This window comes from Rhizobium sp. IBUN, assembly GCF_000510625.1.
GTDB lineage: Bacteria > Pseudomonadota > Alphaproteobacteria > Rhizobiales > Rhizobiaceae > Rhizobium > Rhizobium altiplani.
Genome location: NZ_AZNV01000012.1, coordinates 110,965 through 153,797, shown reverse-complemented (window position 1 = coordinate 153,797; position 42,833 = coordinate 110,965). Strand labels below are relative to the sequence as shown.

General features: G+C 59.9%; 43 protein-coding genes and 3 pseudogenes. 19 read left to right on the top strand and 27 right to left on the bottom strand.

The annotated features are described in order from the left end of the window. From RHIBUN_RS37320 to RHIBUN_RS0113870, 12 genes and pseudogenes are all read right to left on the bottom strand, one after another. Nucleotides 1-155, bottom strand: a pseudogene (locus tag RHIBUN_RS37320) (IS110 family transposase); the annotation flags it as partial. A 198-nt stretch (nucleotides 156-353) separates the two neighbouring features. Next, nucleotides 354-839, bottom strand: a pseudogene (locus tag RHIBUN_RS33440) (amino acid permease); the annotation flags it as partial. Between the two features lie 234 nt (nucleotides 840-1,073). Beyond that, complete coding sequence (locus RHIBUN_RS0113915) at nucleotides 1,074-1,280, bottom strand: CsbD family protein (protein ID WP_018856970.1); 207 nt, start codon at nucleotides 1,278-1,280, stop codon at nucleotides 1,074-1,076. Between the two features lie 322 nt (nucleotides 1,281-1,602). Next, the gene (locus RHIBUN_RS0113910) at nucleotides 1,603-3,582 is read right to left on the bottom strand and encodes an ABC transporter ATP-binding protein/permease (RefSeq protein ID WP_025660004.1); all 1,980 of its coding nucleotides are present in this window, start codon (nucleotides 3,580-3,582) and stop codon (nucleotides 1,603-1,605) included. 449 nt (nucleotides 3,583-4,031) lie between these two features. Further along, nucleotides 4,032-4,973, bottom strand: coding sequence for a LysR family transcriptional regulator (locus RHIBUN_RS0113905; RefSeq protein ID WP_025660003.1), 942 nt, complete (start codon nucleotides 4,971-4,973; stop codon nucleotides 4,032-4,034). A gap of 189 nt (nucleotides 4,974-5,162) precedes the next feature. Beyond that, nucleotides 5,163-5,870, bottom strand: coding sequence for a class II aldolase/adducin family protein (locus RHIBUN_RS0113900; RefSeq protein WP_025660002.1), 708 nt, complete (start codon nucleotides 5,868-5,870; stop codon nucleotides 5,163-5,165). Between the two features lie 7 nt (nucleotides 5,871-5,877). After that, nucleotides 5,878-6,867: an ABC transporter substrate-binding protein gene (locus RHIBUN_RS0113895; RefSeq protein ID WP_025660001.1), complete on the bottom strand. Its 990-nt coding sequence runs from the start codon at nucleotides 6,865-6,867 to the stop codon at nucleotides 5,878-5,880. 42 nt (nucleotides 6,868-6,909) lie between these two features. Then, nucleotides 6,910-8,016 carry an ABC transporter ATP-binding protein gene (locus RHIBUN_RS0113890; RefSeq protein ID WP_025660000.1) on the bottom strand — a complete coding sequence of 369 codons (1,107 nt, stop codon included), beginning with the start codon at nucleotides 8,014-8,016 and terminating at the stop codon, nucleotides 6,910-6,912. Nucleotides 8,017-8,095: 79 nt separating this feature from the next. Beyond that, nucleotides 8,096-9,151 carry an extracellular solute-binding protein gene (locus RHIBUN_RS0113885; protein WP_245271663.1) on the bottom strand — a complete coding sequence of 352 codons (1,056 nt, stop codon included), beginning with the start codon at nucleotides 9,149-9,151 and terminating at the stop codon, nucleotides 8,096-8,098. Nucleotides 9,152-9,189: 38 nt separating this feature from the next. Next, nucleotides 9,190-10,251, bottom strand: coding sequence for an ABC transporter substrate-binding protein (locus RHIBUN_RS0113880; protein ID WP_025659998.1), 1,062 nt, complete (start codon nucleotides 10,249-10,251; stop codon nucleotides 9,190-9,192). 34 nt (nucleotides 10,252-10,285) lie between these two features. Further along, nucleotides 10,286-12,031: an iron ABC transporter permease gene (locus RHIBUN_RS0113875; RefSeq protein WP_025659997.1), complete on the bottom strand. Its 1,746-nt coding sequence runs from the start codon at nucleotides 12,029-12,031 to the stop codon at nucleotides 10,286-10,288. A 36-nt stretch (nucleotides 12,032-12,067) separates the two neighbouring features. Then, nucleotides 12,068-13,318, bottom strand: a complete 1,251-nt coding sequence (locus RHIBUN_RS0113870; RefSeq protein WP_037215894.1) for a flavin-dependent oxidoreductase — start codon at nucleotides 13,316-13,318, stop codon at nucleotides 12,068-12,070. Nucleotides 13,319-13,864: 546 nt separating this feature from the next. Here RHIBUN_RS0113870 and RHIBUN_RS36835 point away from each other — a divergent pair. After that, nucleotides 13,865-14,002: a hypothetical protein gene (locus RHIBUN_RS36835; protein WP_198021148.1), complete on the top strand. Its 138-nt coding sequence runs from the start codon at nucleotides 13,865-13,867 to the stop codon at nucleotides 14,000-14,002. A 68-nt stretch (nucleotides 14,003-14,070) separates the two neighbouring features. Here the strand turns inward: RHIBUN_RS36835 and wrbA are convergent, their stop codons facing one another. Beyond that, nucleotides 14,071-14,667 (bottom strand): NAD(P)H:quinone oxidoreductase type IV, encoded by a 597-nt coding sequence (gene wrbA, locus RHIBUN_RS0113855; protein WP_025659995.1) that lies wholly within the window; start codon nucleotides 14,665-14,667, stop codon nucleotides 14,071-14,073. Nucleotides 14,668-14,883: 216 nt separating this feature from the next. Between wrbA and RHIBUN_RS0113850 the strand changes: the two genes are divergently transcribed. The 7 genes from RHIBUN_RS0113850 to RHIBUN_RS0113815 all read left to right on the top strand — a co-directional run bounded on the left by RHIBUN_RS0113850 (nucleotide 14,884) and on the right by RHIBUN_RS0113815 (nucleotide 25,136). Then, the gene (locus RHIBUN_RS0113850; protein ID WP_025659994.1) at nucleotides 14,884-15,660 is read left to right on the top strand and encodes a competence/damage-inducible protein A; all 777 of its coding nucleotides are present in this window, start codon (nucleotides 14,884-14,886) and stop codon (nucleotides 15,658-15,660) included. A gap of 109 nt (nucleotides 15,661-15,769) precedes the next feature. Next, entirely contained in the window at nucleotides 15,770-16,612 is an 843-nt protein-coding gene (locus RHIBUN_RS0113845; RefSeq protein WP_025659993.1) for a universal stress protein, read from the top strand. Between the two features lie 183 nt (nucleotides 16,613-16,795). After that, nucleotides 16,796-17,293 (top strand): xanthine phosphoribosyltransferase, encoded by a 498-nt coding sequence (gene gpt / locus RHIBUN_RS0113840; RefSeq protein WP_025659992.1) that lies wholly within the window; start codon nucleotides 16,796-16,798, stop codon nucleotides 17,291-17,293. Nucleotides 17,294-17,490: 197 nt separating this feature from the next. Further along, the gene (locus tag RHIBUN_RS0113835; RefSeq protein WP_025659991.1) at nucleotides 17,491-18,078 is read left to right on the top strand and encodes a hypothetical protein; all 588 of its coding nucleotides are present in this window, start codon (nucleotides 17,491-17,493) and stop codon (nucleotides 18,076-18,078) included. Between the two features lie 591 nt (nucleotides 18,079-18,669). Continuing rightward, nucleotides 18,670-22,491 (top strand): vitamin B12-dependent ribonucleotide reductase, encoded by a 3,822-nt coding sequence (locus tag RHIBUN_RS0113830; RefSeq protein ID WP_025659990.1) that lies wholly within the window; start codon nucleotides 18,670-18,672, stop codon nucleotides 22,489-22,491. 761 nt (nucleotides 22,492-23,252) lie between these two features. After that, complete coding sequence (locus RHIBUN_RS0113820; protein ID WP_025659988.1) at nucleotides 23,253-24,083, top strand: alpha/beta hydrolase; 831 nt, start codon at nucleotides 23,253-23,255, stop codon at nucleotides 24,081-24,083. 189 nt (nucleotides 24,084-24,272) lie between these two features. Further along, a complete protein-coding gene (locus RHIBUN_RS0113815) occupies nucleotides 24,273-25,136 on the top strand; it encodes an MBL fold metallo-hydrolase (protein ID WP_245271666.1) in 864 nt (287 codons plus the stop codon). 10 nt (nucleotides 25,137-25,146) lie between these two features. Here the strand turns inward: RHIBUN_RS0113815 and RHIBUN_RS36830 are convergent, their stop codons facing one another. Beyond that, nucleotides 25,147-25,320 (bottom strand): hypothetical protein, encoded by a 174-nt coding sequence (locus tag RHIBUN_RS36830; RefSeq protein ID WP_167354893.1) that lies wholly within the window; start codon nucleotides 25,318-25,320, stop codon nucleotides 25,147-25,149. A gap of 212 nt (nucleotides 25,321-25,532) precedes the next feature. Between RHIBUN_RS36830 and RHIBUN_RS0113805 the strand changes: the two genes are divergently transcribed. Together RHIBUN_RS0113805 and RHIBUN_RS0113800 are read left to right on the top strand one after the other, a co-directional pair. Continuing rightward, nucleotides 25,533-25,787, top strand: a complete 255-nt coding sequence (locus RHIBUN_RS0113805; RefSeq protein WP_025659986.1) for a DUF2188 domain-containing protein — start codon at nucleotides 25,533-25,535, stop codon at nucleotides 25,785-25,787. 2 nt (nucleotides 25,788-25,789) lie between these two features. Continuing rightward, nucleotides 25,790-26,116, top strand: a complete 327-nt coding sequence (locus RHIBUN_RS0113800; protein ID WP_025659985.1) for a hypothetical protein — start codon at nucleotides 25,790-25,792, stop codon at nucleotides 26,114-26,116. 217 nt (nucleotides 26,117-26,333) lie between these two features. Here the strand turns inward: RHIBUN_RS0113800 and RHIBUN_RS0113795 are convergent, their stop codons facing one another. From RHIBUN_RS0113795 to ftsZ, 3 genes and pseudogenes are all read right to left on the bottom strand, one after another. Continuing rightward, on the bottom strand, nucleotides 26,334-26,537 hold the full coding sequence (locus RHIBUN_RS0113795) for a hypothetical protein (RefSeq protein WP_018856994.1): 204 nt from the start codon (nucleotides 26,535-26,537) through the stop codon (nucleotides 26,334-26,336). Nucleotides 26,538-26,629: 92 nt separating this feature from the next. Then, nucleotides 26,630-27,479: pseudogene (locus RHIBUN_RS33435) on the bottom strand (oxidoreductase). Between the two features lie 149 nt (nucleotides 27,480-27,628). Then, nucleotides 27,629-28,657 carry a cell division protein FtsZ gene (gene ftsZ, locus RHIBUN_RS0113785; protein ID WP_025659984.1) on the bottom strand — a complete coding sequence of 343 codons (1,029 nt, stop codon included), beginning with the start codon at nucleotides 28,655-28,657 and terminating at the stop codon, nucleotides 27,629-27,631. A gap of 195 nt (nucleotides 28,658-28,852) precedes the next feature. Between ftsZ and RHIBUN_RS35340 the strand changes: the two genes are divergently transcribed. Next, nucleotides 28,853-29,068, top strand: a complete 216-nt coding sequence (locus RHIBUN_RS35340; RefSeq protein ID WP_084659696.1) for a hypothetical protein — start codon at nucleotides 28,853-28,855, stop codon at nucleotides 29,066-29,068. Between the two features lie 88 nt (nucleotides 29,069-29,156). Next, complete coding sequence (locus tag RHIBUN_RS0113775; protein ID WP_025659983.1) at nucleotides 29,157-30,161, top strand: 2-dehydropantoate 2-reductase; 1,005 nt, start codon at nucleotides 29,157-29,159, stop codon at nucleotides 30,159-30,161. 78 nt (nucleotides 30,162-30,239) lie between these two features. Here RHIBUN_RS0113775 and RHIBUN_RS0113770 read toward each other — a convergent pair whose 3' ends face one another. Further along, nucleotides 30,240-31,397, bottom strand: coding sequence for an aminotransferase class I/II-fold pyridoxal phosphate-dependent enzyme (locus RHIBUN_RS0113770; protein WP_025659982.1), 1,158 nt, complete (start codon nucleotides 31,395-31,397; stop codon nucleotides 30,240-30,242). Nucleotides 31,398-31,608: 211 nt separating this feature from the next. On the opposite strand from RHIBUN_RS0113770, the gene RHIBUN_RS0113765 reads away from it, so the two are divergent. From RHIBUN_RS0113765 to aat, 5 genes are all read left to right on the top strand, one after another. Beyond that, nucleotides 31,609-32,367 carry a DsbA family protein gene (locus RHIBUN_RS0113765; protein WP_018857000.1) on the top strand — a complete coding sequence of 253 codons (759 nt, stop codon included), beginning with the start codon at nucleotides 31,609-31,611 and terminating at the stop codon, nucleotides 32,365-32,367. Nucleotides 32,368-32,511: 144 nt separating this feature from the next. Further along, nucleotides 32,512-32,949, top strand: a complete 438-nt coding sequence (aroQ, locus tag RHIBUN_RS0113760) for a type II 3-dehydroquinate dehydratase (RefSeq protein ID WP_018857001.1) — start codon at nucleotides 32,512-32,514, stop codon at nucleotides 32,947-32,949. Between the two features lie 22 nt (nucleotides 32,950-32,971). After that, nucleotides 32,972-33,448 carry an acetyl-CoA carboxylase biotin carboxyl carrier protein gene (gene accB, locus RHIBUN_RS0113755; RefSeq protein WP_025659981.1) on the top strand — a complete coding sequence of 159 codons (477 nt, stop codon included), beginning with the start codon at nucleotides 32,972-32,974 and terminating at the stop codon, nucleotides 33,446-33,448. Between the two features lie 10 nt (nucleotides 33,449-33,458). Then, the gene (gene accC / locus RHIBUN_RS0113750) at nucleotides 33,459-34,805 is read left to right on the top strand and encodes an acetyl-CoA carboxylase biotin carboxylase subunit (RefSeq protein WP_018857003.1); all 1,347 of its coding nucleotides are present in this window, start codon (nucleotides 33,459-33,461) and stop codon (nucleotides 34,803-34,805) included. Nucleotides 34,806-34,811: 6 nt separating this feature from the next. Further along, nucleotides 34,812-35,426: a leucyl/phenylalanyl-tRNA--protein transferase gene (gene aat, locus RHIBUN_RS0113745; RefSeq protein WP_018857004.1), complete on the top strand. Its 615-nt coding sequence runs from the start codon at nucleotides 34,812-34,814 to the stop codon at nucleotides 35,424-35,426. Nucleotides 35,427-35,429: 3 nt separating this feature from the next. On the opposite strand, the gene RHIBUN_RS0113740 is transcribed toward aat, so the two are convergent. From RHIBUN_RS0113740 to gatB, 5 genes are all read right to left on the bottom strand, one after another. Then, on the bottom strand, nucleotides 35,430-35,861 hold the full coding sequence (locus RHIBUN_RS0113740; RefSeq protein WP_018857005.1) for a DUF2155 domain-containing protein: 432 nt from the start codon (nucleotides 35,859-35,861) through the stop codon (nucleotides 35,430-35,432). Nucleotides 35,862-35,966: 105 nt separating this feature from the next. Next, nucleotides 35,967-36,365, bottom strand: coding sequence for an NADH:ubiquinone oxidoreductase subunit NDUFA12 (locus RHIBUN_RS0113735; protein WP_007792741.1), 399 nt, complete (start codon nucleotides 36,363-36,365; stop codon nucleotides 35,967-35,969). Between the two features lie 104 nt (nucleotides 36,366-36,469). Continuing rightward, nucleotides 36,470-36,931: a GNAT family N-acetyltransferase gene (locus tag RHIBUN_RS0113730; RefSeq protein ID WP_025659980.1), complete on the bottom strand. Its 462-nt coding sequence runs from the start codon at nucleotides 36,929-36,931 to the stop codon at nucleotides 36,470-36,472. Nucleotides 36,932-36,945: 14 nt separating this feature from the next. Further along, the gene (locus RHIBUN_RS0113725; RefSeq protein ID WP_018857007.1) at nucleotides 36,946-37,449 is read right to left on the bottom strand and encodes a GNAT family N-acetyltransferase; all 504 of its coding nucleotides are present in this window, start codon (nucleotides 37,447-37,449) and stop codon (nucleotides 36,946-36,948) included. Nucleotides 37,450-37,453: 4 nt separating this feature from the next. Then, on the bottom strand, nucleotides 37,454-38,956 hold the full coding sequence (gene gatB / locus RHIBUN_RS0113720) for an Asp-tRNA(Asn)/Glu-tRNA(Gln) amidotransferase subunit GatB (protein ID WP_018857008.1): 1,503 nt from the start codon (nucleotides 38,954-38,956) through the stop codon (nucleotides 37,454-37,456). 139 nt (nucleotides 38,957-39,095) lie between these two features. Here gatB and RHIBUN_RS0113715 point away from each other — a divergent pair, with 139 nt between their 5' ends. Then, nucleotides 39,096-39,410 (top strand): DUF1294 domain-containing protein, encoded by a 315-nt coding sequence (locus RHIBUN_RS0113715; RefSeq protein WP_025659979.1) that lies wholly within the window; start codon nucleotides 39,096-39,098, stop codon nucleotides 39,408-39,410. Here RHIBUN_RS0113715 and RHIBUN_RS0113710 read toward each other — a convergent pair. Continuing rightward, complete coding sequence (locus RHIBUN_RS0113710) at nucleotides 39,402-39,908, bottom strand: GNAT family N-acetyltransferase (RefSeq protein WP_025659978.1); 507 nt, start codon at nucleotides 39,906-39,908, stop codon at nucleotides 39,402-39,404. The genes RHIBUN_RS0113715 and RHIBUN_RS0113710 overlap by 9 nt on opposite strands. Before the next feature lie 293 nt (nucleotides 39,909-40,201). Between RHIBUN_RS0113710 and RHIBUN_RS0113705 the strand changes: the two genes are divergently transcribed. Further along, the gene (locus RHIBUN_RS0113705) at nucleotides 40,202-40,459 is read left to right on the top strand and encodes a YjhX family toxin (RefSeq protein WP_007792755.1); all 258 of its coding nucleotides are present in this window, start codon (nucleotides 40,202-40,204) and stop codon (nucleotides 40,457-40,459) included. A 37-nt stretch (nucleotides 40,460-40,496) separates the two neighbouring features. On the opposite strand, the gene RHIBUN_RS0113700 is transcribed toward RHIBUN_RS0113705, so the two are convergent. The 3 genes from RHIBUN_RS0113700 to gatC form a co-directional block, all read right to left on the bottom strand. Then, a complete protein-coding gene (locus RHIBUN_RS0113700) occupies nucleotides 40,497-40,772 on the bottom strand; it encodes a hypothetical protein (protein WP_018857011.1) in 276 nt (91 codons plus the stop codon). Between the two features lie 122 nt (nucleotides 40,773-40,894). Continuing rightward, a complete protein-coding gene (gatA, locus tag RHIBUN_RS0113695) occupies nucleotides 40,895-42,376 on the bottom strand; it encodes an Asp-tRNA(Asn)/Glu-tRNA(Gln) amidotransferase subunit GatA (protein WP_018857012.1) in 1,482 nt (493 codons plus the stop codon). 54 nt (nucleotides 42,377-42,430) lie between these two features. After that, complete coding sequence (gene gatC, locus RHIBUN_RS0113690; protein WP_018857013.1) at nucleotides 42,431-42,718, bottom strand: Asp-tRNA(Asn)/Glu-tRNA(Gln) amidotransferase subunit GatC; 288 nt, start codon at nucleotides 42,716-42,718, stop codon at nucleotides 42,431-42,433. Between the last annotated feature and the right edge of the window lie 115 nt (nucleotides 42,719-42,833).

Here is a 42,833-nt window from a genome sequence, read left to right as displayed (position 1 = left end):
ATCCGCTCCATGGCCACGCCGTGCTCGGCAAACCAGGCGATCAGCGCATCGGGCTCGCTCAGTACCTTTGCTTCACGCACGATGCGGCCATCTGCATCCACCACGCACACACTTGAATATTCCAACGAGACATCGATTCCGGCATACTGCTTCATGGTCGTCTCTCCGTGATGCTATGGAGCAGGCCACTCCTGACTCCGCGAAACCATCATTGTGAGGGACGACCACCAGCCTTTCAAACCTCGCTGGCCGAGCTCCGCCCGTTACACCATCTAGATCAGCGCCCTGGCAGTCGTCAGCACGGCGATGGAAGCCCGCAGAAGATCGCCCGTGTGACCCTCAGGGTCGCGATCGTAAGTTTCACCGGTCAGGGCCAGGCGGAGCCCGTAGGCCGCGACCAGGATATAGGGGACCAGGATCATCGAGCTCGTCAACTCAAGCGCCAGATGGAAAGCGTATTCTGCAAAACAGCGTCAACACGAGAAAGATCTGGACGACGGCGTTGGTAAGCTACAGGGCCATCGAAGGAACGCCGCTCTTGTTTTCGTGAGAAAGAAAGCGCGGCATGGTGTCGTTTCCGCCGCGAGGAGCACCCACGAGAGATATGCCCCAGCGACCGAAATCAGCAGGCCGATGCTGACGAAGACGGCGCCCCACGGGCCAACCACGGCCTGCAGCACGCCCGCCATCGAAGGATTGCAAAGGGCGGCGAGATCAGGGCGCAACAGCACGCCGTAGGACAGGATCGTGACCAGCACGAGCAGGCAGAGGACGCCGAGGAAGCCGAACATCGTGGCGACGCCGACATCCGACCGATTGCGGGCGTAGCGCGAGTAGACGCGCCGACGCTGTATGCGGAATTCGGATAACGGAGATCGTTGAAGTCCGGTACAGCCTAGCCCCTCTCGGACGGTCATCGCATCAGGCTGGGCCCTTGGTCGGCATGGCCGAGCTTCACCGTCGATTGCCGTCGGCAACTCGCGCTCGCCAAACGAGGCGAAAACGGTCGAGGCGTTGGCAAAGACTGGAGAGTTCAGAAAGAAAAGGCCCGGAAGCCCCGGGCCTGCTAAGATCTAGTGCCAGGTCTGGTTTCCGTACCACTCATCGATGTCGCGGCGAACTCGGTCGCGTTCGATGCCGTAGCGCTCCTGGATCTTGCCCTCCAGTTGTTCGCGCTTACCGGCGATCTGATCAAGGTCGTCATTCGTAAGCTTGCCCCACTGCTCCTTGACCTTGCCTTTCATCTGCTTCCAGTTTCCTTCAACGCGATTCCAATCCATTGTATTTCCTCCTGTTGTGGATGAGGAAGTAACGGGCTTCACCGCCAAGTGTTCCCGAAGCGTCGATGAGGCAACCGGTAAGGATCAGTGCAGGCATGGGCGGGCCGTTGGTCTGCGCGTTGAGCGATCTACGGCTTCGGCCAACTTGTTGCAACGAAGATAACCTGGCCGCTCCACCACGCCGCACTCAACGGCCATGCCGGCAAAATGAGGTTTCGGGATGCCGTCAAGTTGAACTGGTGCCACAAGGCATTCTTGTCATATCGGGTCACAGACGCGAGTTCCCGCTCAGCGAGCTTATCTTGGATGATCCCTGCCCTTGCTATCCGGGCGACGTACTGCCTTTCGGCCGGGAGTGCCGGTTTTCGACAAGGCGCGAAAGCAAATTCCGCTTTCTCTTGCGCTGGAGAAGATCAATATCACTGACAAGCTTTGCGCCGCCCTCCCGCCGTTCCAATGTAATTTTGCGGCTGTGGAAGGCTTCCAGCTCAGCTCGATGCGCTACGCTTATGATCGTGATCTGCGGCAATTCATGGATGATCATCTCCATCATCTTGTCCTGGCTTTTCTCATCGAGTGCCGACGTTGCCTCATCCAGCACGATCGTATCCGGACTGTGTAGCAGGAGGCGCGCAAATGCGAGCCTCTGTTTTTCACCACCCGACAGCGTCTGGTCCCATGGCGCCTCTTCCTCGATCCTGTCGTTCAGATAGTCGAGTCCCACCTTGTCGAGAGCCGCTTTGATCTTATCGAGCGGCCAGCTATCGGCGGCGCCGGGATAGGCAACCGCCCGGCGAAGCGTCCCGGAGGGGATGTAAGGCCGCTGCGGCAACATGAACAGTCGTCTGTCGCTACGAAAATTGACGCTGCCGTCACCCCACGGCCAAAGGCCTGCGATGGCCCGCACCAGCGTGCTCTTGCCCGAACCGGACTCTCCGGCCACGAGGACCCGCTCGCCTGGTTCGACCGTGACCTGGGTCTCCTTGACGACGGCGGTACCGTCGTCAAGCGACACCGAGAGGTCATTGAGGCTGAGCATCGCATCGCCTTCAGTTTCACCGTGCTGGATGCGTCCCAAGGCGTCGCTCTGTTCGGCGCGCTCCAACCCGTCGAGCGACATCATCAGCGAAGCGACGCGCCGTGCACAGGCGTGCCAATCGGCAAGACGCGGATAATTGTCGACCAGCCATCCAAACGCGCTCTGAACGATGGCGAAGGCAGAGGCAGCCTGCATCACCTGTCCAAGCGTCATGCTGCCTTCGAGATACTTTGGAGCGCAAAGGAGAAGGGGAACGACTGGCGCAAGCAGGCTCGACCCCTGGGACACGAGCGTTGTGCGCATGTGTTGGCGTGCAAGGAGCGCCCACTGGCGGAGGACATTGGTAAACGTCTTGTCGAGATCGTTACGCTCCTCCTCCTCGCCGCCCAGCAAGGCAATACTTTCGCCATTTTCCCGCACGTGCGTCAGCGTGTAGCGAAATTCGGCTTCCGCCTGATTCTTGACCTCGGAAACGTGGACGAAATGGCGACCGATGACGGCCATCGAGCTGGACGTGATAGCCGCATAGAGAACCGCGGTAATGACAAGGAAACCAGGAACAGTGACGGTCGACCCTGCAATTGTCAGGGTCAAGGCCCCGCCGATCGTCCAGAGCACCACGATGAAAGTCGAGGCCGACAGAAATGCGGAAACGACACCAGCGATGAAGTCGACGGGTGACTCGGTCGCAATTCGCAAATCCTCGGAAATGCGGGCTTCCGGGTTCTTGTGGTCACCGCCGATGAGATTCAACTGATAGTAACGGCCGTTGGCGAGCCAGCGCCCGATGAGCGCGGTCGTTAGCCAGGAACGCCAGCGGCGCTGGATCAGCATACGGAGGGATACTTGTGTTACGACAAGAGCGACGCTTCCGAGCGCGAGGGGCAGGAACACGGCGCTGAGGAAATATACGGTATGGGCATTGCGTTGCTCAATTGCGTCAAAGATTGCGCGATTCCAGATATTGATTCCATACTGGAAGCCGACATTCGTGACGATTAAGGCGTGCAGCCCAATTGAGCACGGCCACGCGAGCCATTCCCCGCCGCGGCCCCAGTAACCGCGCGCGCTGATCCAGAAGCGCGTCAGCAAATATCTCTTGCGCGCCCGCTCGGCCTCCTCGGGCGTCAGCTCTGGGTCGGGTTCAACGACTTCTGGGGGCAGCGCGCCCTCGTCAGTCGATGCCTTCTCTTGGCGCGATCTCTCGGCACTGTACTGCTCGGAGCCGTCGACCGATTTCTGATCGAATTCAGCGTCTGACATACGCGCGACAACGGCTTAAAAATCAAAAGGTTTCATGATGCCAATCTCGAGCAGGGAAGAAGCTGAAGGTGCTGCCCGCCGCGAGCGCTTGTGTGTCGGGATGAAGGCCGGCGACGGTGGTGGATCTCGGTGAGGGAACCAATAGAGAGGTCGCTCGCTTGACCTGGAGGAACAGCGATTTTCTTCCTGCCTCTCGTTTCGCAACTTTCAATTTCCAAGTGCCCCGCGTGTGCTGGCGGGCTTTTGGGGGACAGGACAATGGGAACAAAGTCCGCGACCGAGAGTTCCCTATATGCACGCGCGCCTGCCCTGCGACCGCGACAGCAGGGCTCTTTTTCTCGCGTTGACCGCGTCGTGGCAAGCGCAGTGATCGTCTCCGCGCATTCGGTGAGCCCGAGCTCGCATAGGGCGAAATCAGCCACGATTTCGTGTTATGCACGCAAGACAGCTTACACAGCTGGCGCTACTTCCTGCTCAACGATCTCGAAGGCCTCGTTCTTGGCAAGATGGCTGATGAAGCCCTGGATGATGTGCAGCGCCGAGCCGGCATGTGCGGGCTTTGGCCGGCCAGAGGGCTGGATCAGATAGAGCGTACGCACGAGCGGCGGATTGACTATGCGCCGGGCGATCAGCGTGCCCGCCTCCACTTCGCGCGCCACGGTGCCATAGGGCAGCACGGCGCAGGCGTTGCCTTCGAGGATCAGACCCTTGATCGCATCCATGGATTCGATCTGGTAGGCAACCTTCAGCGGAAGGTGGAAGAATTCCATCGCATGTCTCAAGAGATTGATGATTTGGCCCTTCTCGGTCGGAATGACAAAGGTCGCTTTGGCAAGCTCGATCAAGTTGATCGGTCCATCCTGACCGAACTCGGATTTTCGGCCAGTGATGAAGAAGACGGATTCCCGGAGGACGGCCGTTTGCTTGATACCCTTGCGCGGCTCGACATTGAAAGCGAGTGCGAAATCGAGATCGCCGCGGGCGACGCGCTCGCCGAGCAGGTGGCTCATCTCCTCGACGATCTGGACCTTGGCGGACCAGTTCTGACGGCCGAACTCCTGTGCCAGCGGACCGGCGAGCAGCGCCGAGAGGCTGGAGGTGAGACCGATCGAGATGTGCTCTTCCTGTGCTGGGTCAAACTGCTTGATCGTACGGCGGATGGTGGCCAGTCGATCGAGGATTTCCTTGGCCTCTTCGAGGAAATACTGGCCGGCCGGCGTCGTCGTCGTGCCGCGCGGGCCGCGCTCCAGCAACTGCACGCCGAGCTCCTGCTCCAGTGCGTTGATCTGTGCGCCGAGCGCCGGCTGTACGATGTTCAGCGCGGCGGCGGCCTGCGTGATGCTGCCGATTTCGCAGACGCTGACAAAGGATTCGATTTGGCGAATTCGCAAGGGGCCATCTCCTCCACGGCCATGGGCTGACAACCGCAAGACGCTTCCGGTCTCGGGCTCTGGTCTTCCACGTTCCGTGAAGGTCGCCATCCCCTGGTATCCGGGCGCGATTCCGGCGGCAAGCTTTCAGTCTGGCAGGAAAGCCGCGGCTTGCAAATCACTAAATCGCCAGCCGCAGATCGCGTGGCTTCAGTGTCCGGCCCTCGTCGCCCAGTAATCCCAGGCGCGGGCGAGCACCGGCGGTTCGAGGTTCTTCGCGCCAGAAAGCGCGATTTCACCCGCCGTCAGCGGCGTCACGCCGCCGAAGGGCAGCGATCGCAGCAGCACATCACCGTTGCGGCAGAGCTGGATCGTGCGCATGGCGAGCTCGCGCAACGTACCGCCGACGACGACTGCGCCGTGACCGCGCAGGAAGACGGCATTGCTGTTTGCGAGCGCCCAGGCAAGCGATGCTGCCTGATCGGCGGTGGAAACCAGCATGTCGGTATCGCCGAATTCCGCCTGGCTGTCCCAGAGAGCGACGTCGGTACCGATCGTCGCGCCGAGATGTGTCACTGGTTTCCAGACGATATCGGCGACACAGAAGGGCATGATCGCCGGCGAGTGGAAATGCGCGACGGCCTTGACGTCCGGCCGCGCTTTGTAGATGCCGCCATGGATGACGCGTTCGATATAGCCACGTCGCTCGTCGTCGCCGAGAAGCTTCGAGTCGAGATCGTAGCGCTGCAGATCCTCGACCACGACCAGCTCGGGGCTGCGCGAGCGGGAGATGAAGTATTCGCCGTCGGCCTGCGGCGAGCGAAGGCTGACATGGCCGAAGGCATCGAGCACGTCCTCGCGGGCGAGGATGTGATTGGCGGTGACGAGTTCGGCGAGATCGCTGGCAAGTTCGCTCATGGCAGCCTCAGACGACAAACTTGGTCATGATGCCCGCCGGGAAGATCTCGTCCGGCGTCATCAGGCGGCTCGCGATGCCCTGCTGGTGGGTATAGAGCAGCATCTGCTCGAAAGTCTTGCGGTTCTTCTCGATACCGAACGGGAACGGATCGCTGCCGAAGATGTCGCGCATGCGCCGCGCATAGGTCGGCAGCCAGGCAAGCGGATAGCGCGAGACCGCCGGATCGAAGAGCCGTTCCAGGCTGCGGCGCTTGGATTCCTCGAAGGCGTTGTAGAGATTGCGGGCGATCCAGGGGCTCTCGTCGAGAAGATGCTTCTTCATGGCGATGATGTGCATGATCGGCCAGACGCCGCTCTCCTGGTAATAATCCTCCTCGATCTCCAGGAAATTCGGGAAGAGGCGTTCGACGCGCGGGTCCTCTTCGAGGAAGCAGGTCGGCGGGCGGGCGATGATGGCACAGTCGATCTCGCCGGAGGCCAGCATCTCCGACAGCGACTTGTCGGCGACGCGCGTCAGCGTTACGCCTTCCGGCAAGGCAAGATCGACCTTCTCCTCGCGGCCCGGCGCATTGGCGCCGGCCTGATACCAGTGGACGTCCTGCAGCTTGACGCCGCCTTCGTTATGCATCCAGCCGCGCATGTAGACGGCCGCCGAATGAGCCCATTCCGGCGAGCCGACGCGCTTGCCCTTAAGGTCGGCCACGCTTTTGATGTTGCTCGCCTTGTTGACGTAGAACGAGCTGAAGCGGAAGAGCCGCGAACAGATGACCGGCAGGCCGATGATGTCGCTGTCGGGCCGGCTCACCTGCGCCATGAACTTGGCGAAGGAAAGCTCGCTGACGTCCCACTCGCGATTGAAGGTGAAGCGGGCGAAGATCTCGTGATGGCTTAGCATTGACCAGGTGAGGTCGATGCCTTCGGGCACCACTGTCCCGAGCCGCAGATCGCGGAAATGGTCATAGTCGGTCGTGGCGATAGAAAGCTGCTTGCGGCTCATGGCATTGTCCTGGGATATGGCACTGGAAACAGGCGCTGGCATTCAGCGCAGGATAACGTTGACTTTCGCGGGCTTGATATTGACGAGGATCCGCCCGCCGATCGGCGTCCTGACGCTCGGATGGACGCGCGCCAGAAGCTTCGCCTTGCCGACATTGACGATGTAGTCGACGCATTCGCCGAGGAAGACCTTGCTGTCGACGATGCCGTCGAGGACATTGCCCGAAAGGCTCTCGCCCTTGTCCGGTTCGACGAGATGGATGTTCTCCGGGCGCACGGCGACCGTCAGATTGTCCTTGAGGTCAAGCGCCTCTTCGGCGCTGACATCGATCTTGCCGGCCGGCGTCTCGACGGCCCAGCTGCCGGTCTCCTGGCCGCGACCGAGCACCTTGCCCTCAAGGAAGTTGCTGGAGCCGATGAAGTCGGCGACGAAGCGGGCGGCGGGCGCCTCGTAGATTTCGCGCGGCGTGCCGAGCTGGACGACCTTGCCGGCATTCATCACCGCGATCTGGTGCGACAGCGCCAAAGCCTCCTGCTGATCATGCGTGACGTAGAGCGTTGTCAGGTTAAGTTCGCGCTGCAGCCGCTTCAGCTCGAAGCGCATCATCTCGCGCAGCTTGGCGTCGAGGTTCGACAGCGGCTCGTCGAGAAGCAGCAGGCGCGGCTCCATGATGAGGGCGCGGGCGAGCGCCAGGCGCTGCTGCTGACCGCCGGAAAGCCTGGTCGCTTCGCGGCCGGCGTAGTCGCCAAGAGCGACGGCGTTCAGCACGCGTTCGACTTTCTCCTCGATCTGCTTCTTGGAGAATTTCGTCTTGCCGACGTGCAATGGGAAGGCGGCGTTCTCGAAGACGCTCATATGCGGCCAGATAGCGTAGCTCTGGAAGACCATGCCGAAATTGCGATGGTTGGGCGCCATGAAGATGCCCTTGCCGGCGGCGAAGACCGGCTTGCCATCGACGGTGATCGCGCCCTTGACGGGACGTTCGAGGCCCGCGATCGAACGCAGGGTCGTGGTCTTGCCGCAGCCCGAGGGACCGAGCAGCGTAAAGAGCTTGCCCTGCGGCACCTCGAAGGACACGTCCTGGGCAGCCTTGACGACCTTGCCCTTGCCATCCGCATATTCCGTGCTCAGACCCTGCACACTCAGCATGGTATTCTCCTCACATTCCCTGCCGGTCGGATCATCGATCCGATAATTTCTATCAGGCCGGCGCTGGCGCCCTGCCCGTTCATTTTACTGTCGCATTGAAGGTATCGCGCCACTTGGCGAGCTGATCCAGCATCTTCGCCCCGTCGACGACCTGGACGTTCAGGCCTTCCGGCAGCGGCACCAGCTTAACATTCGTGGGCGTGAAGCCGCGATCGGCGAGAATCTTCTGGCCGTCGGTCAGCGTGAATTCCTGGAAGAGCAGCGCGGCGGCGGGATGCGTCGCCGTCTTGGCAACACCGAGGCCGTTGACACGGGCGACGGAGGGACCGAGCTTCAGCTTCTGGATCGGCGCGCCGTCCTTGTTCATCTGGTCGACCTTGTAGAGGTAATTCGTCAGCGACACCGGCACTTCGCCGGAGACGACAAGGTTGGTCAGCAGCGTATGACCCTTGCGGAGCGAAATGCCGTTGGTCTTGGCAAGCTTCTGGAAGAAGTCTAGACCCTGCTGCTCGCTCGGGAAGCTCTGGTCGATCGTCGCCAGCCAGTCATAGGCTTCGGCTTCGAGACCGATCTTGCCGGACCACTTGGGATCGAGCAGATCATCCCAGCCCTTCGGCACGTCGGCGTCGGAAACGAGCTGCGTGTTGTAGGAGGCAGTGATGATGTTCAGGCGGCTGCCGACCCACTCCTTGTGGGCAGGGACGGCCTGCGGGAAGATATCGGCCAGGGTGGCCGAATTGACCGGCTCGAAAACCTTCTCGCGATGCAGGGCCTCGAGTTCCGGCCCGTTCGTCTCAATGATGTCGGCATCATAGCGACCGGCCTTGATCTCGGTGACGGCACGGCGCAGCACGTCCTCCGAGCTGCCGCGCCAGGTGGTGACCTTGATACCGTATTTGGCGGTGAAGGCATCGGTGATGGCGGCGACGTCCTCGACCGGCGTTGCCGTATAGAGCGTCAGCTCGCCTTCCGCCTTGGCCGCCTCCGCTAGCTTCTCCAAGCGGTCGGGGCCGTTGTAATTGGCGAGGTCAGCAAGGCTCGACTGCGCATAAGCAGAGCCTGTGGCAACGGCTCCCAGCAGCGCCATTCCGCCAAGCAAGCGGATGGCCGAAGTCATTTTAAACGATCGCAACATTTTCTCCTCCCGAGTATTCGGTTTGATCGCCGATGGAATTACTTGAACGTCTTTTCGAATTCGCCGCGCCAATCGCCCAGGTTATCAAGGGCGGCACCCGGATTGATCACCTTGACCTGCATGCCTTCAGGCAGCGGCGCGATCTTGATATTGGTCGGCGTAAACTGTCTCTCCGCCAGGATCTTCTGTCCTTCAGTGAGGGTGAAATCCTGATACAGGATCGCGGCATTTGGATGGGGCGCTGTCCGCGCCACGCCGAGGCCATTGATGCGGGCAATAGCCGGGCCGATCATGAACCGCTTGATCGGAGCACCGTCCTTTTCCATTTGCGCGACCTTGTAGAGATAGACCGTCAGGCCGAGCGGCACCTCGCTGGAAACAACGAGATTGGTCAGCAGGGGATGGCCGTTGTAGAGTCCCGGATGATCGGTCTGCGATAGCTTGCGGAAGAATTCCATCCCCTTTTCTTTGGACGGAAAGGTTCCGGCGGCCGTCGCGAGCCAGTCATAGGCAACGGCCTCGACGCCGAGCTTGCCGGCCCATTTCGGATCAAGCAGTTCCTCCCATGTCTTCGGAAGGTCCGCTTCGCTGACTGCATTCGTGTTGTAGGCCGCGGTGATGATGTTCAGCCGGCTGCCGATCCATTCGTGATGAGGCGGCACGGCATCCGGAAAGATGTCCGCAAAGAGCGGCGACCGGATCGGTTGCAGTAGCTTTTCACGATGAAGCGCCTCGAGTTCCGGTCCGTTCGTCTCGATAACATCAACATCATGACGTCTGGCCTTCAACTCGCCGACGGCACGCCGCAGGACGTCTTCGGAACTGCCACGCCACAAGGTCACCGGTATGCCGTACTTGGCTTCGAATGCCTTGGTAATGACGGTCACGTCCTCGACGGGGGTGACGGTGTAGAGCGTTAGAGCGCCCTCCTGCTTTGCGGCGGCGACCAGCTTGTCCATCCGATCAGCGCCGGTATAGCCGGCGATCTGGTCGATGCTGGACTGGGCGTGGGCCCCAGTGGCCAAGGCGGCGGCAGCAATGGTTCCCAATAGCATCCCACAGCGCCAGAGCCGCTGCACATTCTTCATGAATTCAGGCATTTTCTCCTCCCATGCCAATCCTCGAGGCTTCTCCTCAAGCCTCCTTGACGCCGAAGCGTTTGCCGACCCACTGGGCCAGCATGACGATCGTGAACAACACCAGGATCATCATCACGCCGAAGGCCGAGAGTTCGACATACTGGCCGTTCTGCCAGAGCTCCCAGATCACCACCGAGACCACCTCAGAGCCGGGGCTGTAGAGAAGGACCGAGCTCGACAGTTCACGGATCGAGACGACTACGATGTAGATCCAGCCCGCCACCAGGCCTGGCTTCAGGAGCGGTAGGACGATGCGCCAGAAGCTCTGGCCCCAGGAGGCACCGCTCATGGCGGCGGATTCCTCAAGATCCTTGTGGATCTGCAGCATCGACGTCGTGTTGTAGCGAATGCCGTAGGGCATGAAGCGGGTGAGATAGGCGATCAGGATGATCCAGGTCGTGCCGTACACGCCGATATCCAGATAAAGATAGAAAATCATAATCGACAGGCCGAGCACGAGACCGGGGAAGACCATCGGCAGCGAGGCAAGGTTGTCGAGCAGCCAGCGGCCCGGCAGCTTGGTGCGAATGACGATCCATGAGATCACCGCTGTCAACAGCATCAGGCCGGTCGCCGCGCTGAAGGCAAGGATCGCACTGTTCCAGACCGCCTGGCCGACAGCCGGATAGTTGATGACGGTCACATAGGCATTCAAGGAAAGCCGGTGCATCGCGCTCCAGGAGGGCACGCTGTAATATTTGTTCAGGGACGACCAGAGAAGCACCAGGAACGGCAGGATAATCACCAGCACCATGTAGACGACGATCAGGACGGCGGCAGGAACGCGCCACGGGCCAAGATCGAACGGCCGCGGGCGAAAACCCTTTCCGGTGACTGTTGAATATTTGCTGCCCTTGGTCGACAGCCGCGACTGGAAATAAATGCCGAAGGAGGCAATCACCAGAAGAAGGATCGCATAGGACGAAGCGAGGCCGACATTGCTCGGATATTCGCGGATCGCGTCATAAATCGACGAGGTGAAGACCTCGATGCCGACGGGAGTGCCGAGCAGCGCAGGGACCTCGAAGGATTCGATCGAGCGCGTGAACATGATGAAGAAGGCTGCGACCAGCGCCGGCCAGACAAGCCTCAGCGTGATCCGGAAGAGGATCTGCCAGATCGAAGCACCGGACATCAGCGCCGATTCCTCGAGCGAAGGGTCCATGGCGCGGAAGGCCGCCGACATCAGCAGGAAGGCGACCGGCGAATAATGCAGGCCCTCGACCCAGATCATCCCGCCCATCGAGTAGATGTTGAAAACCGGCCCGGCGATGCCGAAGGTATTTTTCAGGATGAGATTGAAGAGGCCGATCTGCGGGCTCGCCATCATGATCCAGGAGACGGTGAAGAGGATCGACGGGATGACGAGCGGCACGATCGAAGCCGCATAGAAGAGCATCTTGAAGGGTGTGTTCGTTCGCTCGTTCAGCCACGCGAAGAGCGTGCCGATCGTCAGCGACAGACAGGCCGTGCCGGTCGCGAAAATCACCGAATTGCGGAACAGCGGCAGGATGCGGCTATCGCTGAAGGCCTTTGTGTAATTATCGAGGGTGAAGACGGCAGGCACATCGCCTGCCGCCGGGGTCATGAAGCTCTGCCAGATCAGAAAGACGAGCGGCACGAGGGCGAGCCACGCGACGGCGAGGATCACGGCCGCGATGACCAGCCATTTCGCGTTGATCCTCGCAAGGGGTCCATGGTTTTGCGCCATCTTGGTGTAAGTACTTTCCTGCAATGACATGAAGGCCTCCCAACCGACGTCTTTCCTCCGGGTCCGTCAGGACCCGGCCGGTACAGCGAGGTTATCCTTATGATAACCGGCAATGCGCTGATAGTTTGTGGAGAGCTGCTCGAGATCTTCACGGCTAATGACGTCGTCAATATGATCGAACGGCTTGTCCTCGGTGCGCAAGAAGACTTCGCGCAGGATCGCATCCGGCGGATTGGCGCGGTTTGTCAGCACGACCTTGGCGGTTGCCGGGCGGCGGATCGCCTCATAGGAATGCATGGCCTTGATCGGATCGCCTTCACGGACGAGCGCGTCGGTCAGCGCGCGGCAATCGAGGATCGCCTGGGCCGAGCCATTCGCGCCGCGCGGATACATCGGATGGGCGGCATCGCCGAGCAACGTCAGGCGACCGAAGGTCCACTGGTCCAGCGGGTCCTGGTCGACCATTGGATATTCGAGGATCGCATCGGCGGCCTTGAACATCGCCGGGCAATCGAGCCAGTCGAATTTCCAGTCCTTGACGACGTCGAAGAAGTCTTCGAGGCGACCCGGCTTGTTCCAGTCGCGCTGAGACTTGTACTTGTCGGTTTCGATGTCGACGACCCAGTTGATGAGCTGATTGCCTTCGGCGTCGATATCGTCGCGGATCGGGTAGATCAGCACCTTGGCGGTGTTGAGCCAGCCGACGCGCACCATGCTGGCGCCGGTCAGGAACGGCTTCCAGCGCGTGACGCCGCGCCACATGTTGATGCCGGAATAGCGCGGCGGACCTTCGTTCGGATAGAGCTGCTTGCGGATCCTGGAGTGGATTCCCTCGGCGCTGACGACCATTTCGGCCTTGACGGACGGCCGGGCCGAACCGTCGCGCGGATCGACGAAATGCAGGGTCACGCCGCTGTCGTCCTGGTCGAAGCCGGTGCAGGACCAGCCGGTCATCAGGCGGTCAGCGCCGATGCGCTGCTTGAAGGCCTCGACGAGGACCATGTGCAGGTCGCCGCGATGGATGGAGAATTGCGGCCATTCGTAGCCGGCATGCCGACCCGTCGATTCGGTGAAGATATGCTGGCCGTGGCGGTTGTAGAAACCGGACTCGCGGGTCGTGATGGCGACCTTCGCAAGCTCTTCCTCGAGGCCGAGCTGGCACAGTTCGCGGGAGGCATGCGGCAGAAGATTGATGCCGACGCCGAGCGCCTTCAGCTCGGGCGCGGCCTCGTAAACACGGGATGGGATCCCTTTTTCGTGCAGCATCAGAGCAAGCGCCAGCCCCCCGATCCCACCACCAACAATCGTGACTTCCATAGTCAACTCCAAATGTCCTGGCCGGGAAACCCGGCAAAGTTCGAGTAGGGCATCGTCCAACAGGATTGAAAAATGCCGATGTCGCTTCAGATGAAGGCTGCAGGCAATGGAAACCCGTTCGCCGAAGCAACGCTTCGACAGCGGCAGTTATTCCAGATTTTGCCGATCATCCTCCGATAGGCACCGGTTGCTCTTTCATCGCCCGAACCACTCGCGCGTCCTCACTCGAAAGAACCATCCGATGTTGGAAGGACCCTAGAAACAAAATTGACATTCATCAAATAGATAGATTTTTTGAGGTCATAGCGAAAACAGATGACTGAGGCCCCTCACCGTGAAGCACTCAAGTGCGGCTGGCCTGCCCCTTGCTATAGGGCACGTGGCTTCGATCCCGTCGCTCGCACTATCATGCCCGAGGGCACCGACTTCCGGCAGCAACGTCCATTGGCCTTTATCATCTCTTGCGAATGTGCTTGTATGCGCGCGCCAGAAGGACCGCGGTTGGGGCTGCGCATAGTTGTAAGCTAGTCTTGTGGGAGTATGGCAATGGTTTACGATTGGGATGGCACGAGAGCTCGACGTCTCAAATTGTTCAGGGCAGGAACGGCGTACATGATCGCGATTGCGGTCGTCGGAATACCGCTTCTTTTCTTCGCAGCAAAGCTGCACAACCTCTACGGCTGAATTGGCAAGTTCGTTGCCCGGTATAAGCAGGCGTGACCCAATGGCCGCGCCTGCTAGTGAGGACTGATTTAGCCGAGCTTTGCAGCGATCTTGGCGACGTGAGCGCCCTGATACTTGGCTGCCTCAAGCTCGATCGCGGAAGGCTGGCGGGATCCGTCGCCATCAGTAATGGTGGATGCGCCGTAGGGCGAACCGCCCTTGATTTCATCAACGCCCATCTGGCCCTGGAAGGCATAGGGAAGACCGGCAACGACCATGCCCTGGTGCAGGAAAGTGGGGATGAAGCCGAGGATGGTGGATTCCTGGCCGCCGTGCTGCGTGGCCGAGGACGTGAACACAGAGCCCACCTTTCCGACCAGCTTGCCGGTGAACCAGAGGCCGCCCGTCTGATCCCAGAAATTGCGCATCTGCGAAGCAACGGTTCCGAAGCGCGTACCCGCACCGACGATGATCGCGTCGTAATCGGCAAGTTCGTCGACCGTGGCGATCGGGGCAGACTGGTCCATCTTGTAGTGCGACGCCTTGGCAACCTCGGTAGGAACCAGTTCCGGAACGCGCTTGACGGTGACGTCCGCGCCGGCCGACTTTGCGCCTTCGGCGACGGCATATGCCATGGTTTCGATGTGGCCGTAAGCCGAGTAGTAGAGCACGAGTACCTTAGCCATTTATCTAACTCCATCAATTGCGTTTGAATTCGTGAACGTGCGGAGTTGTAGCAGCGGTGTGTGTCGAACATAGCCCCGTAGGGCAGAACGCACTGTTCAATGGTCATAGACGAAAACTTGCTTGCAGCCATTTCGCAAGTTGGCGGCAGCGACACGGTTTGCAAGACTGGAGAAGGGCACTACCTATGTGGGAACGCAAATGCTCGGAAATTTCCAATGACCAATGAGACGATTGTCACCGCCGCCATGCTTGCCATTGGCGACGAACTGTTATCCGGCCGCACCAAGGACAAGAATATCGGTCACCTGGCTGACATGCTGACGCTTTCCGGCATCGACCTCAAGGAAGTGCGCATCGTCGGCGACGAGGAGAATGCGATCGTCGAGGCACTCAACGCGCTGCGCACAAAATACGATTACATCTTCACCTCGGGAGGTATCGGACCGACCCATGACGACATCACCGCCGATGCCGTATCCGCAGCGTTCGGGGTGCCTTGCGAATACGATGCTGATGCAATGAACCTGCTCGGCGAGATGTACGCGCGCCGCGGGCTTGAGTTTACGGAAGCCCGAAAGAGAATGGCTCGCATGCCCAAACGGGCGCGCCATATCCCCAACCCGGTCTCGACCGCACCCGGGTTCGTGATCGGCAACGTTCATGTCATGGCTGGCGTGCCGCAGGTCTTCCAGGCCATGGTCGACGCGGTCATCCCGACATTGCGGACCGGCACGCGAGTGCTCTCGCTCGGTATCTCCTGCCCTTACGGGGAAGGCGACATCGGCACACCGCTTGCTGCCATCCAGAAAGCTCATCCGGAGACGAGCATCGGCTCCTATCCCCGCTATATTGGCCAGGCGTTCTCAACGGAAATCGTCGTCCGCGGACGCTCACAGGATGCGGTCGATGCAGCGGGAGATGATGTGCGCGCTATGATCGAGTCCATCCGCCAATCAAAGGAGGTGGCTGAAAACCGCTCGGCAGAGGCGTAGCATGGAGGAGATCCCGGCTCGCCGTTGATATGCATCAAAGAACCGGCGCCCTCGCCGGCGCATTCTCGTTGAAAATTAGTCGATTTCATCCGCCTAAGGAGAATTGCCGATGTCCTACAAAACCATACTTGCCATTCTCGATACCGTCGATAACGCCACCGCCGTGGCCGATTTTGCGTTTGCCATTGCCGCACAGACCAATGCCTACGTTATCGGACTTCATGCAGAGACCGTCGCGGTCGTGCCGCTCGTAGCACCGATGGAGATACCCGACCCGGTCGCCGTGCAGGCACTGCAGGACATGGCGCGTGCCCAAACGCTCGAAATCGAACGCATCTTCCGCAAGAAGGCGCAGGCTGAAGGTATTTCCCATGAATGGCGCAGCTTCGCCTCATCCACCGGCTACGGCTCGGCGCCGTTGATCGAAAGTGCCCGAAGCGCCGACTTGCTCATCGCCTCGCAGGCCGATCCGGTGAAGCCGTCCGACAGTCACGTAGACATCGACAACTATCTCTTCGAAAGCGGTCGCCCGGTTTTGATGATTCCTTTTGTGATGCGCCAGCCGAAACCGATCAAGCGTGTCCTCGTCGCATGGAACGGCTCAAGGGAGGCCGCGCGTGCGGCGTTCGATGCCTTGCCCATCCTGAGGGCCGCCGACGAAGTCGAGATTTTCTCCGTCGATCCAGTCGACAATGCACTCCAGTCTGCGGCCGTCGCAGGCGCCGACATCGCTGCGGCTCTTTCCCGTCACGGCGTCAAGGTAACTTTGGCAACAGCGCAAAGCGTTGATAAGTCCGCGTCGGCCGTCATCGAAAATCGCCTCTCCGACAGCAGCATCGACCTGCTCGTCATGGGCGCTTACACTCATTCGCGTCTCTGGCAGTTGATCTTCGGCGGCACCACGAGAACGCTGCTGCAGTCGATGACGGCCTTGACGCTGCTGTCGCGATAGGAATCGTGAAAGGCTTGCGTTTTGCCCACGGAATCCGTTAATTGCGGCGACCGATGACGAGCTCCGGCTTCGGTCCTCCTCTCGCGCAGTCTGGGCTGGGCGATTTGCGTTTGGCCGATCGCGGAATGCCTTGTCCGGCCGCCGACAAACGGCGTGTCATCATTCATGCCGCGGAGCAAACCCATGTCTCTTCCCGATAAAGCCTTTCCCGTTTCCTGGGACCAGTTCCACCGCGACGCGCGGGCGCTCGCTTGGCGTCTCGCTGGGCTCAAGCGCGATTTCAAGGCGATCGTCTGCATCACGCGCGGCGGTCTCGTACCCGCAGCAATCATCTCGCGCGAACTCAACATCCGGCTGATCGAAACTGTCTGCGTCGCCTCCTACCACGACTACGTGAACCAGGGCGAAATGATGCTCCTGAAGGGCATTGCGCCAGAGCTGACCGCTGACCAAGGCGAATCCGTCCTTGTCATCGACGATCTTACCGATACGGGCAAGACCGCCTCCGAAGTTCGTTCGATCCTTCCCAAAGCACACTTCGCCTGCGTTTATGCGAAGCCCCAGGGAGTGCCGACGATCGATACCTTCGTTACGGAAGTCAGCCAGGACACCTGGATCTACTTCCCGTGGGACATGGGGTTCACCTATCAGGAACCGATCTCCAAGGCCGGCCGCGGCTGAGCGCCATCCACGGCGCAACCCAACAGATTGGCGACAATTTCAGATTGTACAAATCTTTGTTTAACTAACCCATCGGATTCCGCTATCGCGTCGCCCGCGCTGACCTTATCCTTCAAAGCAATTCCCACGCGGCAACGGTGTCGCGTTGCGGACTTGCATTAGAGGTAAAGTCGCGGGGCGCGACCTTTGGAATGAACATGACGCGTTGGGGCTATGTCGAGATAGCGGCGGCTTTCGGTTTGTGTCTCTGTCTCTCGCCTTTGACCGCTTCGGCGGAGCCGGCCTATGTGTCGGTCGTGCGGAAATATGTCGAGACAACAGTCAAGCCGATGGTGAATGTCGCGATCGTCAGGAAGGCGATCGAAGCTCAGAATACCAAATTCAGCAAAATCAGCGACATGGACATCCAGGTGCTGGATAACACCTATCGGTCCGAAGTTCTGGCCGGCGGTTGGCAGATGGTGAGGCAACTGCTCAACAAACCGGTGTCGCGATACCTCAAATCCAAGCAGGATGATTCGCAGGGCGCCATCGTTGAATTCTTCGTGACCGATCGCCACGGACTAAATGTCGGCCAGGGCACGATAACCAGCGACTATTGGCAGGGCGACGAAGACAAGTTCCTGAAAACATTCGGAAGACAGTCCGACGACATATTCATCGATCGCGCCGAGCGCGACGAGCAGACACAATTGCTAGAAACGCAGGCAAGTTTCGTCATCAAGGATGAAAACGGACAGCCTATAGGCATCGCAACAGTGACGATTGCGATCGACGCATTGTGATTGAATTTAGCGTCAACGAATCGGCTGCCGCATTTGGCCGGCAAAAGCTGCAACCAAATCAACACGGTCGCAACTTTTCTTAGATTTTTTACGCTCCGGGACGACGAAAGCTCGCAACCCATTGAATTTCTTGGACGACTTTCTTTTCCCCATTCTCCACAGCCCGATCCACAATATGTTGTGGTGAACGCTTCATTAAAAACAACCTCTTGACGGAATCGCCCGATTCAAACTTAATAGGTTCCGATGTTGCGACGGCAGTTGGACCGGAATTAACGAGGCCGGTTCCCTCCAAAAATCGAGCGTAGAATCAGGGTGTTGTGTCCATGAAGGGCGACCGCCATGAGGGGTTTCGTGCGCGATTTTTATCTTCCGAAAAAGTGACATCCGGGGCTGGCGATAATAAGCTGTTAATACTATATTTAGTGTTTGCAGCCACGATCACTACAAGATACGGGAGAAGCATCTCCGGATGACACTCCTGTGAAAATACGGAAACGAGAACTGGCTGCGCTCCTCACGGCGCCGCCGGAGGTGGAAACTTGCGCCTTGGTCGACGGGGACGGGGCGCGCAAGCTAGAGGTTAGAGAAATGCGCATAGAACGCCGTTTCACGAAGGCAGGACAAAGCGCTTACGCGGACATCGAATTCCGCAAGGCGACGAGCGAGATCAAGAACCCAGACGGGTCGATCGTATTCCGCCTCGAGAACATCGACGTTCCGGCGCAGTTCTCCCAGGTCGCCGCCGACATCCTGGCGCAGAAGTATTTCCGCAAGGCCGGCGTTCCCGCCAAGCTGAAGAAGGTCGAGGAAAACGAGGTTCCTTCCTTCCTGTGGCGTTCGGTTGCCGATGACGCTGCCTTGAAGGATGTTGCGAAGGACCAGCAGTACGGTTCCGAAACCGACGCGCGCCAGGTCTTCGACCGTCTTGCCGGCACCTGGACCTACTGGGGCTGGAAGGGCGGCTACTTCTCGTCCGAGGAAGACGCCCTCGCCTTCAAGGACGAACTTGCCTACATGCTTGCCACCCAGCGTGTTGCCCCGAATTCCCCGCAGTGGTTCAACACCGGCATGCACTGGGCCTATGGCATCGACGGCCCCGGCCAGGGCCACTTCTATGTCGACCCCTTTACCGGCAAGCTGACGAAGTCGAAGTCGGCCTACGAACATCCGCAGCCGCACGCCTGCTTCATCCAGTCCGTTGAAGACGATCTTGTCAACGAAGGCGGCATCATGGACCTGTGGGTCCGCGAAGCCCGCCTCTTCAAGTACGGCTCCGGCACCGGCTCCAATTTCTCCTACCTGCGTGGCGAAGGCGAAAAGCTGTCCGGCGGCGGCCGTTCTTCCGGCCTGATGAGCTTCCTGAAGATCGGCGATCGGGCTGCCGGCGCAATCAAGTCGGGCGGCACGACGCGCCGTGCGGCCAAGATGGTGGTCGTCGACATCGATCACCCTGATATCGAGGAGTATATCAACTGGAAGGTGAAGGAAGAGCAGAAGGTTGCTGCTCTCGTCACCGGTTCCAAAGTTGTCGCCAAGCACCTCAAGGCAATCATGAAGGCTTGCGTCAACTGCGAAGCCGACAATGGCGACTGCTTCGACCCGAACAAGAACCCTGCCCTGAAGCGCGAAATCCGCGCTGCCAAGAAGGACCAGGTTCCTGAGAATTACATCGGTCGCGTCATCCAGTTTGCCCGCCAGGGCTACAAGGACATGGAATTCAAGACCTACGACACGGACTGGGATAGCGAAGCTTACCTGACCGTATCCGGCCAGAACTCCAACAACTCCGTCTCGATCAAGGACGACTTCCTGCACGCAGTTGAAAACGACGGCGACTGGGAACTGAAGGCCCGCAAGGACGGCAAGGTCATGAAGACCTTGAAGGCGCGCGACCTGTGGGAATCGATCTCCTACGCCGCATGGGCCTCGGCCGATCCGGGCCTGCACTTCAACACGACGATGAACGACTGGCACACCAGCCCGGCCGCCGGCCCGATCCGCGCATCCAACCCGTGCTCGGAATACATGTTCCTCGATGACACGGCCTGCAACCTTGCCTCGCTGAACCTCATGCAGTTCAAGGATGCCGCCACCAAGCGCATCAACATATCAGACTACGAGCATGCGGTTCGCCTGTGGAGCGTTGTTCTCGAAATCTCCGTGATGATGGCGCAGTTCCCGTCGAAGCGGATTGCCGAGCTCTCTTACGAATATCGCACGATCGGCCTCGGCTACGCCAACATCGGCGGCCTGCTGATGTCTTCCGGCATTCCCTATGACAGCGACGAAGCCCGTGCCATTGCCGGCTCCCTGACCGCGATCATGACCGGCATTTCCTACGCCACCTCGGCTGAGATCGCCTCCGAGCTCGGACCGTTCCCGATGTTCGCGCCGAACCGCGAAAACATGCTGCGCGTCATCCGCAACCATCGCCGCGCCGCTTACGGCGAGACGTCTGGCTATGAAGGCCTGTCGATCAACCCGGTCGCGCTCGTCCACTCCGAGAACCCCGACCAGGATCTGGCGGCTCATGCCAAGAGCGCCTGGGACAAGGCTCTCGAACTCGGCGAAAAGCACGGCTACCGCAACGCCCAGGCAACCGTCATCGCGCCGACCGGCACGATCGGCCTCGTCATGGATTGCGACACAACCGGTATCGAGCCTGACTTCGCACTGGTGAAATTCAAGAAGCTCGCCGGCGGCGGCTACTTCAAGATCATCAACCGCGCCGTTCCGGAAGCCCTGCGCACGCTCGGCTACTCCGAGAGCCAGATCGCCGAGATCGAAGCCTACGCTGTCGGCCACGGCAATCTGAACCAGGCGCCGGCCATCAACCCCTCGACGCTGAAGGCCAAGGGCTTCACCGACGATAAGGTGGAAGCCGTCAACGCCGCGCTGAAGTCGGCCTTCGACATCAAGTTCGTCTTCAACCAGTGGACGCTCGGCGCCGACTTCATGAAGACGACGCTGAAGGTTTCCGACGAACAGCTTGCCGACATGAGCTTCAACCTGCTCGAGTACCTCGGCTTTGCCAAGAAGGACATCGAAGCTGCCAACGTTCACGTCTGCGGCGCGATGACGCTGGAAGGCGCACCGTTCCTGAAGAACGAACACCTCGCCGTCTTCGATTGCGCCAACCCTTGCGGCAAGATCGGCAAGCGTTACCTCTCGGTCGACAGCCACATCCGCATGATGGCTGCTGCCCAGCCGTTCATCTCGGGTGCGATCTCCAAGACGATCAACATGCCGAACGACGCGACGGTCGACGATTGCAAGAGCGCCTACATGCTCTCATGGAAGCTCGGCCTGAAGGCAAACGCTCTCTACCGCGATGGCTCCAAGCTGTCGCAGCCGCTGAACGCCTCGCTGATCGAAGACGAAAGCGATGAGGACGCACTGGACGATCTGCTGCAGCAGCCGGTCGCCGCCCAGGCCGTCACCATCACCGAGAAGATCATCGAGCGTGTCGTCGAACGCGTCACCCGCGAGCGGGAGAAGCTCCCGAACCGCCGCCAGGGTTACACCCAGAAGGCCGCCGTCGGCGGACACAAGGTGTACCTGCGCACCGGCGAATTCGGCGACGGCCGTCTCGGCGAGATCTTCATCGACATGCACAAGGAAGGTGCGGCCTTCCGTGCGATGATGAACAACTTCGCGATCGCCATCTCGCTCGGCCTGCAATACGGCGTGCCGCTCGAAGAGTATGTGGAGGCCTTCACCTTCACCAAGTTCGAACCGGCCGGCATCGTCATCGGCAACGACGCGATCAAGAACGCCACGTCGATCCTCGACTACGTGTTCCGCGAACTCGCCGTCTCCTACCTCGGCCGCCACGATCTGGCGCATGTCGATACGTCCGACTTCTCCAACACGGCGCTCGGCAAGGGGATCCAGGAAGGCAAGACGAACCTCGTCTCAACCGGTTGGACCCGCGGCTACAAGCCGACCCTGGTAACGGGCAACGAGCGTCAGGCAGGCGGGGAGCCGAAGGGTGCCGCGACGGCAGCCCCGGCGCGCGCTTCCTCCGGCGCCACGGTGACCTCCTTTGCGGGTGCTGCCGCCCGCAAGATCGAGCCGACGCTTGCCGTCTCCTCCTCTGAAATCGTCGCCTTCAAGCGCGACTACGAGGAGCGGGCAAAGGAACTGGCCGAAGAGATCGCCGAGGAAGTGGCCGAGGAGATCGCAACCGAGACCCAGCAGCAGGCAACCGCCCTCTTCTCCGACAAGGCCGCCGCCGACGCGGCATCGGCCAAGACGGAGGCCAAGAAGGTCGAAGCCGAACGCCGCGCCCGCTCCATCATGCAGGGCTACACGGGCAACATGTGCTCCGAATGCCAGAACTTCACGATGGTCCGCAACGGCACCTGCGAGAAGTGCGACACCTGCGGCGCGACGAGCGGCTGCAGCTGATAACCGGCAATTCCGGCGGTTGGTGATGATGATAGCTTTCACCCCTCACCCGCCGGAACGTTGTCCGACCCAGGTCGGGAACTTGACGCGAAGACAAAAGTCAAAGAGCGGCCCTTGGCCGCTCTTCTGCTGTGATCAACGGCAACCTCGGCAAGTGACCGCCGGCGAAAGCGCCTTCTTCCCACGCGGCATTCCGCACCAGCTTATGAACCCGAGCGACAATCATTGCAGGCACGTCCTGATCGACACCCCTGCTCTCTTCGATCAGTTTATCAAGGAAGACGGACCTGACGAAGTCTTCGGGCCACCGACTGCGAAGGGAATTGAGCGTCTGCAGGCGGCCTGCCCCAGGTTCGGCATCACCCGCTCTCGAACTGCCCAACGCCTCAGTAAGTCAACGCCAGGCCCAACGGCATAACCAGGGCCCAGCTTAATGTTGAGGCCCAATTCGAGGGCTCCACGCCAGACCAGCCCTCGAAACCGAGTTGCTTCTATACGGGCGCGTTACCGGCGCTATCCGTCCGCAGGGGTGTTATACACGCAAGCATCACTGCCATTCTTCAACATGGCATCTTCCCTTCTTCTTGATTTTGGTCAAATTACCGTTGTCTCGCAGCGCCGCTAACGTCGCGTCATGACGAGGACGTAGAGGGGCGGCGACGCGAGTCAGGCTTTGCCCGACGCCCGACAATATGGGCACCGGCAGGATGCTTGCGTGCCTTTACCACCAAAGCAATCACATCCAGAAAGAGGACTTCATCATGCCATTCATCAAGACCACGGACGGAACCGAAATCTTCTACAAGGATTGGGGTCCAGCCACCGCCCAGCCTATTGTTTTCCATCACGGCTGGCCGCTCAGCGCTGACGATTGGGACGCGCAGATGATGTTCTTTCTGGACAAGGGCTATCGCGTGATTGCCCACGACCGGCGCGGCCATGGCCGTTCCAGCCAGACGTGGCAGGGCAACGAGATGGACACCTATGCCGCCGACGTCGCGGCCCTCACAGATGCGCTCGATCTCAAGAATGCAATCCATGTCGGCCATTCGACCGGCGGCGGTGAGGTTGCCCACTACGTCGCCCGCGCAAAGCCCGGACGCGTCGCCAAGGCGGTGCTGATCGGCGCCGTGCCGCCGATCATGGTCAAGTCGGACAAGAACCCCGGTGGCCTGCCGCTCGAGGTCTTCGATGGTTTCCGTGCCGCGCTCGTCGCCAACCGCGCGCAGTTCTTCCTCGACGTGCCCGCAGGCCCGTTCTATGGCTATAACCGCCCGGGTGCCAAGGTCAGCCAGGGTGTTATCGAGAACTGGTGGCGGCAAGGCATGATGGGTGGTGCAAAAGCGCATTACGATTGCATCAAGGCCTTCTCCGAAACTGATTTCACCGAGGATCTGAAGCAGATCACGGTGCCGACGCTCGTCATGCACGGCGACGACGATCAGATCGTTCCCTATGCCGACTCCGCACCGCTGTCCGTCAAGCTCTTGAAGCACGGCATACTGAAGACCTATGCCGGCCTCCCGCACGGCATGTGCACGACGCATCCGGATGTGATCAACGCCGATCTGCTGGAATTCTTCCTGGACTGAGATGTTGGCTCGACCGCCGGCCTTCTGATGGAACGGAGGCAAGACAACACTCGCAGGCGGGTCCTCTTCGCCCCGCCTGCGGCACGCCGGATTTTCTCTTCAAGGGAGGCGCTTGTGATAACGCGAGATACCATTTCGGACGGCTGGTCCCGCCGCGATCTGCTGAAGTTGACGGCCGCGGCAGCAGCGATGCTCGCGTCACGTAGCGCCGTCGCAGCCGACTTCCACCGCTTCAAGCATGGCACGTTCGACATCACGGTCGTCAGCGACGGTTTTCTCACGCTCCCAGTCGAGATCTTGTTGCCCGACGCCACGCCTGACGAGCGCAAGGCGATCATGCCTCGGCTGGGCGGAAGTTCGGCGGCCGCTCCGGTCCAGGCCAACATCCCGCTGATCCGCCATGGCGACGACCTGATCCTTATCGACACTGGCTCGGGTAACCGCTTCCAGGCCAGCGCGGGCAAATTGGCCGCAAACCTGCAATCGCTTGGGATCGCGCCCGAAGCGATCACCAAGGTGGTTTTCACCCATGCCCATCCGGACCACTCCGGTGCGACGACGACGGCCGATGGAAAGGTGCTTTATCCGAACGCCCAGTATTTTGTCAGCGAAGCCGAGTGGGACTTCTGGACCCACAAGGACTTTGAGATGCACATGCCGTCGGCGCTTCATGATTTTGCGCGAGGCGCGCAACGTGACCTGTTTTCGGTCAAGGACCGGCTGACGCTCTTGCGCCCGGATCAGGAGATCATTCCCGGAATGCGGATTTTGGAAACCCGCGGCCATACGCCGGGCCATGTCTCGATCGAACTGGCGGGCGACGGCGGCCTGCTGATCACAGGCGACGCCTGTACCAACGACGTGATTTTCTTCGAGCATCCCGCCTGGCATTTCGGCTTCGACACCGAACCTGAGATCGCGCTGAAAAACCGCCAGATGCTGCTCGATCGCGCCGCGAGCGAAAAGCTCAAGATGCTCGGCTATCACTGGACCTATCCGGCCGTCGGATATGCCGAGCGCAAGGATGCCTCCTACCGATTTCTGCCGGCTTAGGATCGCCGAATTATCGCGCCTCGGCGGTTTCCTCGAGCGCGGCAGATGGCTGCGGCAGTTCTTCCGCAATCTCCTCGGCAACGGCTGCAAGATCGAGGTTGCCCCAGATCGACGCTGACTGGCGACGTTCTGGGCGGCGGGAGGATTTGACTTCGACGACGAACGGCTTCGACTGAGCGCGCATGAGTTTCCTATGAAGAGGCGTTGAACGAATCCATCAACGCCCCAAGCCTATGAAGCGTTCCGCGCTTGCGCAAGGTCGCCATTCGCTTTGAATCCAGCCTCACACAGGCCAGACCGCGACGGAACAAGCATATGGCGAGCCGCGTTTCGGCCTTTCAATCTGCATGGAGCCTCTACGCAAATTCCTGCGAAAAGTCCTTGAAGGAACGATCGATGTCGATTACCTACCACGTCGCCGAACATGATGGCGCCTGGGCCTACCGCCTGGACGATGTCTGGTCGGAAACTTTCCCAACTCACGAAGAAGCATTGGCAGCGGCTAAACATGCCGCGGAGCGACAAAAGCTCGGTGGCCAGGATGCGGACATTACATATCAGCGTGCAGACGGCAGCTGGACAACGGAACGGTCGAACGGAGGCGACCGCCCCGAGGCCGATGTCGTCGATGACGCCAAGGAAAAAGACTAGGAATGACTATCAAAGAACGCTTTTTGAAGCAGCAGCATGCGTGGATGCTCGGCGCATGCTATTCCCGGAAACATCCCGACTTTCATCGCTTTGGCGGCGTCGATGTTTCGATCTCGCCTCGCTGGAAAGACAGCGTTGAAACCTTCGTCAATGATATGATCGACACCCTGCCGCGCAGCCTCTCCGAGCGCCGGATGGCACTGAGAAACCCGCGCCGCCCGTTCGAACCCGGGAATGTGGAATGGGTATTCGCAAGCAAGCATTACGGCCTTCGCGCTCCTGACGGCACACGGCCCGACATGGCGGACGCTCGCGCGCGCCGCGTATAAACCGCTATTTACTCGTTACAATCTTCGCCGGCGGAAACATGGCTAGGGCCTTCTTTCGCCGGCGAACTGTTTTATGGCGGCAGTAGTCACCCCGAAATCACCAGTTAGTGACGACATGCAAGCCGCTTGCATGACCATCCGTTCGGTGCCCCAGTCGTTGGCTGCCGCGCTTGACGACGTATGTTGCACTCCGGGCCAGTTCGCAGTGCCGCTGAATTCAGTGCGACCGGTGCCGCGCGTTCCTCGTCACCACAATCACAACAAGTCCGACGACGACAGCCAGCGCGCCCCAATAGACCCATGACGTCTGGTTGATCATAAAGCTTTCCGCCGGGTAGGGAAAATAGCCGCTACCCTGCCCCATCCAGACCAGCCCGATAAGGATCAGCACGCCGGCGATACAATAGGCGATCTTCACCATTCAATGTTCCTCCACCATACCAGTTGCGTAACGTCATGCACCCGTCGCGGACGCAGTGCTTCGAGGGAGCGCTCTGGCACGCCTTGACGACCTTACTCTTTCGGGAAATCGGCTCCCAGGCTCGTTTCGCGCCATTCCTCGATCTGCGCCAGCCGTTCGCGCAGCTTGTTGGTGACGTTGTTGTAGCCAAGTTCGCCAAGCACGACATGCCGCGGTGGGTTCTCCACTTCCGTGATCCGGATCATCGCCTCGCCAGCGCGCACGGGATCGCCGGCTTGCTTGCCGCTGTATTCAGCTGTTTGCCGCATGCGGGCTGCCGCGGTTTCGGCGTAGTCCGGAATTGTGCTCTTCGTCTGCCGGAGTGACCGGCCCGCCCAATCGGTGCGGAACGGACCGGGCGCGACGCAGGTCACCTTGATGCCGAGCGGCCTGCCCTCGGCGTGAAGTGCATCGGAAAAACCCTCCACCGCGTGCTTGCTAGCGGCATAGAAGCCGGAGCCAGGAAAGCCGATAAAGCCGGCAACCGAGGTGATGTTGATGATGTGGCCATGCCGGCGCCGCCGCATACCGGGCAGGACAGCGCGGGTTATCGCAAACAGGCCAAAGACGTTCGCCTCGAACTGATCGCGGATTTCCTGCTCTTCCGCCTCCTCTACCGTTGACTGGTAGCCATAGCCGGCATTGTTGACCAGCACGTCGATGCGGTCGAAACGCTGCTCGGCGGCCGCGACTGCCGCTTTGACCTGAGTCGGATCGGTCACATCGAGATCCAGCGCCAGCGTGTTCGCTTCATGAGCGGTTGCCAGATCGGCAACGCGCGCCTTGTCGCGCGCCCGTCACGACCGTCGGCCAGCCGCGGGCAATGGTGAGTTTCGCAAGCTCACGGCCGAAGCCGGTTGAGCAGCCGGTGATGAGCCAGACGGGAGACTTGTCCTGAGACATATGATTTTCCTGATGCTGTCGGGGACGCCTGAATGGGCGAGAGCGGATTTAGGGCCGCCGCCTGACATTTCCAGCGAATGACTACGCCGAAAACTGCGTGGATCAGGACAAGCCTGCGCGCCCGATCGGACGCGCAGGCGATAGGAGACTTACTGGAGTGTACGCGTGTGGATGTCCTGGCCGAGCGCGACGCTAGGACGGGCCTGCGTTCCAGCGGCCACGCCGTCGAGGCCCGTCGCCACTACGGAGACGCGGAACTTACCGTCCAGGTTGCGATCAAAGATCGCTCCAACAACGATATCGGCTTCATCCTGGACCTCGTCGCGGATACGGCTTGCCGCCTCGTCCACTTCGAAGAGCGTCATGTCGGAGCCGCCGGAAATCGAGATCAGCACGCCCCTGGCACCCTTCATGGAAATATCGTCGAGCAGCGGGTTGGCAATGGCAGCCTCCGCGGCCTTCATCGCGCGCCCCTCACCCGAAGCCTCGCCGGTGCCCATCATTGCCCGGCCCATGCCGCGCATGACGGACTTCACGTCAGCGAAATCGAGATTGATCAGGCCTTCCTTGACAATCAGGTCGGTGATGCAGCCAACACCGGCATAAAGCACGCGGTCGGCGGTCATGAAGGCATCGGCGAAGGTGGTCTTTGCATCGGCGATGCGGAAAAGGTTCTGGTTCGGGATGACGATCACCGTATCGGCCGCCTCGCGAAGCGCCTCGATACCGGCATCAGCGGTCTTCATGCGGCGATTGCCTTCGAACGTGAACGGCTTCGTCACGACTCCGACTGTCAGGATGCCAGCGTCGCGAGCAACCTTGGCAATAACAGGTGCAGCACCTGTGCCGGTGCCGCCGCCCATGCCTGCGGTGACGAAGCACATGTGGGAACCGGCCAGATGGTCCATGATCTCGTCGATCGATTCTTCTGCAGCTGCGCGGCCGACTTCCGGCAGTGAGCCGGCGCCCAACCCTTCGGTCACATGGGCGCCGAGCTGGATACGGCGGGGTGCCTTGGAGGTCGCCAATACCTGTGCATCGGTGTTGGCCGCAATGAAATCGACGCCTTCGAGATTTTCCGCTATCATGTTGTTGATGGCATTGCCGCCGCCGCCGCCGACACCAATTACTGTAATTCTGGGGCGCATTTCGGAAATTCCGTTCTTGGCGTTCGACATCGCAATCTCCTTCGTGCGTTTTCGTCGTGGCTCCACCTCTTATGGAGCCGAATCGAGCATTAGCGTAGTGGCGCAACAAGGCAGAGCCGGGGCGAAAGAACAAGATGAAGCGTCCTTGAAACTTTATCCGGAACCTTTTTTGCATTCGCGCTTTATTTTGAATCATCCCCTGTCAGAGAGAGGAGTACCGTGCAGATGATCACGCCAGCCACCCGCCACTCAGTTACCCCTCCCAACGAGCATATTCTTACGGCTCAAGAGGCCTTAGAACCACTGTTCCTCAAGATCGAAGAGGAGGCCGAAGTCCGGATGATCGCCGCGGCCATCCGTGCGGGCTGGTCTGCCGAAGATGCCGTGGCGGCCATCGACCAGCTTCGCCGGAACGAACTTATTCCCGGCAGCGGCCAATAAAACCTTTCGGCGGCTTCAAAATATCACTCGCCTTGAGAAATGGATGACCTAAGTTCAGCGCGACCACCAATCGCGGAAACAACGTCCCATGTCTTTCAGAAATATCTGCATCTTCGGCGCCGGTGCACTCGGCGGCGCCATCGCTGCCAAGCTTGCCTCTTCAATCGGCGCAGAGGCGACAGTTTCGGTCGTTGCCCGCGGCGCTCATCTCGACGCCATCCGACGCGATGGGTTGCGTCTCATGGAGGCGGACGTCGAAGCACCCCTCACCATAAACCTCACGGCGACCGACAATCCGAGGGAACTGCCGCCGCAGGATCTCCTCATCACCGGGCTAAAGGGCCACCAGCTCAGCGCCGCCGCAGAGGGAATCGGCCTTCTGCTGAAAGATGGCACACGCGTGATGATGATCCTCAACGGCATTCCGTGGTGGTATTTTCATCGCGATCAGGACAGTGGGCATGCGGAACTACAGTTCGATGAGCTCGATGAGGGCGGCAAACTATGGCGACTTGTCGGCCCGGAACGCGTCATCGGCTGTGTCGCCCATCAGGGCGCTGAAGTCAGCAAGCCCGGTGAGATCAGGCTCAGCAACAAAGGGCATTTCATCCTCGGCGAGCCCTCCGGCGACATCAGCAATGATTTGCGCAACGTCGAAGCGCTGCTGCAGCGCGCCGATATCGGCGTGAAGCTCTCGAGCCGAATTCGCGACGACATCTGGAGCAAGCTGATGGGCAACGCCTCCTTCAACCCGATAAGTGCGCTGACGCGATCTTTGATGTCCAACCTGATGGCCGATGCGGCAATCACCGACCAGATCGGCAAGGTCATGAAGGAGGTAAAGGCTGTCGGAGAGGCGCTCGGCGCGAATGTCGGGATGTCCGTCGAGCAGCGACTGGAACAGGCCCGACAAATCGGGCCCGTTCGCACCTCTATGCTGCAAGACCTCTTGGCGGGAAAGTCGCTCGAGATTACGCCGCTGGTGGGAATGGTCGTTTCACTGGGCCGCCTGACGGCAACGCCGACCCCGGTTTCAGAAACGATCCTGGCGCTGGTGTCGCAGCTCGACCGTGAGAATTGCCAAATCGGCTAAGTAAGTAGGGCGGCCCGCCGCGAAGCCGCTCAGAAATTGCATTAGCAAGTCTCCAGAAGACTCTCCATTAGAAGAAACTTATCTCAACCACGCTGCGATACGTTCGATTGCTTCGATGATCTCGGCTTCGGAACCGGCGTAGGACATGCGCATCGAGCGATTACCTTCCAGCGGGTCGAAATCCAGGCCCGGCGTTGCGGCGACGTTGATCTCCGCCAACATCCGCTTCGCGAAAGCCATGCTATCATTGGTAAAGCGCGTTACGTCGACATAGGCGTAGAAGGCGCCATCCATCGGCGATGCGATGGACAGGCCGATCTCCGGCAGACGCTTCAGCAGAAAATCGCGGTTGGCCGCGTAGCTCGCCTTGTAGACATCGAGTTCCGCGGCCGCGCCGAGAGCGGCCGTCGCGGCGATCTGCGAGAGTTCGGGTGGCGAGATGTAGAGGCTTTGCGCGACGCGCTCGATCGGGCGCACCAGCCGCTCGGGCAGCACCATCCAGCCGATCCGCCATCCCGTCATGCAATAATATTTGGAGAAGGAGTTGATGACGATCGCCTCGTCGGTCAATTCCAGCGCGCTGGTCTCTTCGCCGGCAAAGGTCAGTCCGTGGTAGATTTCGTCTGAAATGAACGCGATCGAATTGGCCGCGCAATAGTCGGCCAAGGACTTCAGCCCCTGGCGGCCGGTCACGGTACCTGTCGGGTTGGCGGGGCTCGCCAGCAGAACGCCCTTCAGCCTGACATTGTTTGCCGTTTGCGCGGCCTCGAGACTCTCGGGCGTCAACGTGAAGTGGGTTTCGGCCGTTACCGGCACCTCGATCACCCTCAACCCCAACGCGCCGAGGATGTTGCGGTAGGCGGGATAGCCCGGCCGGGCAATCGCGACCGCGTCGCCGGCATCGAACAGCGAGAGAAACGCCAAATTGAAGCCGGCGGAAGAACCCGTCGTTATCGCGATCCGTGCAGGATCGATTTCCAGCCCGTGACGGCCGCGATAATGGTCGGCCAGCGCTTGTTTCAGTCTCGTCGTACCAAGCGCGTCCGTGTAGCCGATCTTGCCCTCCACAAGCGCAGCCTGCGCTGCCTCCCGCGCGGCCCGCGGCGCCGGATGGGATGGCTGGCCGACGGCCATGGAAATGACCGGATGGCCGTTCGCTCGCCGCCTTGTCGCCTCCGCCAGAACATCCATGGCATGAAAGGGTTCGACTTCGCTGCGTTGGGAAATGGAAAACAAGATCGCTTCTCTTTAACTTTGCTTGCGGCCAGACAATTGCCGCAATAATCGGGTCATCACAATCCCGCGATTGAACCGCGGATGCGAAAATTCCTGTTTGAAGACGACCGGACGCACCGTAATTTGGCGGCAGCGGCGTGCCGCCGTTAACCGGGCAGTGTTATTCGACGCCTAGAACCGACGCATGTAAACTGCTGATGACGAGGATATAATGGCCATACTTCCGAAAATCTTCACCGCGCTCGCGCTCACTGCCTCGGTGGCAACTGCCTATCCGGCGGCAGCACTCGACGACGCGCAGAAGAAGGAGTTCGGCGAGTTCATCAAGCAATACCTGATTGAAAATCCAGAGATCATGCTCGATGTTCAGGATGCGCTGCAGAAGAAGCAGGAGCAGGCGCGCCTCGTTAAAGCCAACGCCGTGATTGCTGACAACAAGTCGACGATCTTCGATTCGAAGTATGACTTGGCGATCGGCAACCCGAAGGGCGACATCACGATCGTCGAATTCTTCGATTACAATTGCGGCTATTGCAGGCATGCGCTTTCGGACATGCAGACGATGCTCGAAAAAGACAAGAACGTCCGCTTCGTGCTCAAGGAATTCCCAATCCTCGGACCGGAATCGGTTGCCGCCCACAAGGTATCCGACGCATTCCGCAAACTGGCGCCGCAGAAATATAGCCAGTTCCATATCGCATTGCTTGGCCGCGACGGCCGCGCCGACGAAGCGAGCGCTCTCGAAGTCGCAGAGTCCCTTGGCGTCAGCGAAAAGCAGATAAGGGATGAGATGGCCAAGAGCTCCAGCGATGCTTCCGTCAAGGAAACCTATGACCTTGCTCAGAGCCTCGGCATCACAGGCACACCGTCCTATGTGGTCGGCAACGAGCTCGTTCAAGGCGCGGTTGGCTTCGACGACCTTGAAGCCAAGGTGAAGAATATGCGCGCCTGCGGCAAGACGAGTTGCTGAGGCGACGCTCATCAAATCGCCAAAATCGAAGCGTTTCAGCCATGTGGACAAATATGGCGTGATTTGGGCTGCGCTTCCCAAAGGGCTTTCATTAGGCCCGTGGGGAGTCTATAGGTTGCCGTCCCGCACTTATTGGAACATTCGATGACGCAAACGATATTCGTCCTGAACGGCCCCAACCTGAACATGCTCGGCAAAAGAGAGCCCGGCATCTATGGTGGCAAGACCCTTCAGGATATCGAGGCGGACTGCAAGGCGGCCGGGCGTGAGCTCGGCTTCGATATTGATTTTCGCCAGAGCAATCACGAAGGCACGCTCGTTGATTGGTTCCATGAAGCGAACGACAAGGCCGTTGGTGTCGCGATCAATGCAGGCGCCTACACGCATACGTCGGTTGCGCTCCACGATGCAATTCGCGCTATTTCCATTCCGGTAATAGAGCTCCATATCTCCAACGTTCACGCGCGGGAAGAATTCCGCCACAAGTCGATGATCGCGCCAGCGGTGAAAGGCGTCATCTGCGGCTTCGGGCCTTACAGCTATATTCTGGCGCTTCAGGCGCTGAAGAATCTTACGGCATAAAAAGAAGACAGGGCAAACACTCATGGCTGAGAAGAAAAACGGTATCGACCAGGCGCTGATCCGCGACCTCGCGAACATCCTCAACGACACGGATCTGACGGAAATCGAAGTCGAGCAGGACGATCTGCGGATCCGCGTTTCGCGCGCCGGCAACACCCAGTACATTCAGGCTCCGATGGCTGCGCCCGCGTTCGCAGCGGCTCCGGCCGTAGCGGCCCCGGCAGCTGCAGCACCTGCGGCTCCGGCAGCGGCGGCACGCAACCCTGCCAACACTGTCAGCGCTCCGATGGTCGGCACCGCCTACATGGCTCCGGCTCCCGGTGCACGCGCCTTCATCGAGCTCGGCGCGACCGTGAAGGAAGGCCAGACGCTGCTCATCATCGAAGCGATGAAGACCATGAACCAGATTCCTTCGCCGAAATCCGGCAAAATCACCGAAATCCTCGTCGAGGACGGAAGCCCCGTCGAATACGGCCAAGCCCTCGTCGTCATCGAATAAGGCGGGCGTCATGGTCTCGAAAATCCTCATCGCCAATCGCGGGGAAATCGCGCTTCGCGTGCTGCGCGCTTGCAAAGAGCTCGGCATCCCGTGTGTCGTGGTCCATTCGACCGCCGACGCCGACGCCATGCATGTGCGCCTCGCCGACGAGAGCGTCTGCATTGGTCCTCCGCCCTCACGCGACAGCTATCTGAACATCCACCAGATCGTGGCCGCCTGCGAGATCACGGGCGCCGATGCTGTGCATCCTGGTTACGGCTTCCTCTCCGAAAACGCCAAGTTTGCGGAAATCCTGGAAGCGCACGGCATCACCTTTATCGGCCCGACGGCGGAACACATCCGGCTTATGGGTGACAAGATCACCGCCAAGACGACCGCCCAGGAGCTCGGCATTCCTGTCGTTCCGGGTTCGGACGGCGAGGTAAAGACCGAAGAAGATGCGGTGCGGACGGCTGCCGAAATCGGCTATCCGGTGCTGATCAAGGCAACCGCCGGCGGCGGTGGTCGCGGCATGAAGGTTGCCAAGTCCGAGGCCGACCTGATCGAAGCCTGGTCGACGGCCCGTACCGAAGCGGCAGCCGCCTTCGGCAACGATGCGGTCTACATGGAAAAGTACCTCGGCCAGCCGCGCCACATCGAAATCCAGGTGTTCGGTGACGGCGAAGGCAATGCGATCCATCTCGGCGAACGTGATTGCTCGCTGCAGCGCCGCCACCAGAAGGTCTGGGAAGAAGCCAATTCCCCGGCTTTGAACGTCGAGCAGCGCATGAAGATCGGCCAGATTTGTGCCGACGCCATGAGGAAGCTGAAGTATCGCGGTGCAGGTACGATCGAGTTCCTGTACGAGAACGGCGAGTTCTATTTCATCGAAATGAACACCCGTCTGCAGGTGGAACATCCGATCACCGAAGCCATCACCGGCATCGACCTTGTTCACGAGCAGATCCGCGTCGCTTCGGGCGGCGGGCTCTCCGTCAAGCAGGAAGAGATCAACTTCAACGGCCACGCCATCGAATGCCGGATCAACGCCGAGGACGCGCGGACCTTCGTACCCTCCCCGGGCACGATCACGCACTTCCACGCACCGGGTGGACTTGGTGTTCGCGTCGATAGCGGCGCGTACCAGGGCTACAAGATCCCGCCGTACTACGACAGCCTCATCGGCAAGCTCATCGTCTTCGGCCGTACGCGCGTCGAATGCATGATGCGTCTGCGCCGCGCGCTCGACGAGTTCGTCGTCGACGGCATCAAGACGACGCTTCCGTTGTTCCAGGATCTGGTGGACAATCAGGATATCGCCAACGGCGACTATGATATCCACTGGCTGGAAAAATATCTGGCCAAGAAACCGGCGTAACAAAGAATGGCAGGATCGCGCAGGAAGTCTCCAGGCATAACACCGGAAATCCTCCTGCGCGCCTACTCTATCGGTCTTTTCCCAATGGCCGAATCGGCTGACGACCCAGAAATATTTTGGGTCGAGCCCGACCTTCGCGGCGTCCTGCCGCTCGACGAATTCCACGTTTCCAAAAGCCTCGCCAAGACGATCCGGCGCAAGCCGTTCGATATCCGCTTCAATTACGATTTCGACGCGGTCATTGCGGCCTGTGCGGCAGAGACCGGGGACAGGCCCAGCACCTGGATCAATCAGACCATCAAGACGCTATATTCGACACTGCATCGTATCGGCCATGCTCACTCGGTCGAGGCCTGGGACGGCGACGAACTTGTCGGCGGATTATACGGAGTGTCGCTGGGCTCGGCATTCTTCGGCGAAAGCATGTTCTCGCGGCGGACCGACGCCTCGAAGATCTGCCTCGTTCATCTGGTGGAACGGCTGCGCGCCAAGGGTTTCACCTTGCTCGATACGCAGTTTACGACCGAGCACCTGAAGACGTTCGGGGCGATCGATGTTCCGAAGAATGAGTACGCCCACATCCTCACGGCGGCAATGGAATCGCCGCACCTTGAATTCTAGGAACTAGTTGGCTGCCTTGTCAGGCGCGGGAACGTCCGAGTTCTGCTTGCAGTCCTTTAGCCAGACGTCATAGATCGGATGCTCTACGGCATTGAGACCGGGACTGTCGGCAAACATCCAGCCGGTGAAGATGCGGCGGATCTTACGGTCGAGCGTGATCTCGTCGACTTCCACAAAACCATCTATCTTCTGCGCTTCCGCCTGATCGCGCGAATAGCAGGCCTTCGGCGTCACCTGCAGCGCACCGAACTGCACGGTCTCGTTGACATAGACGTCGAAGGTGGTGATACGGCCGGTGATCTTGTCGAGGCCGGAGAAAACGGCAACCGAGTTCTCAATGCGGGCAGCGGAGGCAGCCTGCGGCAGGAGGATCGAGCCAAGCACCAGGGAAAGCCCGGCGGCACGCAGGAGCTGGTTCCGCGTGATAAGCTTCATATCTGCCCGTCTCCACAGCGTCTGAAAATCGAAGGCCGCAATCGCTGCGGCCATTCTGCGGGTAATAGTCAATTGTGGCTAAAAGCAGGGTCGGCGACCAGCTGCTCAGTTGCCAGGCGTCCAGGCGTCGTAGTCGCCGGTAACCCGCGGACGTTCGCCGGGAACGACGAGCGAGCCCGGCGGACGATAAGCCTGCGGCGAGCCGGTCGGGTTCGCGCGATGCGGCTTCTGCCATTCCTTGGCAACGTAGTTTTCCTGGCTCGGCGGGACATTCGTGCGATGATGCATCCAGCCATGCCAGCCCGGCGGAATTGCAGAGGCTTCGGCATAACCCTTGTAGATCACCCAACGCTTCGGAAGACCGTAGGATGACATACCGCCTTCGTAATAAACGTTACCCAATTCGTCTTCACCGACGCGCTTGCCAAAACGCCAGGTCGCAAAACGCGTACCGATCGTCTGACCGTTCCACCAGGTGAAGATTTGCACGAGGAGATTCTTCATGTCTTTTCCTTGAGCTAGCCGGAAGGCAAGCGGGACCAGAATTTGATCCCTCGCTTATGCCGCCAGCGATCCGTATTGTCCAGTGATTCCGGTGCCACACCGGCTCATTTCAGCGCCATCTTGAAGCCGAGATGCGATTGCTTGAAACCAAGTCGGTCGTAGAAGCGGTGCGCATCCGTGCGGCTGGCATTCGACGTCAGTTGCACGAGCCGCAAACCGCGACGTTTTGCCTCCGCAATGGCAAACTCAATCATCTGGGCACCGATGCCCTGGCCACGCATGTCACCCCGCGTCTGCACCGCCTCAATGATCATCGACGAGGAGCCACGACCGATCAGCGACGTCACGACCATGGTCTGAAATGTGCCTACGACCTGCCCGTCACGCTCCGCGACGTAAAGCGTTTGGTCGGGCGATGAAGCAATCCGCTCGAAAGCCCGAAGATACTTGCCGAGTATCTCGGGCGCGGTCGTGTCGCCGTGACCGCCGAGTTCATCAGCGGCAAAGATGGCAACCAGCGCGGCGACGTCGGAGCTGCGTGCCTCGCGAATCGTGGTTTGGCTCATGATCGTATTGCGGCCTAGCGCTGTTCGAGAAATTTTTCGAGGATCAGCGTCGGTATGCCGGATTGGCCCGGCCCGTCATTTTCATTGCGGCCGACATCCTCGAAGCCGTGAGCATGGTAGAAAGCGATCGCCGTCTTGTTTCGCGGCTCGACCTCGAGGCGCATGATTTCGGCATCGGGAAAGCAGGTTTCCAACTCGGCAAAGATCTCCCGACCGATGCCCTGGCGATGCAGCGGCGGACGGACATAGAGCAGGTGCAGCATGACGGTTTTTGTCATCTCGTCGGACATGGCGGCATAACCGATGCCGCCGATGTCCTTGCCGTTGTCGGCAACGAGGAACTCCGCATTCTTCTTCGCCAGCCGCGCCTGAAGCGCAGCCGGCGAAAAAAGGTGAGCAATGATCTCATTCACCTTTGCTTCGCCGTAGAGGCCCGCGTAGGTCGCGCGAAAACCCTCATCCAGCAAAGTGCGCATCTTGCTGAGATCACCCTCGCTGGCAGTGCGCACGAAATACACGGTCTTACTCCTCGATGCCGAGCTTCGCTTTCACGAGAGCCTGGACGGCCTGCGGGTTGGCCTTGCCGCCGGTGGCCTTCATGACCTGACCAACGAACCATCCCGCAAGCGTTGGCTTGGCCTGGACCTTTGCGACCTGATCGGGGTTGGCGGCGATGATCTCGTCCACGGCCCGTTCGATCGCGCCGGTATCGGTCACCTGCTTCATGCCTCTGGTTTCGACGATCTCGGCCGGATCGCCACCCTCGTTCAGCACGATTTCGAACAGGTCCTTCGCGATCTTTCCGGAAATAGTCTCCGCTTTGATGAGGTCAATGATCGCACCAAGCTGAGCCGGCGAAACGGATGTTTCCTCGATGCTCTTGCCCGTGCGGTTCAGGGCGCCGAGCAGATCGTTGATGACCCAGTTGGCAGCCGTCTTGCCGTCGCGGCCCTCCGCCACGGCTTCGAAATAGTCGGCGATCGCCTTTTCCGAGACCAGGACGGAAGCGTCGTAGATCGAAAGACCGAGTTCGCGCACGAAGCGCTCCTTCTTGTCATCAGGCAATTCCGGCAGGTCGGCTTCGAGCGCCTTGACGAAGGCATCGTCGAACTCCAGCGGCAGCAGGTCCGGATCCGGGAAGTAGCGGTAGTCGTGCGCATCTTCCTTGGAACGCATCGAACGCGTCTCGCCCTTGTTCGGGTCGAAGAGACGGGTCTCCTGCTCGATCTGCCCCCCGTCCTCAAGAACGCCGATCTGGCGCCGGGCTTCATATTCGATTGCCTGGCCAATGAAGCGGATGGAGTTGACGTTCTTGATCTCGCAACGCGTGCCGAAGCCTTCGCCCGGACGACGGACGGAGACGTTGACGTCCGCGCGCATCGAGCCTTCGTCCATGTTACCGTCGCAGGTGCCGAGATAGCGGACGATCGAGCGCAGCTTCGTCATGTAAGCCTTGGCTTCATCCGACGAGCGCATATCCGGCTTGGAGACGATCTCCATCAGAGCGACGCCCGAGCGGTTCAAGTCGACGTAGGACATGGTGGCATGCTGGTCGTGCAACGACTTGCCGGCGTCCTGCTCCAGATGCAGACGCTCGATGCCGATCTCGATATCCTCGAACTGACCCTGGCGATCGGGGCCGAGCGAGATGATGATCTTGCCCTCTCCGACGATCGGATCTTTGTACTGCGAGATCTGATAGCCCTGCGGCAGGTCGGGATAGAAGTAGTTCTTGCGATCAAACAGCGAGCGCTTGTTGATCTGCGCCTTCAGGCCCAGGCCAGTCCGGACGGCCTGCCTGACACATTCCTCGTTGATAACGGGCAACATGCCGGGCATGGCCGCATCGACGAGCGACACGTTGGAATTCTGCGGCTTGCCGAATTCCGTTGCTGCACCCGAGAACAGCTTCGAATTCGACAGCACCTGTGCATGGACTTCCATGCCGATGATGACTTCCCAATCGCCAGTGGCGCCGGGAATGAAGCGTTTCGGATCGGGCGTGCGAACGTCGACAATGGTCATTGAGATGCTCTTTTCAGGCTGTTCTTTTCAACTGGTGAGGTAACGGAAATGGCTTGCCGGTGCAAGGCTTTCGGCTATTCCGCGGCGGGGAGCCAACCGGTTTGGGGCGTGTTAACTCAATGTCGCTAGCGTGACCCGCATGATGGCAACCGATATCCTCAAGTTCATCGCGCTTTTCCTGCCACTGAATGCCTTCGTGTTCTCGATCTATTTCCTCGACAAGCAAGCCTCTCGCCACCATGGCACGCGGATCAGCGAGAGGACCTTGCTGACGCTTGCATTCGTCGGCGGCAGCCTCGGCGCTGTTTGCGCGCAACGGCTCCTGCGCCACAAGACCCGAAAGGAACCCTTCCGATCGAACCTCAGAGCGATCGTCGTCTTTCATGTGGTGGCTGCGCTTCTGTTATCGGGCGCTCTCGGCTACCTCACGCTGGAAGGTCAGTTGCTAGACTAGCCCGTAAGTGCCATCGTCCGCAGATTCCAGTGACTTTGACAGGCCGACGGACGGTACATCACGATCGAGCTTGGGATTGTAGGCAATTGATAGCCAATGAATTGCGTATCCATGCTTCTGGAAAAAGCTGATCGCTTCGGAGTTCCCTGAGTGCGTCTGCATCATCGCCGTATCGAAGCCCTGCGCGGCGATGTCTTCTTCGATATTCTGCAAAAGTGCCGTTCCGAGACCATGGCCGACAAAGGCAGGATCAATCCAGAAATCCGAAATCTTCTCGTCGAGGCTCTCGCGCGCTGCCCATCCTGCCGGATGTCCGTTCCATTCGATGAGAGTGACGGTGATCCAGCTACTTGCGACGAAATTGAAAAACGCACTTCGGGCGGCATCGACCATAGCATCCCCTTCGCCGATGGCCGCCATGGCCTTCTGCCAGGCTCTTACTCCGATCTCGCTCAAGAGCTCCGCTTCGTCTTCGCGGGCATTGCGAATATGGATCAACACTATCTCCGCGTTTCCACGAAAGTAAAACACCGAATCACCCCGTTCTCCAAGCCTTGCGTTTCGTGCGCGAGGCGCGGCAGAAAGATCCTCTATCGGTTGTAAATCTTGACGCGATGTCGCCCAGCCAGTATCAAGGCCGCATGTTGAATTCGTCTTCTCAGACCCGGTAGAGGCCCTGCCCGCAGGTTTTCCTTGCGCGCACGGGCCCGAAAAAAGCGAAGCCCTGACGCCTCTTCGGGCGCCAGATCGTTTTTGCGCGCCTTCATGGCGCAAGACCGGATCAACATTCCATGGATATTTCACGCACGGAGCAGCGCATCCTGCACCTATTGGCCCAAGGTGGCCGCATTGAAATCGAACGCGACGACAACCGGAAAATCGAGGCCGTAAAATGCTTCACTCGCGACGGCTGGGTCTATCCCGGCTTCGGCCTCGAGCTGTTTCGGAAACTGAAGCAGAAGCGGGCCATCAAATCGTCGGGCGGCAAGCCTTACAGGATCACCGAACGAGGATTGGTTCTCGTAAGAGCAGAACAGGACAACAGATAGCTGTCCAAGCCGCGCGTCGCATGGCGCGCGGCTTCCTTTAAAGGTGTTTGGAAAGCGCCGCCTTCATCACCGACCATTCTTCGGCAACCGTACCGCTTCCGCGTCGTTTGCCTGCGCGGCGATACCAATAATCGGCATTCCAGTCGTCGCCCTCGATGCGGTGGCAAATGGCATGCCCCCAGTCGAAAGGTGCCTCGCCCTCATGCGCCTGGCAGACTTCATGCACGGCTTGCCATTCAGGACCCACGGTGAAACCTGCCGCCGATAGGCGGTCGAATGCTTCGATCATCAGCGTGATATCTGACGCCGACATGAGCCTCCTCCTGGGTGTCACCAGCGATGGACAAACGCGAAATCAGCGACTCCGCCTGAGGTAGCGGACTCACCCGACAACGAAGCGGCCGCCTCTTGGGCGGCTGATACCGATACGACTCGTTACCACCACTTGGCGGGCGTGAACTTGCCTGCGGCCTGTTCGATCACATGCGCCGTCTTGAAGAGCGTTTCTTCATCGAACGGCTTGCCGATCAGCTGCAGACCGAGCGGCAGGCCGCCATGGTCCAGACCAGCAGGAACGGCGATACCCGGGAGGCCGGCCATGTTCACCGTCACCGTGAAGATGTCGTTCAGGTACATCTTGACCGGATCGGAGGCGAGATTCTCATCGGCGACGCCGAAGGCGGACGAGGGGGTTGCGGGCGTCAGGATCGCGTCGACGCCGGCGTTGAACGCCAGTTCGAAGTCGCGCTTGATCAGCGTGCGGACCTTCTGGGCCTTGATGTAATAGGCGTCATAGTAGCCGGCCGAGAGGACGTAGGTACCGATCATGATGCGGCGCTTGACTTCCTTGCCGAAGCCCGCTGCGCGCGTCTTTTCGTACATATCGACGATGTCCTTGCCATCGACGCGCAGGCCGTAGCGGACGCCGTCATAGCGGGCGAGGTTCGACGAGGCTTCGGCCGGGGCGACGATGTAGTAGGCCGGCAGGGCATATTTGGTGTGCGGCAGCGAGATGTTGACGATCTCGGCGCCGGCGTCTTTCAGCCAGGCAATTCCCTGCTGCCAGAGCGTCTCGATTTCCTCCGGCATGCCATCGACCCGGTACTCGTTCGGAATGCCGATCTTCATGCCCTTCAGCGACTGGCCGAGGGCTGCCTCATAGTCCGGAACCGGCAGATCGACGGAGGTCGTATCCTTTGGATCGACTGAGGCCATCGACTTCAGGAGGATTGCGGCATCGCGCACATCGCGCGCGATCGGGCCAGCCTGATCGAGCGACGACGCGAAGGCCACCGTGCCCCAGCGCGAGCAGCGGCCGTAGGTCGGCTTGATGCCGACCGTGCCGGTGAAGGCTGCGGGCTGGCGGATCGACCCGCCGGTATCGGTTGCCGTGGCGCCGGCGCAGAGGTGAGCTGCAACGGCTGCTGCCGAGCCGCCGGAGGATCCGCCGGGCACCAGCTGCTGGTTGGAGCCGGCCGAACGCCAGGGGTTGATCACTGCGCCGTAGTAGGAGGTCTCGTTGGAGGAGCCCATCGCGAACTCGTCCATGTTGAGTTTGCCGAGCATCACGGCACCGTCGTCCCACAGATTCTGGGTGACGGTCGACTCGTAATGCGGCTTGAAACCGTCGAGGATGTGGCTGCAGGCCTGCGTATGAATACCTTCGGTGGCGAACAGGTCCTTGATACCGAGCGGGATGCCTTCAAGCGCACCGCCCTTGCCGCTGGCAAGCCGCCCATCGGAGGCTTCGGCCATCTGTAGCGCCTTCTCCGGCGTAACCTTGACGTAGGCGTTGAGCTTGTCGTTGGCGGCCTCGATCGCCGAGATGTAGGCCTCGGTCAGTTCGGTCGCTTTGATCTCCTTGGCGCGCAGCTTCGTGCGGGCTTCGGCAATGGTCAGGCTGGTAAGTTCGCTCATGGTAGTTCGCTTCAAATCTGGAATGGCAACGGGTTCGGAAAGCGGCGAAAAGCCTTATTCGACGACCTTGGGTACCAGGAAGAAATTCTGATCGGTAACGGGCGCATTCGAGACGATGTCGGCGGCCTTGTTGCCTTCGGTAACTTCGTCCGTGCGCTTCTTCATCTTCATCGGCGTGACCGATGTCATTGCCTCGACGCCTTCGACATCGACTTCGGAGAGCTGCTCGACAAAACCGAGGATACCATTCAACTCGCCAACCATGCGGTTTGCCTCTTCCTCCGAAACGGCAATACGGGCAAGGCGCGCTACGCGCTTAACGGTGGCAAAGTCGACGGACATGACATTCTCCGGATAGGATTTTTCCTACCCGCTATAAAGGCCATGCCCGCCACGTGCAACGGGCATGGCCTTTGGATTGTGTAGAATTCCGCGACCGAAGTCGACGCGGTTCAGC

Bases quoted from the DNA above. Each gene is read 5' to 3' on its own strand.
- RHIBUN_RS0113765 (WP_018857000.1), top strand. From the start codon at position 31,609: ATGGCCATACTTCCGAAAATCTTCACCGCGCTCGCGCTCACTGCCTCG.
- RHIBUN_RS0113900 (WP_025660002.1), bottom strand. From the start codon at position 5,870: ATGAGCGAACTTGCCAGCGATCTCGCCGAACTCGTCACCGCCAATCAC.
- gpt (WP_025659992.1), top strand. From the start codon at position 16,796: ATGTCTCTTCCCGATAAAGCCTTTCCCGTTTCCTGGGACCAGTTCCAC.
- RHIBUN_RS0113705 (WP_007792755.1), top strand. From the start codon at position 40,202: ATGGATATTTCACGCACGGAGCAGCGCATCCTGCACCTATTGGCCCAA.
- gatA (WP_018857012.1), bottom strand. From the start codon at position 42,376: ATGAGCGAACTTACCAGCCTGACCATTGCCGAAGCCCGCACGAAGCTG.
- RHIBUN_RS0113910 (WP_025660004.1), bottom strand. From the start codon at position 3,582: ATGTCAGACGCTGAATTCGATCAGAAATCGGTCGACGGCTCCGAGCAG.
- RHIBUN_RS0113880 (WP_025659998.1), bottom strand. From the start codon at position 10,251: ATGCCTGAATTCATGAAGAATGTGCAGCGGCTCTGGCGCTGTGGGATG.
- aat (WP_018857004.1), top strand. From the start codon at position 34,812: ATGGCAGGATCGCGCAGGAAGTCTCCAGGCATAACACCGGAAATCCTC.
- RHIBUN_RS0113915 (WP_018856970.1), bottom strand. From the start codon at position 1,280: ATGGATTGGAATCGCGTTGAAGGAAACTGGAAGCAGATGAAAGGCAAG.
- wrbA (WP_025659995.1), bottom strand. From the start codon at position 14,667: ATGGCTAAGGTACTCGTGCTCTACTACTCGGCTTACGGCCACATCGAA.
- RHIBUN_RS0113740 (WP_018857005.1), bottom strand. From the start codon at position 35,861: ATGAAGCTTATCACGCGGAACCAGCTCCTGCGTGCCGCCGGGCTTTCC.
- RHIBUN_RS0113845 (WP_025659993.1), top strand. From the start codon at position 15,770: ATGTCCTACAAAACCATACTTGCCATTCTCGATACCGTCGATAACGCC.
- RHIBUN_RS0113850 (WP_025659994.1), top strand. From the start codon at position 14,884: ATGACCAATGAGACGATTGTCACCGCCGCCATGCTTGCCATTGGCGAC.
- RHIBUN_RS0113775 (WP_025659983.1), top strand. From the start codon at position 29,157: ATGTCTTTCAGAAATATCTGCATCTTCGGCGCCGGTGCACTCGGCGGC.
- RHIBUN_RS0113875 (WP_025659997.1), bottom strand. From the start codon at position 12,031: ATGTCATTGCAGGAAAGTACTTACACCAAGATGGCGCAAAACCATGGA.
- gatC (WP_018857013.1), bottom strand. From the start codon at position 42,718: ATGTCCGTCGACTTTGCCACCGTTAAGCGCGTAGCGCGCCTTGCCCGT.
- RHIBUN_RS0113885 (WP_245271663.1), bottom strand. From the start codon at position 9,151: ATGTTGCGATCGTTTAAAATGACTTCGGCCATCCGCTTGCTTGGCGGA.
- RHIBUN_RS0113820 (WP_025659988.1), top strand. From the start codon at position 23,253: ATGCCATTCATCAAGACCACGGACGGAACCGAAATCTTCTACAAGGAT.
- RHIBUN_RS0113795 (WP_018856994.1), bottom strand. From the start codon at position 26,537: ATGGTGAAGATCGCCTATTGTATCGCCGGCGTGCTGATCCTTATCGGG.
- RHIBUN_RS0113800 (WP_025659985.1), top strand. From the start codon at position 25,790: ATGACTATCAAAGAACGCTTTTTGAAGCAGCAGCATGCGTGGATGCTC.
- aroQ (WP_018857001.1), top strand. From the start codon at position 32,512: ATGACGCAAACGATATTCGTCCTGAACGGCCCCAACCTGAACATGCTC.
- RHIBUN_RS36835 (WP_198021148.1), top strand. From the start codon at position 13,865: ATGGTTTACGATTGGGATGGCACGAGAGCTCGACGTCTCAAATTGTTC.
- RHIBUN_RS0113735 (WP_007792741.1), bottom strand. From the start codon at position 36,365: ATGAAGAATCTCCTCGTGCAAATCTTCACCTGGTGGAACGGTCAGACG.
- RHIBUN_RS0113835 (WP_025659991.1), top strand. From the start codon at position 17,491: ATGACGCGTTGGGGCTATGTCGAGATAGCGGCGGCTTTCGGTTTGTGT.
- RHIBUN_RS0113890 (WP_025660000.1), bottom strand. From the start codon at position 8,016: ATGCTGAGTGTGCAGGGTCTGAGCACGGAATATGCGGATGGCAAGGGC.
- RHIBUN_RS35340 (WP_084659696.1), top strand. From the start codon at position 28,853: ATGATCACGCCAGCCACCCGCCACTCAGTTACCCCTCCCAACGAGCAT.
- accB (WP_025659981.1), top strand. From the start codon at position 32,972: ATGGCTGAGAAGAAAAACGGTATCGACCAGGCGCTGATCCGCGACCTC.
- RHIBUN_RS0113700 (WP_018857011.1), bottom strand. From the start codon at position 40,772: ATGTCGGCGTCAGATATCACGCTGATGATCGAAGCATTCGACCGCCTA.
- gatB (WP_018857008.1), bottom strand. From the start codon at position 38,956: ATGACCATTGTCGACGTTCGCACGCCCGATCCGAAACGCTTCATTCCC.
- RHIBUN_RS0113715 (WP_025659979.1), top strand. From the start codon at position 39,096: ATGATGGCAACCGATATCCTCAAGTTCATCGCGCTTTTCCTGCCACTG.
- RHIBUN_RS0113730 (WP_025659980.1), bottom strand. From the start codon at position 36,931: ATGAGCCAAACCACGATTCGCGAGGCACGCAGCTCCGACGTCGCCGCG.
- RHIBUN_RS0113815 (WP_245271666.1), top strand. From the start codon at position 24,273: ATGCTCGCGTCACGTAGCGCCGTCGCAGCCGACTTCCACCGCTTCAAG.
- RHIBUN_RS36830 (WP_167354893.1), bottom strand. From the start codon at position 25,320: ATGCGCGCTCAGTCGAAGCCGTTCGTCGTCGAAGTCAAATCCTCCCGC.
- RHIBUN_RS0113895 (WP_025660001.1), bottom strand. From the start codon at position 6,867: ATGAGCCGCAAGCAGCTTTCTATCGCCACGACCGACTATGACCATTTC.
- RHIBUN_RS0113870 (WP_037215894.1), bottom strand. From the start codon at position 13,318: ATGGAAGTCACGATTGTTGGTGGTGGGATCGGGGGGCTGGCGCTTGCT.
- ftsZ (WP_025659984.1), bottom strand. From the start codon at position 28,657: ATGTCGAACGCCAAGAACGGAATTTCCGAAATGCGCCCCAGAATTACA.
- RHIBUN_RS0113805 (WP_025659986.1), top strand. From the start codon at position 25,533: ATGTCGATTACCTACCACGTCGCCGAACATGATGGCGCCTGGGCCTAC.
- RHIBUN_RS0113830 (WP_025659990.1), top strand. From the start codon at position 18,670: ATGCGCATAGAACGCCGTTTCACGAAGGCAGGACAAAGCGCTTACGCG.
- accC (WP_018857003.1), top strand. From the start codon at position 33,459: ATGGTCTCGAAAATCCTCATCGCCAATCGCGGGGAAATCGCGCTTCGC.